The 57,671-nt window shown below is 56.9% G+C and carries 45 protein-coding genes (2 of these 45 cut by a window edge); 11 read left to right on the forward strand and 34 right to left on the reverse strand.

The window, feature by feature from the left end; translation table 11 throughout:
- Together WCO56_00205 and WCO56_00210 are read right to left on the reverse strand one after the other, a co-directional pair.
- On the reverse strand, window positions 1-1,671 hold the 5' portion of the coding sequence (locus tag WCO56_00205) for a leucine-rich repeat protein (protein ID MEI7727962.1). 531 nt of this gene lie to the left of the window's left edge; the window shows 1,671 of its 2,202 coding nt (coding positions 1-1,671); its start codon is at window positions 1,669-1,671; its stop codon lies off the left edge, out of view.
- 40 nt (window positions 1,672-1,711) lie between these two features.
- Window positions 1,712-7,276 (reverse strand): RHS repeat-associated core domain-containing protein, encoded by a 5,565-nt coding sequence (locus WCO56_00210; GenBank protein MEI7727963.1) that lies wholly within the window; start codon window positions 7,274-7,276, stop codon window positions 1,712-1,714.
- A gap of 500 nt (window positions 7,277-7,776) precedes the next feature.
- Between WCO56_00210 and WCO56_00215 the strand changes: the two genes are divergently transcribed.
- Window positions 7,777-9,135, forward strand: a complete 1,359-nt coding sequence (locus tag WCO56_00215; GenBank protein MEI7727964.1) for a BNR repeat-containing protein — start codon at window positions 7,777-7,779, stop codon at window positions 9,133-9,135.
- A 22-nt stretch (window positions 9,136-9,157) separates the two neighbouring features.
- Here WCO56_00215 and WCO56_00220 read toward each other — a convergent pair whose 3' ends face one another.
- Both WCO56_00220 and WCO56_00225 read right to left on the reverse strand, forming a co-directional pair.
- Window positions 9,158-10,264 (reverse strand): ATP-binding protein, encoded by a 1,107-nt coding sequence (locus tag WCO56_00220; protein ID MEI7727965.1) that lies wholly within the window; start codon window positions 10,262-10,264, stop codon window positions 9,158-9,160.
- A gap of 118 nt (window positions 10,265-10,382) precedes the next feature.
- On the reverse strand, window positions 10,383-11,171 hold the full coding sequence (locus WCO56_00225; GenBank protein MEI7727966.1) for a 3-ketoacyl-ACP reductase: 789 nt from the start codon (window positions 11,169-11,171) through the stop codon (window positions 10,383-10,385).
- Between the two features lie 131 nt (window positions 11,172-11,302).
- Here WCO56_00225 and WCO56_00230 point away from each other — a divergent pair, with 131 nt between their 5' ends.
- From WCO56_00230 to WCO56_00240, 3 genes are read left to right on the forward strand one after another with little or no spacing between them, the layout of a single operon-like run.
- Window positions 11,303-12,016, forward strand: coding sequence for a type II secretion system protein (locus WCO56_00230; GenBank protein ID MEI7727967.1), 714 nt, complete (start codon window positions 11,303-11,305; stop codon window positions 12,014-12,016).
- Between the two features lie 8 nt (window positions 12,017-12,024).
- Window positions 12,025-12,498 carry a hypothetical protein gene (locus WCO56_00235; GenBank protein MEI7727968.1) on the forward strand — a complete coding sequence of 158 codons (474 nt, stop codon included), beginning with the start codon at window positions 12,025-12,027 and terminating at the stop codon, window positions 12,496-12,498.
- On the forward strand, window positions 12,498-14,693 hold the full coding sequence (locus WCO56_00240; GenBank protein MEI7727969.1) for a PQQ-binding-like beta-propeller repeat protein: 2,196 nt from the start codon (window positions 12,498-12,500) through the stop codon (window positions 14,691-14,693). The genes WCO56_00235 and WCO56_00240 overlap by 1 nt, the downstream gene beginning before the upstream one ends.
- A gap of 82 nt (window positions 14,694-14,775) precedes the next feature.
- Here WCO56_00240 and WCO56_00245 read toward each other — a convergent pair whose 3' ends face one another.
- Together WCO56_00245 and WCO56_00250 are read right to left on the reverse strand one after the other, a co-directional pair.
- Complete coding sequence (locus tag WCO56_00245; GenBank protein ID MEI7727970.1) at window positions 14,776-15,441, reverse strand: hypothetical protein; 666 nt, start codon at window positions 15,439-15,441, stop codon at window positions 14,776-14,778.
- An 18-nt stretch (window positions 15,442-15,459) separates the two neighbouring features.
- Window positions 15,460-16,653 carry a hypothetical protein gene (locus WCO56_00250; protein MEI7727971.1) on the reverse strand — a complete coding sequence of 398 codons (1,194 nt, stop codon included), beginning with the start codon at window positions 16,651-16,653 and terminating at the stop codon, window positions 15,460-15,462.
- A 290-nt stretch (window positions 16,654-16,943) separates the two neighbouring features.
- On the opposite strand from WCO56_00250, the gene WCO56_00255 reads away from it, so the two are divergent.
- Window positions 16,944-19,646 (forward strand): excinuclease ABC subunit A, encoded by a 2,703-nt coding sequence (locus WCO56_00255; GenBank protein MEI7727972.1) that lies wholly within the window; start codon window positions 16,944-16,946, stop codon window positions 19,644-19,646.
- A complete protein-coding gene (locus WCO56_00260; protein MEI7727973.1) occupies window positions 19,643-20,122 on the forward strand; it encodes a Uma2 family endonuclease in 480 nt (159 codons plus the stop codon). Before WCO56_00255 ends, WCO56_00260 begins: the two co-directional genes overlap by 4 nt.
- Before the next feature lie 108 nt (window positions 20,123-20,230).
- Here the strand turns inward: WCO56_00260 and WCO56_00265 are convergent, their stop codons facing one another.
- Complete coding sequence (locus WCO56_00265; GenBank protein ID MEI7727974.1) at window positions 20,231-22,036, reverse strand: sodium:solute symporter family protein; 1,806 nt, start codon at window positions 22,034-22,036, stop codon at window positions 20,231-20,233.
- A 191-nt stretch (window positions 22,037-22,227) separates the two neighbouring features.
- Between WCO56_00265 and WCO56_00270 the strand changes: the two genes are divergently transcribed.
- Window positions 22,228-22,680 carry an SET domain-containing protein-lysine N-methyltransferase gene (locus WCO56_00270; protein ID MEI7727975.1) on the forward strand — a complete coding sequence of 151 codons (453 nt, stop codon included), beginning with the start codon at window positions 22,228-22,230 and terminating at the stop codon, window positions 22,678-22,680.
- 178 nt (window positions 22,681-22,858) lie between these two features.
- Here WCO56_00270 and WCO56_00275 read toward each other — a convergent pair whose 3' ends face one another.
- From WCO56_00275 to WCO56_00295, 5 genes are all read right to left on the reverse strand, one after another.
- Window positions 22,859-24,322 (reverse strand): hydrogenase 4 subunit F, encoded by a 1,464-nt coding sequence (locus tag WCO56_00275; protein MEI7727976.1) that lies wholly within the window; start codon window positions 24,320-24,322, stop codon window positions 22,859-22,861.
- Window position 24,323: 1 nt separating this feature from the next.
- A complete protein-coding gene (locus WCO56_00280; protein MEI7727977.1) occupies window positions 24,324-24,998 on the reverse strand; it encodes a hydrogenase in 675 nt (224 codons plus the stop codon).
- Window positions 24,995-25,960 carry an NADH-quinone oxidoreductase subunit H gene (locus tag WCO56_00285; protein ID MEI7727978.1) on the reverse strand — a complete coding sequence of 322 codons (966 nt, stop codon included), beginning with the start codon at window positions 25,958-25,960 and terminating at the stop codon, window positions 24,995-24,997. The genes WCO56_00280 and WCO56_00285 overlap by 4 nt, the downstream gene beginning before the upstream one ends.
- Complete coding sequence (gene hyfB / locus WCO56_00290) at window positions 25,957-28,002, reverse strand: hydrogenase 4 subunit B (GenBank protein ID MEI7727979.1); 2,046 nt, start codon at window positions 28,000-28,002, stop codon at window positions 25,957-25,959. Before hyfB ends, WCO56_00285 begins: the two co-directional genes overlap by 4 nt.
- A gap of 857 nt (window positions 28,003-28,859) precedes the next feature.
- On the reverse strand, window positions 28,860-29,984 hold the full coding sequence (locus tag WCO56_00295; protein ID MEI7727980.1) for a DGQHR domain-containing protein: 1,125 nt from the start codon (window positions 29,982-29,984) through the stop codon (window positions 28,860-28,862).
- Window positions 29,985-30,146: 162 nt separating this feature from the next.
- Between WCO56_00295 and WCO56_00300 the strand changes: the two genes are divergently transcribed.
- Window positions 30,147-32,027: a glycoside hydrolase family 16 protein gene (locus tag WCO56_00300; GenBank protein MEI7727981.1), complete on the forward strand. Its 1,881-nt coding sequence runs from the start codon at window positions 30,147-30,149 to the stop codon at window positions 32,025-32,027.
- A gap of 2 nt (window positions 32,028-32,029) precedes the next feature.
- On the opposite strand, the gene WCO56_00305 is transcribed toward WCO56_00300, so the two are convergent.
- Window positions 32,030-32,860 carry a DUF4339 domain-containing protein gene (locus WCO56_00305; protein ID MEI7727982.1) on the reverse strand — a complete coding sequence of 277 codons (831 nt, stop codon included), beginning with the start codon at window positions 32,858-32,860 and terminating at the stop codon, window positions 32,030-32,032.
- A 79-nt stretch (window positions 32,861-32,939) separates the two neighbouring features.
- Window positions 32,940-33,254: an isoamylase early set domain-containing protein gene (locus tag WCO56_00310; protein ID MEI7727983.1), complete on the reverse strand. Its 315-nt coding sequence runs from the start codon at window positions 33,252-33,254 to the stop codon at window positions 32,940-32,942.
- 653 nt (window positions 33,255-33,907) lie between these two features.
- On the opposite strand from WCO56_00310, the gene WCO56_00315 reads away from it, so the two are divergent.
- A complete protein-coding gene (locus tag WCO56_00315; GenBank protein MEI7727984.1) occupies window positions 33,908-34,486 on the forward strand; it encodes a TIGR00730 family Rossman fold protein in 579 nt (192 codons plus the stop codon).
- A gap of 198 nt (window positions 34,487-34,684) precedes the next feature.
- Here the strand turns inward: WCO56_00315 and WCO56_00320 are convergent, their stop codons facing one another.
- From WCO56_00320 to WCO56_00375, 12 genes are all read right to left on the reverse strand, one after another.
- Entirely contained in the window at window positions 34,685-35,968 is a 1,284-nt protein-coding gene (locus WCO56_00320) for an aminopeptidase P family protein (GenBank protein MEI7727985.1), read from the reverse strand.
- Window positions 35,969-35,995: 27 nt separating this feature from the next.
- Entirely contained in the window at window positions 35,996-37,150 is a 1,155-nt protein-coding gene (locus tag WCO56_00325; GenBank protein MEI7727986.1) for a HAMP domain-containing sensor histidine kinase, read from the reverse strand.
- A 92-nt stretch (window positions 37,151-37,242) separates the two neighbouring features.
- Complete coding sequence (locus tag WCO56_00330; GenBank protein MEI7727987.1) at window positions 37,243-38,283, reverse strand: UDP-glucose--hexose-1-phosphate uridylyltransferase; 1,041 nt, start codon at window positions 38,281-38,283, stop codon at window positions 37,243-37,245.
- Between the two features lie 76 nt (window positions 38,284-38,359).
- Complete coding sequence (galK, locus tag WCO56_00335; GenBank protein ID MEI7727988.1) at window positions 38,360-39,538, reverse strand: galactokinase; 1,179 nt, start codon at window positions 39,536-39,538, stop codon at window positions 38,360-38,362.
- A gap of 155 nt (window positions 39,539-39,693) precedes the next feature.
- Window positions 39,694-40,395, reverse strand: a complete 702-nt coding sequence (gene araD, locus WCO56_00340; GenBank protein ID MEI7727989.1) for an L-ribulose-5-phosphate 4-epimerase AraD — start codon at window positions 40,393-40,395, stop codon at window positions 39,694-39,696.
- A gap of 134 nt (window positions 40,396-40,529) precedes the next feature.
- Window positions 40,530-42,185: a hypothetical protein gene (locus WCO56_00345; GenBank protein MEI7727990.1), complete on the reverse strand. Its 1,656-nt coding sequence runs from the start codon at window positions 42,183-42,185 to the stop codon at window positions 40,530-40,532.
- A gap of 88 nt (window positions 42,186-42,273) precedes the next feature.
- On the reverse strand, window positions 42,274-42,639 hold the full coding sequence (locus WCO56_00350) for a hypothetical protein (protein ID MEI7727991.1): 366 nt from the start codon (window positions 42,637-42,639) through the stop codon (window positions 42,274-42,276).
- 3 nt (window positions 42,640-42,642) lie between these two features.
- Entirely contained in the window at window positions 42,643-43,629 is a 987-nt protein-coding gene (gene pdxA, locus WCO56_00355) for a 4-hydroxythreonine-4-phosphate dehydrogenase PdxA (GenBank protein MEI7727992.1), read from the reverse strand.
- Window positions 43,630-43,641: 12 nt separating this feature from the next.
- Window positions 43,642-44,631: a peptidyl-prolyl cis-trans isomerase gene (locus tag WCO56_00360; protein MEI7727993.1), complete on the reverse strand. Its 990-nt coding sequence runs from the start codon at window positions 44,629-44,631 to the stop codon at window positions 43,642-43,644.
- Between the two features lie 51 nt (window positions 44,632-44,682).
- Window positions 44,683-45,819: a sugar phosphate nucleotidyltransferase gene (locus WCO56_00365; GenBank protein MEI7727994.1), complete on the reverse strand. Its 1,137-nt coding sequence runs from the start codon at window positions 45,817-45,819 to the stop codon at window positions 44,683-44,685.
- Window positions 45,820-45,849: 30 nt separating this feature from the next.
- A complete protein-coding gene (trpA, locus tag WCO56_00370) occupies window positions 45,850-46,650 on the reverse strand; it encodes a tryptophan synthase subunit alpha (GenBank protein ID MEI7727995.1) in 801 nt (266 codons plus the stop codon).
- Between the two features lie 33 nt (window positions 46,651-46,683).
- The gene (locus WCO56_00375; GenBank protein ID MEI7727996.1) at window positions 46,684-47,448 is read right to left on the reverse strand and encodes a type III pantothenate kinase; all 765 of its coding nucleotides are present in this window, start codon (window positions 47,446-47,448) and stop codon (window positions 46,684-46,686) included.
- Window positions 47,449-48,144: 696 nt separating this feature from the next.
- Between WCO56_00375 and WCO56_00380 the strand changes: the two genes are divergently transcribed.
- The gene (locus tag WCO56_00380) at window positions 48,145-49,269 is read left to right on the forward strand and encodes a hypothetical protein (protein ID MEI7727997.1); all 1,125 of its coding nucleotides are present in this window, start codon (window positions 48,145-48,147) and stop codon (window positions 49,267-49,269) included.
- Window positions 49,270-49,364: 95 nt separating this feature from the next.
- Complete coding sequence (locus WCO56_00385) at window positions 49,365-50,156, forward strand: PEP-CTERM sorting domain-containing protein (GenBank protein MEI7727998.1); 792 nt, start codon at window positions 49,365-49,367, stop codon at window positions 50,154-50,156.
- Between the two features lie 478 nt (window positions 50,157-50,634).
- Here WCO56_00385 and WCO56_00390 read toward each other — a convergent pair whose 3' ends face one another.
- The 8 genes from WCO56_00390 to WCO56_00425 all read right to left on the reverse strand — a co-directional run.
- Complete coding sequence (locus WCO56_00390) at window positions 50,635-50,808, reverse strand: hypothetical protein (protein ID MEI7727999.1); 174 nt, start codon at window positions 50,806-50,808, stop codon at window positions 50,635-50,637.
- Window positions 50,809-50,836: 28 nt separating this feature from the next.
- Window positions 50,837-51,304 carry a hypothetical protein gene (locus WCO56_00395; GenBank protein ID MEI7728000.1) on the reverse strand — a complete coding sequence of 156 codons (468 nt, stop codon included), beginning with the start codon at window positions 51,302-51,304 and terminating at the stop codon, window positions 50,837-50,839.
- Between the two features lie 116 nt (window positions 51,305-51,420).
- Window positions 51,421-51,840 carry a hypothetical protein gene (locus WCO56_00400; GenBank protein ID MEI7728001.1) on the reverse strand — a complete coding sequence of 140 codons (420 nt, stop codon included), beginning with the start codon at window positions 51,838-51,840 and terminating at the stop codon, window positions 51,421-51,423.
- A gap of 5 nt (window positions 51,841-51,845) precedes the next feature.
- Window positions 51,846-53,006, reverse strand: coding sequence for a type II secretion system F family protein (locus tag WCO56_00405; protein MEI7728002.1), 1,161 nt, complete (start codon window positions 53,004-53,006; stop codon window positions 51,846-51,848).
- Window positions 53,007-53,047: 41 nt separating this feature from the next.
- On the reverse strand, window positions 53,048-54,049 hold the full coding sequence (locus tag WCO56_00410; protein ID MEI7728003.1) for a type II secretion system F family protein: 1,002 nt from the start codon (window positions 54,047-54,049) through the stop codon (window positions 53,048-53,050).
- Between the two features lie 343 nt (window positions 54,050-54,392).
- Window positions 54,393-55,970 carry a hypothetical protein gene (locus tag WCO56_00415; protein MEI7728004.1) on the reverse strand — a complete coding sequence of 526 codons (1,578 nt, stop codon included), beginning with the start codon at window positions 55,968-55,970 and terminating at the stop codon, window positions 54,393-54,395.
- Window positions 55,971-56,037: 67 nt separating this feature from the next.
- Window positions 56,038-57,060: a polysaccharide deacetylase family protein gene (locus tag WCO56_00420; GenBank protein MEI7728005.1), complete on the reverse strand. Its 1,023-nt coding sequence runs from the start codon at window positions 57,058-57,060 to the stop codon at window positions 56,038-56,040.
- A gap of 70 nt (window positions 57,061-57,130) precedes the next feature.
- On the reverse strand, window positions 57,131-57,671 hold the 3' portion of the coding sequence (locus tag WCO56_00425) for an AraC family transcriptional regulator (protein MEI7728006.1). It continues 353 nt past the right edge of the window; 541 of the gene's 894 nt are visible here — the last part of the coding sequence; the start codon falls outside the window, past its right edge; its stop codon occupies window positions 57,131-57,133.

A 57,671-nucleotide genomic window follows, 5' to 3' on the forward strand; every position in this document is an offset into this window, starting at 1 on the left:
CGCCGGCGCGATCCAGTCGCTCCCTTCACGTACTGTCCCGCGCACGGCCTGGGCCGCAAAGTCCACCTGCAACGCCACCACCACGGACGCGCGCCCCGCCAGATTCGTGCGCCGCACGCACCCAGATGCATCAAAGCCGTCCGTCAACGCCACCGTCAGCCCTTTGTACAACAGTTGCCCGGTGAAGGTGCCCTTATCCGTCACCGTCAGCTTGAGCTGGCCGGCGTTGGTGAAGTCGGGCGTCCCGTTCGTGGGCATAAACAAGCCGACATACTCGCCTTTGAAAGCCAACCACTGGTTCGTGACAAAGTTCGCCGTCAACACCAGGTTGGAAACCATGGTGACTTGGATGGCTGCCTGATTACTGGTCCAGAGGACCGGCCCCCCAACTCCAATCTGCGCCACCCAGTTCGACAGTAGCCAACCCTTGGCCGGGGTGGCTGCCAGTCGGGTGGAAATAACCTTGTCTATTTCATACAGCTTGCCATTCAAATCCGGCGCGATACTGCCATGGCTGGGGGGAAGAACCGTCAACCAGTCGCTGACCACGTATGTCACCTTCAGCATGTTAGTGGCGGACCAGTTTCCCGCCACATCGGCGGCACAGAGATTAATGGTGTTTGGGCCGCGCACCAGGTTGTTTACGGGCGCCACCCAGTTCGTGGTGCCCATGGCGGTTTGCCACGCACCATTGTTGACCTGGTAAAGCACATTCGCCAGCGGCCCCCCCGTATCTGTCACGCGCCCGCTGAGGTTCGTGGCCGCCGTGGTCACCTTGCTGTTGGCGGGTGGGGTGGTGACGGTCAGTGTGGGTTTCACCCCGTCCACCGTCAAAGTCGCCACGGCGCTGTTGGTGCTGCCCAAGGCATTGGAAACCAAGACCTGATACTTGCCGGCCTGCGCGGCCGTGATATTCCTGAGAATGTAAACCGCATTGCTGGCACCGGCCACTGGCTGTCCGTTCTTGGTCCACCGATAGCGGAGCGGTTCATTGCCGCTGGCTTGCACTTGGAATTGCGCGGTTTGCCCGGGGCGCACCAGCACGCTCGTTGGCGATTGGATGAGTTCCGGGCGGGCGGACAAGTTCCACAGCGCCGTCGGGCGTCCGGCCCACGCGCCGGGAACCACCGGCCAACCCGTTGTGCCGGCCAGATAATACACCGTGGCATTGCTGGCCCCATTGAATACGCCCAAACCAGCGCTGGGGGCATTCCCCTTGAAATAGACTCCGGTCAGGCTGGTGCAGTTATAGAACGCATAATCCCCAAGGTTGGTCACGCTGGCGGGCAGCGTGATGCGCGTCAGGTTGGTGCAGGAAAAAAACGCCTGAGGGCCGATCCCAATGACTGGCAACCCGATGAGGCTGTCCGGGATGGTTACCTCCCCGCCGGAACCGCTGTAACCGGTGATCATCCCATTGGCATCCACAGCCACCTCCGTATCCGCAGCGTCATACGCCGATTCCAATGCCAAATTGCCGGCCAGATCGTGTTCCAAATACGTCACCACGTTGGTGCCTGGCAGACGGCGCATCACCACGGCGAGACGCCCGGCGGCATCGTACTGATATTGGGTGGTCTCCAGTTCGGCGTGGGCCAAGCTTGCCAGCATAACCAGCGGCATAACCAGCGTCTGAAAGAGTGTTAATTGGCGTTTTAGCATGGCGTTCATATCAGTGAAAATTAGTGGTTTGGGATCGTTGTCGCCTGATTCATTTTTTCCGCTTTGGCAAGTCGGTCGGATATTTTCCCGTATCCTCCACCAGGATGAGGGGCCCGCAATCCCAAAGCGGTGCCACCGTGTCAAGCACCCCAGGATTTGGCACGCCAGCCGGCAGGGCGACAGGGATAACTAGTCTTCCGGGGTTTCCGGTCCAGGTTTGGGTTTGGATGTCCGTCCGAATAACAGCACTGATAGTGGGGATATAGCCGGTGTAATTATCCACCAGGAAATCCATCTGCACCGTCGGCGCCCACGTGGGCGTGTAGGTAATGATATTCATGGTATGGAAACCGGATAGCAGTTTCGCCTCTTGCACTTTCCACGTGCCGTAAGCACTGTAGTTTTTCAGCATGTTTTGCAAAATCGCCTGCCGCTTCCAGGATGCATCCACACAACCGGTGCCAAGGCGCTGCATAAAATCGCCTTTGCTCGTGGTCAAAGTGTGGAGGATGCGGGTCTCGCTGTTCCTCAATAAATCATGTTTAATCTGTTTGAGCGCGTTAATGACTTCCAGTGGGGAGTTCTGCAGACCGTCTGGGACCGGCATCGTGTCTCCCATGGCCGTCGCCTTTTTCCACTTGGTCCCCTGCTCGCCGCTTAGGTTCGACGCAAACTGGAGCGTCACAGATTCCACGGTGCTGGCCGTGCCTAAGCCGCCCCCCGGCGACAAACCACTGGGATCAATCAGGTTGGCCGGATCACCCGCCGCATAAGCGTAGAGGTTCATCCCCGCTGCCAACCCTGCCGGGTCCTCTGTCAAAAACGACCCCAATTCCGGATCGTAATAACGCGCCTTCATGTAATACAGCCCGTTTTCATCCGCCACCACTCCATGCAAGCCCACGTATTGGAACTCGTTGGATAAGGTGCCACTGGCAGCTCGCAACCGCCCATACGGCTCATAGGCATACGCTTGCACCAGCGTTTGGCGGTTGTCCGTAACGCCCTCCACATGCCCTTGCTGGTCCCCATGATAGACCAGGAGGTCACCGGACGCACTGAGGCTGTAGGCCAGTGAACCCGCGTAAACATAGTAGGTAGCCAGGCGGCCATTGTGATCCAGCTTACCGTAAGTCCGGGTGCCGTCATTCAAATAGCCTGTCGCAATCCCGTTCACGGTTTTACCCACCCGCACCCCCCGCCCGTCATAGGCATAGGTCACTTGCACGGTCCCATTACTGGTGGTGCGCAGCCGGTCCAAATCGTCGTAGGTGTAGCGGGTCAACACACCATTGGCGGTCTTGCTGGACAGGTTCCCTCGCAAGTCATAGGCGAACACATTGGTCACCTGGCCGCGCACCATGGTCAACAGCCGGTTCATCGCGTCATAGGTGAAACGCCGGGACTGTGTGGCCACCGCGTTCGTGATCCCGGACAAGTTGCGGGTGCGCTGGATCATTTGGCCGGCCGGGTTGTAACTGTAACCATAGCCTGCCAATAGCATGCCATCGGATCGCTCATGGCGCAGGCTGATGATCCGGTTGTTCAAATCGTAGGCATATCGCTGTGCAGTACCGTTGGGCATGGTCACCGCGGACACCCGATTCAATTGATCGTACGCATAACGGATCTGGCGACCATCCCAGTCCTGCACTCGGGTTAGCCGGCCCACCGTGTCGTACGCATACGTTACCGTGCGGTTTCCCGGATAGGTTACTGCGGCCAGGCGGCCTCCAGCCGTGTAGCCGTAAGTGAGGGGCCATCCTGAAGCGTCGGTGAAGGAGGTTCTTCGGCCTAGCAGATCATAGGTCATGGTGTTGGTCAGCGAACCCTGGCGCAATTGGATGAGGTTGCCTGCCGCGTCATAGGTGCGGGCAATGACAGTCCCATCCGGAAGGGTGCGGTTCACGAGACGCCCGTTGGCATCATAATCATAGCGACGTATTCGTCCATCACGCAGGGTCTGGCTTGCCAACCAACCCTGCTCATTGTACTGGAACCGTTCCACCGCCCACGTCGGGTCGGTGCGCTGGCTGGGCCGGTCCATGCCATCGTAGGCCACTATCCAGGAGTGCCCCAGCGGATCGGTTTGCTTGCGCACATTGCTGTTGGCGTCGTATTCATAGGTTGTCGCCGCGCCATCCGGTGCGATGGCATTGGTGACCCGCCCCATGACATCGTACGCATAACGCGTGGTGCGCCCCAGTTCGTCCGAGTCGGCGGTCACCCGGCCAGCCGGATCGTATTGGCGCGTTTGCCAGAAACCGTAAGGGTCCTGCAACCCGGTCAGCCGTCCCTCGGCATCCTTGCGGTAGCGCCAGACCTGCCCCAGGTGGTTGGTCATGCTGACGCGCAAACCGTTGGCGTCATAGCCATAGCGGGTGGTTTGCCCCAGGGCATCCGTCTCCGCAATCACCTTGCTGCGGCTGTCGTAGGTTGTCCGCACTTCCTCCCCATCTGGATTTACCGTTCGCACCAGGCGTCCGGCCAGATCGTAAAAAAAGGCGCTGCGCCCCCCCAGGGCATCGGTGATGTTGGTCACCTGGTTGAGCCGGTTGTAGGCGTAAGTGGTGGTGGCTCCGGTGGGCACAAACCGCTCGGAGAGGAGGTTGTCATTTTCATCATACGTCATCTCGGTGACCTGGCCGAGGTAATCCGTGGTGCTCAAGGCATTGCCATGGGCATCCCAGGTCGTTTGAGATACCGTCTCAGGATGGCCCGGCAAACTGCGCGACGCCAAGTGCCCCATGGCGTCGTACGTGCAGGTCACGGTCAGGTTGGAGGGATCGGTCAAACCGGTCATGAAGCCGTTGGCGTCATAATCCATCCGCCAGGTATCGCCACGCGCCCCCTGCACCGCCACGGGTTGGCCGGCACGATTAACTGTTACGTGCTGCTGGCCGCCTGCCGGGTCAATCACGGTCGCCAGGTTGCCCGCCCCATCGTACCCCAGCGTGGTCACGCTGCCCGCGGGATCACGCATGCTCGTAAGCAGGTTGCCCGCTCCATAGCCAAGTTGCACCGTCGCTCCCGCACGATCGGTCAGGGCGGTAACACTCCCGGAGGCATCGTAGCGGAACGTGCTATTTTGACCCGCTTTGTCAATCGCACTAAGACGCCAGCCATTGGTATTGTACGTAAAACTCGCGGTTTGTGCCCCAGTATCCTGCAGATTTAAAATATTGAACCACTCATCGTAGGCATGGCTGCTGGTTTCCCCAGATGGCGCGGTGATGTTCGCCCGCAGGAAGCAGGTGGGATCATTGGTCACATATTGGAACCGGGTGACCTGGTTTTCCGCGTTGGCTTGGGAGATAACCCGGCCCTGATCATCATACGTGTTGGCCACTACCACATTCCCCCGGCCATCCGTTTCGGTCAGCAGCCGATGCTGCGAATCATACGTGAAACGGTTGGTGATCCCGCGCAAGTTGACCAGTGCCGTCAGGTTGCTGGCGGCGTCATACTGGAAGTAGAGGGCACGATTGATCGGCGGCCCCAAAGTCACGGCGCGCAGCAAACCATTGGTGTAATACGTAAAGTCAAGGATTCGCCCTGTCGGCCCTCTGACCTTGGCCACCGGGGAGGTCCTGTCATTCCCGGTAAATCCGATCATCACCGTGTTGCTGCTCCCATCCATGATCCCGTTTAGTTGGCCATAATGGTTAAAAAAATACCGCATCCCTTCTGGCGTAATGGCCGCGTAGCCAGAATGATAAAAAAATACGTTGGTCAAAACCCATGGGTTGGCAATGACGTAATCGTTCGTCAGCAGGGTGATGTCATTGGTCCAGACCAGGTTCACTTCGGTATGGCAGTCGAACGGGAAAAAGGCGCCCTGGGCGTTCTCGGCAAAAGAATCCCGATGGCCATCCGCCCAGCGGAGGCGAGCCGCCCCCCCATCCAGCAACTGCAACGCGATCATGAAGTTGTGTCGCCAACCATATCCCAGCGGCCCGGCATTGGTGTCGCGGGAATTGTAGGCCAATTCAAAAGCGAACGGTCGCCCAGGGCCGGGCAGACTAAACAGCGACTTGGTGGCCAAAAAATTCCCCAGCCCGGGATGCACCGGGTCATTGACGTTGGGCACATCTTTGAGTCCCAAATGGTTGTCGGCATCCCGAGTTTGTATCACCTGAGTCTGCATGGAGGGGGTCTGCATGCTGTTGCTTCCCCCCCAGGTGGCGGACAACTGGCTGGTTAACAGGGTTCCCACCGGAGTGTCATACCGGCAGCGGAAGTTGAACAACGCCCGCCTGGGTTTGCACTGGTTCAGATAGGGTAGGCTCCAAATGACGTTGGTCCCATCGTTGGCGATGATGCTTCTGCCGACCAAGTCTTCCATGTAACGGTAGGGTGGAAACTGTTCTGCTTGCTCCCCGGCGGACACAAACTCCGCATGGTCAGGGAAGGGCAGACGATACGCCACGTTAGTCAAGGCATCATCGGAACTGGCATCCACCGTGTACGTCACAATTTCGCCCAGGGCCACAGTGGTGCGACTCACGCTGGCAGTACACATCAACCGATTGCTGATTGGTGGCACCAGTGCGATTGTGGCTTGTCCACACTGGCCGGGCGGGATGCCGATACCCCCAGCCACATTGGTTCTCGGTGTCGCCGCTTCTGGATAGGCAAACGGCGAATTCGTGAATAAATTTGCGCCAATATTGATGGTCCCACCGTTTCCTCCAGCGATGTTGGCAGCCGGGCTGGCATACCAATCATGGGTAGAACCACCCCCTGCAACCGAGCTGGAAATTCCAACTCCTTTCGGGGCGCACATCAAGGCTCCCGCCCGTAAAAACACATTACCGCCAGCACCTCCAGGACAGGGGGTCTCGGGGATATTATGGTTCAACAACGACTCGTGAGTTTGTGCAGAGCCCCCCCCGCCATCGGCTACCAGGCCCACGCCAAGGGAGTACAATTCGCAGTGAATCCGCACCTCAATATCACCCCCTTTTCCCCCGCTTCCACCCCACATTCCAGCTCCCCAAGCAGTCGAGGTACTAAAATCATAAGCGCCTCCATTTCCACCGTTGGCAGTAAAACCTATTACGCCCTGCTGTCTCCAGACATCAGTCCAAAGGTGCTCTCCCAAAAACCGTTGTGCCTCGATCCGTATGTGGCCTCCATTTCCTCCTTTGCATGCCTTCGTGACACCTTGCCCTCCATTTGCCTCAGCCACACAGATATCGTAGATCGTCCCGTCGCAGATCAGCGTGAAGTTCCCGCCATCGCCACCATTGCCGTAGTTGGTGAAGGCATGCCCACCGTTTAGTTCGGCACTAATGCCTCCCTTGATATCCCCTTGAACTTGCACGCTGAGATTGTAACCCCGGGGGCCATCTCCGGTTTCTGATCTGGGCAGATTGCTGACGAATCGCAAGTATCCCGATATAGCCGGTGGAGCGTTGGTGCCAGGAATGCCCGCCACGCGAACATCCGTGTCGCCGGTGAGCTGGATCAGGCTGTTGGTGTCCGCCACGACAATGCGATCCACCTGGATGCTCCCGCTGAGTTGCAGGACCCCGCTCACCGTCAACACGTTGCTTTGCCCCTGAACTGTGAGTCCCAAGCACAAAAGCAGCATGTAGGCCAGCCCCCCCATGCGGCCCAGCCTTCCCCGCCCACGTTCCGCAATTTCAGCCCCGCTTGCGCTTGGAGTTGGCGAAATACGACGCGGAATGTCGCAATTAGGTTTGATTAATCTCAGCCCGTCGCTGCCCCCGCTTAGCCCTGATTCTTTTTTATCTTGATAGATTTGCCTTGTGGCATATTTAATGTTTTCACTTGTCGCGTGGCGGTAAAGGAGCATTGCTTTTGGCTCGCTACTCATACCAATTAACCTACGCCCACACCGGTTAGGGAATCAAGCAGATTTTTGCCGAAAAAAGGCGAATTACTTCGGTTGTTTCATGCACTTTTTCCCGACTTTGCTTTTCTTCTTAACCGTCCATCCGTTCACGGTCGTGTGTATTCGCTTACAAGTGACCTGCCGCATTCAGGTGCTTGTGGAATAGGAAAAATCTGCGCTGCTGCCTCCACCACCGGCACCTAACCATCAAACTTTCCATTGCCAAAATACCTGTATCCGATAAAACGAGGCCGATGATAGTTCCAATATTCAAGCTGATTCGGCCAGGATTGGCCGCGATGGTCGCGATGGGATTGGGGTGCGCCCGCATCCTGGCGGTAGGCCAGGAGCAGGTGGACTATGCGCTGGAGGTGGCCCCGGTGTGGGCGGGGCACCCGGTTGGTTTTGCGTTGCTCACCCGCGGCACCAACCAATATGTGGCGTTTTACGACACCAATCGGCAGATGACGGTCGCCTGGCGCGGCATCCCGTCGCGCGAGTGGACCTTGCAAAAACTGGATTCGCGCGTGGGGTGGGACAGTCATAATTACATCACCATGGCGTTGGATGCGAACGAATGCCTGCACGTCAGCGGCAACATGCACGTCAACCCGCTCGTGTATTTCCAAAGCACGCGGCCACGGGACATCACCAGCCTTCAACGCATGCCATCCCTGGTGGGTGACCGGGAAAAGCGCACCACTTACCCGCGTTTTCTGCGGGGGCCGGGCGGCGAGTTGGTGTTTACGTATCGCGATGGTCAGAGCGGCAACGGGGATCAGATTCTGGATGTCTATGACGCGCGCAGTCACAAATGGAAACGCTTGCTGGATACACCGCTATTTGGGGGATTGGGAAAAATGAACGCCTACTACTCAGGCCCCGAGGTTGGTCCGGATCAATATTATCACATCTGCTGGGTGTGGCGGAATACGCCAGATTGCTCCTCGAATCATGATCTTTCTTATGCGCGCAGCCGCGACCTTATCCATTGGGAAACCAGCGCTGGCAAGCCGGTGCCAGTGCCGATCACCCTGGCCACCGGTGAGATCGTGGACCCGGTGCCCACCCGAGGCGGCCTGCTGAACGGCAATACGCGAGTGGGGTTTGACTCGCGCGGACGCACGATCATCAGCTATCACAAGCATGATGCCAACGGGTTCACGCAAATTTATTGCGCCCGGCTCGAAGAGGGACGTTGGAAGCAATATCAGGTCAGCGACTGGGACTACCACTGGGAATTCAACGGCGGCGGTACCACTATCGCGGAACTTACGGTCGGGAATGTGACTTGGAGCGAAGGCCAACTCACCCTGCCCTACGGACACGCGAAAAAGGGCGGCGGCGTTTGGGTGCTCGATGAAGCCACGCTCAAACCAACCGGCAAGGCACAGCGGGCCAATCCTTTTGGCCGCTTTGACAAAGATTCGGAGGTCACGTTCCCGGGGCTGCAATTCCGGAGTGCGTCCGATTTAGGTGCGAAGCCGACCGATGGATCGTATTATACGCTGCGCTGGCAAACCTTGGGAGCCAATCGAGACCGCCCGCGCGAAGGCCCCTTGCCGCCACCAACATCCTTGCGCTTGTTTAAAGTAACAGGTGCGAACAAGTAAACCAGGGCCTGTTACGGCGAGATCAGGCAACCGGTGGACGCGGCAAGGTGAATGTAAATACCGCTCCGCCACCAGGCCGGTTATGCGCAGTGATATCGCCACCATGTTCCTGGATGATGCGCCGGCAGATCGAAAGCCCCAAGCCGGTTCCCTGGCGTTTGCCAAAAGTGGCAAAAGGGACGAATATCTTATTCAAGGCCTCAGGCGCAAGCCCCGGGCCGGAATCCTCAATTTCGGTAATCACCGCCAAGTCGTTCACTTGAAAACGCAAAGTGATTTTACCACCCTCCGGCATCGCCTCCATAGCGTTCTTAATCAGGTTAAAAAAGACCCGGTAAAGGCGGCGGGAATCCAGCGGGAGAGCAAGAACCGGGGGAGGATTTTCCAAGACGATCTGCACCCCGCCGTGCTGGGCCGCGCCGTGCAGCTCCGCCAACAACGGATTCACAAAACCCGCGTAATCGGTCAGGGGAAAGTCGCCAGACGTGGGAACACCACGAGCGAACTCCAACAAGTCGTTGACCATATTGTTGACGCGGTCCACCTGGTCGTTAATGCGTTGCCGGGCAATTATGCGGTCTGCCAGCGTGTTGTTCGCCTGGCTCGCCATGGAGGCAGCGAGATTGATGATGGTCAGCGGCGTCTTCAAATCATGGACAATGGAACTCGCGAATCGGCCCACCATGGCAATGCGATCCGCGTGGAGAAGTTGGTTGATATATTGCCGGTTAAAATCCCGCAACCGCGCGCTAAACCGTTGCAGAAACACCCAGCCAAATTCCGGCGAACGCTTCAATAAATTCACCACTGCGTCGTGAGGGATGAAATAGACCACGGTCTCGCCTTCCGCAATGGCGTTGGCCGAACGTGGGCGTTTATCCAGCACCGCCATTTCCCCGAAGAAATCTCCCGGTGCCACCCGGAAAAACACAAATTGCTCGCCAGAATTCGCGGTTCCGACGATGGTTACCTGACCGCTCTTGACCAGGTAAAGACCATCCCCCGTGTCACCTTCTTTAAAAATCGGCTGACCGCCAGTATAGTGTAACTCATGCGCCGCCTGAAGCAGAAGCTGCGCTTCCTTTTCCGGCAGATGGCTTAACAGGTTATTGGATTCAATTACATCCATAGATCACACCTACGGACCACCGTTAACACCTCTAGCTTACACCTACGAGGCACCGAATGAAAGTCTTTTTTACGATTTACTCAGTTATTTAAAAATACCCGTTGACTGAGATATTCGATCACAACCGCCGTAAATGGAAGCCGCCATCCACGTTCAGCACTTCGCCGGTGCTAAAGGGTAACATACCAGTGGCAATGGCCACCACTGCCTTGCCAATGTCGTCCGGCTGCCCCCAACGCTGAATGGGGGTGAGACCTTCCCCAATGAGTTTGTCGTACTTCTCTTTGACCGGCCCGGTCATATCGGTGGCGATGATGCCAGGGCGAATCTCATAGACGTTGATGCCGAACTCCGCCAGGCGCGCGGCGTAGAGCGGGGTGAGCATGGCGAGCGCCGCCTTGGCCATGCAATAATCACCCCGATTGATCGAGGCGGTATAGGCGCTGATGGAAGTGACCGTGATGATTTTAGGCTTCTGACTGGGATTGGCCTTGACCTGCTCAATCATCCAGCGGGATGCCAGTTGGGTGAGGAAATACGGGCCTTTGACATTGATATTGATGAGGCGATCAAAACTTTCTTCCCCCGCCTCCAGAATATCAGCCCGCACGTTCGGCGCCACCCCGGCATTATTCACCAGCAAATCCAAGCGGCCAAACCGGGCCTGCGTAAAGGCAATCAAGGTCTCGCGCTGAACTGCCTGGGAGACATCGGCCTGGCATATTTCCGCACGCACGGAGTGCCCCGCTGATTTGCCTGCGACCACGCAATCCGCCGCCGTCTTCTCGGCGGCTTCCCGGTTGCCGGCATAGTTGATGACGACATCAAAACCAGTCTTGGACAATTCCAAAGCAATTCCACGCCCGATACCACGGGACGCGCCAGTAACAAGTGCTACATCGTTCATACCAAGACAGCATACCCAAAAAGGCGGATTGGATTCAATGGCATAAAAAACAATGAGGTGAAATTCGTGTAAAATCATCATTGCATTTTGGCCAGAAAGTGGCAGTTTACAGACAAAGTAAACGCACGTATATGATTGCCCGAACAAAACGCTCCGATGGCGGAACACCTGCCGGATGGTTGGCCTTTACCCTGATCGAACTTTTGGTGGTCATCGCCATCATTGCCATCTTGGCGAGCCTATTGTTGCCGGCGCTGGCCAAGGCCAAAGAGCGGGCCAATGCGACCGTTTGCCTGAATAACCTGCGCCAAATAGCCCTCGCGTCCCATATCTATGCCACGGATAATAACGACTCGCTGCCACACCCGAATTGGAATGTGAGTTCAACCGGCTGGCTTTACACCGCTAATTCGGGTGGGATGAAGTATAACTTAACCGCAGGCCAACTGTGGCCTTATATTAATAATACGAAAACCTATTTATGCCCGGGGGATAGCACTAACGACGTAAACTTTCTGCAACGGTGGGCGATCGGGAACCAGGGCTTAACCAGCTACTGCATGAACGGGGCGGGTTGCGCATTTTTGACCGGTCCCTCGTTGAAACTGGGAGCAATGAATGGCGCGGCCTATATGCTGTGGGAACAGGACGAGAAAACCCCATCCTATTATAACGATGGGGCCAATTACCCTAGCGAACCGGTCTCCCGTCGGCATTTGGACGGAGCCGCCGTGGCAACTTATTCTGGTGGCGGTGGATTTATGAAGTTTGACAAATTTGCCAGGGAAGCAACAAACTCACCTGGATTGCTTTGGTGCAACCCCAATAGCGCCAATGGCCATTAAGACCTTTTATGAAAACATTAATCCATGGTTGGGTGGCCGTTTTGACGTGTGGTTTTGCCATCGGGTGGTGTGGGTGTAGCAAGGATAGTTCTACTTCAGAGGCCGACAAATTGACCAAGGCATTTGCGGTGTCTAAGTCCCCCACCCCGCCGGCTGATTCAGTTGCACCGGCTCCCGCGGAGACGACTGCCCCACCGGCCGACCCCGGACAACCAGCAGCGCCCACTGTCAAGTTTGCCCCGGTGCCAACGCAGCCCTTGGTGAAAACCGCCACCGAAGCCATCAAGAAGCAGCAGTACGAAGTGGCTCTCACCAACCTGCACGCGTTGACCAAAGCATCCAATCTCTCCCCCGACCAACGTGGCGCGGTTCAGGAAACCATGGCGGAATTGCAGCAGCGCTTGATTCGTGACATGCAAGCCGGAGACCCCAAGGCGAAGCGGGCGGTCGAAGCCATGATGAAGATGATGGAAAATCCGTGATGGTTTTCCGATGGTGGAAAGGCGCTCGTGGTCCGCAGGTGGCGCGTATTTTCCCAACGCTCTCGAAGAAAATGACGACTGGTTGTTCAGTGGTCAAATTCGCTAATTTGCTGGCAGGATTGCTAGTGGGGTGGCTCTGGTTTAATTCCCCGTCTGTGATTGCCCAGGATTGGTGCGGGTTTCGCGGTTTGGAGAAACAAGGCTATGCCGCCGATGCCCACCCTCCGCTGGTCTGGACCGCCAATCAAAACGTACGCTGGACAACAGTAGTACCCGGCCAGGGCCACTCTTCGCCGATCGCACAGGGATCACGAATTTATGTAACCACCGCCATGTATGGCGGTTTTTGCGAAAAACTCCGCCAGGTGCTCGATTACCTGACGACGGCGGCAGCGTGCTTGTTGACCGCGTTGGGCATCGGTTTGGTTGCCCGATTACTACCGGTCAACCAGCATGGCTGGCAGGCCACATCAGCCTATGGCCAAGCCGTGTTCCTGATGCTAATCTTGGCGGTGGTAGTCGAAACGGTTGTGTTTGGCGATAATCTGCTGCGGGTGCATGACAGCGAAGGACGGGCATGGAAAGTGACGACCCTCATGGGTGTTGCCTGCTTGGTTTTAAGCGCGCTTCATGCGCGCACGTCAACCCGGTGGTGGTGGATTATCGGATGGATATGCTGCGCCTTCTCCGTCGCGGCGTATGTGAGCCTGCCGATCCGGGAGGAGCTTTCCCCCATGTTTTCCCTGGCCGGCATCAGGTGGAAATTAATCTTGGCATTACCCATCTTAGCCGGCGTGTTGCTGTTCCTGTTGGCCCATTTTGTGCGTCGGTTGGATAATCCGCCAGACACCGAACACGCTACGGCTCCCGTTGGCATTCCGTTGGGAGGACTTTTATGGCGAATGACATTGATCGCAGTGGCCACCTTCGCCGTGATCACCGCCGGGGTTGTTTACGGGGCTTGGGTGGTGGCTGACAGGTCGCTGGAAAACATCCAGTGGCGACCCGTTGCGGGTTGGTGGCTGATCGTGCTTGCCGGAGTGCTTGGCCCAACTTACGTTTTCCATCAAGCACGGCGGCACGCCCGGCTGGGCCAGGCAGTTCTTGCGCCACCATCACCACTTTTTGCGGGGGTCGCGCTCACCTTGGCTGGACTGTATTTTTTTCAGGCAAATTACCTTTCCGATCGGCGCGAACTGCTTCGCAGCGTAGTTTGCCTTGATGCCGATACGGGAAAAATACAATGGCTGTGCCCTGTATCTCAAACTGCGGTGGAAAAAATTGGCATGCCCAACTCCCCCGCCACGCCCACCCCCGTGACGGATCCCACCGGTGTTTACACCTATTTCGGATCCGCCGGTTTGGTCGCGATGGACACACAGGGCAAGATCATCTGGAAAAACTCGCAGCTCCCGTCGGTCAGCCAGTTTGGTTCGGCAGCCTCGCCGGTGCGCCACGGCGAACACCTGTTCCTCGTGTGCGACAATCGCAGCCGGAGCGATATCGCCGGCAGCCTGCCGGCCTGCGCCGCCGCAGTGGATGCCCGCACTGGCAAGTTCCTTTGGCGAACCGAGCGTCCCTTGAGTCCGCGCATTGACACGTCCTACGCCACCCCCATAGTTTGGACCAATGCTGAAGGCGTGTCGTTGATCGTGCAAGGATGGGACGATATCAAGGCGTACAGCGTAGAAACCGGCCGGGAGTGCTGGTCGTATGCCTGGCCATTCCGCGGCATGCACCTGGTGGCCGGGATGACCCGCAATGAAAATCGTCTCTTGGCGATGGATGGGGAACAGGTGCTGGCGCTCGACTTAAGCCATGGGCAAAGAACAACACCGGCAGTGGTATGGCGACAAAAAATCCTGGGCGAGAAAACTGCGTCGCCAGCCGTCGCGCGCGGAATGATGTTCTTGATCACCGAAGAGGGGCAGGCGACTTGTCTGGACACAGCCACTGGGAACATTCATTGGCGACACCGATTTCCCGGGCGATATTATGCGTCGGTAGTTGCCACGGACGAGCGAGTTTATTTTTTCAGTGAAACCAGTCGCACTCTGGTTGCGGCTCTGGACCAGACTTTTAAACTATTGGCGGATAACCGGCTGCCAGACCGCACTTATGCCACTCCAGCCCCCACCGGCAAACGCCTGATCTACCGCACCAGTGGCACCTTGTATTGTTTGGAAGAAAATTAATTCGGTGCAGAATGGAGAGTCTGGCCGAGCCATTCCACAATAATTCCAACAAACAGTTGGCGGCTTGGATCGAGACCACCCTTCACTTCCCCACCCCCAGCAGGCGCGGATAGTCAGAAACAGACAGCGTTACTTCAACGCCGTTGTCGGCCGTAGCAGTGGCTTGCACCGGGAGATTCCGGTTCTCCAGCGGATCGTAATACGTCACCTGAGTGCCTTTTACCCCGGTCAGCTTCAAGCGGAATTGCGCGGGGGAAAGCCGGTTGGTCATGTCGCGGGTCATCACGTACACCGCCACCAGGTGTTTCTGCGGATTCACCTGGAAAGGCAGGGCGGCGAGCACTTCGCGGTTCCATAATGGCGGATGGGTGGCGTCACCTTCAAACACCTTGGTCTGCGGCCCGAGCGCAGTCACCTCAATGCCCAGCGGGTCAGTCTTTGCCAGCGGCACGCTGCCGGCAAATGCGCGGGTGAGATTCTGCAAGACGCGCATTGGCGGAGTGGCGACGGTTTCAAATTTGGCGTCAACGGGAAGCGTCTTCAAGTTCACGGGCAATAGGCCGAAGGAGGTGGCTTTGTCCTCGTAAGCGACAAAATAATGCAGGACATCCACGCCTTTGTTCAGCCACAGGCAGAAGCTGCGGGTGGCGCAAAAGGTTTTGAGCTGCCAGGCACCGACTTCGTCATTAACCCCGCACTCCGGCGGCAACACGCCGTGCTCGGTCATGTAATGGTAAGTCCGGTCCACGCCGGGCGCTTTGGCCCCCTAGCGCGTCGGCGGACGTAAATGGCGGATCAGACATTCGGTCTGGATGAACGTCGGCGACCAACCTTCCATCATACGGATTTCGTAAGTCGGCACAAAACCCTCGATCGGCGGCTGGTCCTTGCGGGCCGGATGGCCATCGAAGCGCCGCGTACCGGTGCCGTAGGGATGATAGCTTTGGCCATCAGTACCCGGCGGCAGGTTCTCGATTTTACAGTGGAAGAAGGTAGTGTTGGAAAATCCCCAGATGCAACGCACCTTCGGGTTCGCTTTTTTCACCGCCGCCACCGTGCGCCGAGCCAGTTCCCAGCAGCGGCCACCAGCGTTGAGAAAGTCCGGTTGCTTTTGGGTGATCTTGGGCGCGGCCTTGTCGTAGTAATCATTGATATTGAGGAAGTGGGTGCCGAACGTTAGCTCGTTCCAGATTTCCAGGTCGAACTCCTTTGCCCCCGCCGCTTCGGCCAGGCGGCAGAGATGCAGCGCGTGGCGCACCCAGCCAGCGGCGGTTTCCTCGAATTCCGGTGTGCCAACGGGATGCAGCGGGGCGTATTTGAGGGTAGCCATGGGCAGTTTGCCCGCCTTGAGATCCTTGGGTAACGACTTGCTCAGGGTCACTTCACCCGTCTGCTCATTGATGGCCGTGATCAAACCTTCCGCCGCCCAATAGTCGGAGAGACCGTTTAGCCCGGATCGGCCAAGGACGAGGTCTTTGGTGGAATCCAAACGAACCGTTTTCGCTCCTTTGGAGGCGTCCGCCAGCAGACGGCGCTCGAAGAACTTCACCGGACAGGGCACGCCTTGATGGGAATTGATCAGCAAGGTCGGGCGGATACCGTACTGGACGCAGAGTTCCAGTCGGCGACGAATTTTCGCCTCGGCGTTCAGCCGGTTTTCCTCCCAGCCCATCTCGCCCCAGCCGATTTCCATGCGAAAGGTTTTGAACCCGGTTTCTGCCAGCAGCCGGATGGCCAGTTCATCGGTGTTGTTCGGGATATGCAGGTTGACGCCGATGCCGCTCAGGAACTCCTGCCCACTGCGGGTTTCCAGGTACCCACGCCACGGTTGTTTATAATGGCTCATTTTGGGCCACGGACAATCCAATTGGGCTGGGTCAACATAGGGTGCGACGGGAAATTCCTCCGCCCAAGCAACCACCGCCATCGCCCAAGGCGCAAGAAATAGACATGTCTTCAAAGTGTCGCGAATCCGTGTTTGCATGAACCGGATGAAACCTGATCGCCCGGTGCCTGTCAATTCCAGGGCCATTAAATTGCCGCTCCCGATCCACCCGGGAATTCGACCGATAATGGATGGTTATTCACGCTGACCAAGCCAAACCAAACCAATCGCGGTAACGGTATGATCCAGCAGCATCATTGCTCTCTATTTTTCACAGGTTTCTGCCGGCCTGTTTGTCTGCAAGATTGGGATTTCCCACCGCTTCCCAGTTTGCAGCCACGGAATTCTGTGGTATGTGTTGACCCGTGTTTAAGGACAGCGAAATTGTGGTGGATGATGCCATTGTGATTCAGGGTGCGCGCGAGCATAACCTGAAGAATCTTTCAGTGCGCATTCCACGTGAGCGACTCGTGGTGATCACCGGGGTGAGCGGCTCGGGCAAGAGCACCCTGGCGTTTGATTTGTTGTTTGCCGAGGGGCAGCGACGGTTCCTAGACGCCATGTGTACGTATGCGCGGCAATTCGTGGAACAAATGGCGCGCCCCGACGTGGATTTGATCACCGGCATCCCTCCCACCGTAAGCATCGAACAGCGCAACTCGCGCGGTGGCGGCAAGAGCACCGTCGCCACAGTCACGGAGCTGTACCATTTCTTTCGGCTGCTATTCGCGCGGTTGGGCACGCAGTTTTGCCCTGAATGCGAGCTACCGGTCGAAGCGCAGACGCCGGATGCGTTGGGACAACGGCTGACCGCCGAGGCCGCCAAACGGGGCGACCTGCTGCTGCTCGCTCCTGTGGTGAAGAACCGCAAGGGGTTTCACACGGAAGTGGCGGAGTGGGCACACAAACACGGTTATACCGAAGTGCGGGCGGATGGAACAATGCACGCCACCGACCAGCCGTTACGGCTGGATCGTTATCGCGAACACGACGTGGAGATTGTAATCGGAGTGCTGGAACCACCCAGTCGCGGCAAACGCGCCGCGCGCGCCAACGGCGGCAAGCCGGCCCAGATGCGGGTGGATGAGGCGCTAAAGATCGGTCATGGGACCTTGCTGGCGATGGATAATCATGGGCGCATGACGGTGCATTCCACCACCCGTGCCTGCCCTGGCTGCGGGCGGTCGTTTGAATCGCTGGACCCCAAACAGTTCAGTTATAATTCAGCGCAGGGGTGGTGTCCAAAGTGCCGTGGCTTTGGCGAATTGTTCTATCTGCCCGACGTGGAGCGCGGCGCGCGCGCGGATGCTATCGAGGAGTCCTGGTTTGAATGGCAGGAGGGCAAACGGGAACTCTGCCCGGAGTGCCACGGGGCACGTCTCCACCCAGTGGCGCGCGCGGTGCGTTTTCTCATTCGCGACGCCGGTCCGCTGGCCAAGCGCGGCCCCACGCTGGAGACGCTCGCGCGCATGACCGTGGAGGAGGCTGCGGCGTTTTTTCTCACGCTGAAACTGCACGGTAATGCCGCCGCCGTCGCGCGGGACATCCTGCCGGAAATTCGCGAGCGCCTGAAGTTTCTGAACGAGGTGGGCCTGGGTTATCTGCAACTCGGGCGCGCGGTGCCCACACTTTCCGGCGGCGAGGCGCAACGCATCCGGCTGGCCGCCCAATTGGGCTCCAACCTGAGCGGCGTACTCTACGTGCTGGACGAGCCGACCATCGGTCTTCATGCGCGGGATAACGAGCGCCTGCTGGAAACGCTTGCCAAATTGCGCCAGCGCGGCAACACGGTGGTCGTCGTCGAACATGATGAAGCGACCATGCGCCAGGCGGATTACATCATTGACCTGGGACCGGGGGCCGGCCGGCTCGGCGGCGAAGTGGTAGCGGCCGGCACGCTGAAAGAACTGCTCCGTCACCCCGATTCCATCACCGGGCAGTATCTGCGCCTGAAGAAAAGCTTCCCGGCGCGCGGCGCGCGGCGTCCCGTCCCCAAGCGCAACGACGCGCAAGGCTGGCTGGTATTGGAAGGCGCAGCCAAAAATAATCTGAAAAAATTATCCGTTCGCCTTCCGCTTAACCGACTGGTGTTAATCACCGGCATCAGCGGTTCCGGCAAGTCCACGCTCGTTCGGGAATGCCTTTTGCCCGCCCTGAAGGCAAAGCTGGATGGCACCCGCCCTCCCGACGCCAGTTGCGGCACGATCACCGCCGGTGCGGACGCCTTTAAAGCAGTGTATGAGGTGGATCAATCGCCCATCGGACGAACACCGCGTTCCACTCCGGCCACGTATGTTGGTTTCTTTGACGATATCCGCGCCCTGTTTGCCCAGGTGCCCGAGGCGCGATTGCGCGGTTACGGCCCTGGACGATTCTCGTTCAATAGCGCGCAAGGCCGCTGCCCGGAATGCGAAGGCGCGGGCGTCATCAAGCTGGAGATGAACTTCATGCCGCCGGCCTTTGTGCGCTGCGAATCGTGCAATGGCCTGCGATTCAACCCCGAAACGCTCGACATTCAGTTCCACGGCAAAACCATCGCGGAAGTGCTGGACTTGAGCGTGGCCGAGGCGCGGGAATTTTTCCAGCCCATCTCCCGTATCCGCCGTTGCATGGAAGCGCTGCACGACACCGGCCTCGACTATCTGAAACTGGGGCAGACCAGTCCCACCCTCAGTGGCGGCGAAGCGCAACGCGTCAAGCTCGTCACCCATTTGTTGACCGGCTTTGCCCGAGTGCAGGACGAACGCGCACTCCCGCCCTCGGCCACTCCCCGCAAACCGGCCAAACATTGCTGTTTCATTCTGGAAGAACCCACCATTGGCCTGCACATGGCTGACGTACAACGCTTGGTGGAAGTGCTCCAACGGTTGGTGGATGCCGGCCACTCGGTGGTCGTCATTGAACACAACCTGGACTTGATTGCCGAGGCCGATTGGATCGTTGACCTCGGTCCCGAAGGCGGCGACCACGGCGGACGCATCGTGGCCGAAGGTACCCCGGAACAAATCCCCCAATGTTCCGCCTCGCATACCGGGAAGTTTTTGCTCACCCTCCTTCAACGCGAATGAACGCGCCCTACGAAGAAATCATCGCCGGCGAAAGTCTGCTGCGCTACGCGCCTGGGGAACGGCACGAACTGGTTTGCCGGCGGCTGCACGACTATGTCGCCGCCTGCCTGGTACAGGTCACCGTAGCCAGGCTGTTACCGCCACGCACCGTGATCCAACTGGCCCCTGGCACCCTGGTCCGTCCCGACCTTACCCTGGTCACCGCCGCCAATGGCAAGCCCTGGCTCCTGGCCGAAGTGGTGGAAAGTGACGACCATCGCGCCGACACCGTGATCAAAAAAAACCTGTACGAAGATCTGAAAATTCCCCGGCTTTGGATGGTGGACCCGCGTTATCACAATCTCGAAGTCTATCACGGCAGCCCGCATGGCCTCGCCTTGAAACAAATCATGGCCGGCCGCGAGGTGCTGACCGAAACCCTCTTGCCCGCTCTGGCCATCAAAGTCACGGATTTATTCGACCACCTTCCAGCCTGAGATTGGCAAGCAGGTAGCAAATTCACCCCTGAACTGGACCGCCACGCGGTTATATGTGGGAACTTGCAAATGCGCGCGTCCCCAACCGCAGCCCGCCACGCAAAAGAGTCACTTGCAAGGTTGCCACAAGCGGTTGACGACCAGAATCAGTAACGAACTGCTAACCAAGCAGACGCCCAGCAGCAGATACGCGTAGGTGGTCCGACCATAAAGGAAGTTACCGAGAGTAAACAACGCCGACCAAATGGTGGTACACCCGGCCAGCCAGCCCAACAGGGCCAGCGGGATGTTTTGGCCGGAATGTTCCGCGGCATGATCGTCCGGCCCTGCTTCCTGACGGATGGCTTCCCAGCCGGGCCCAAAGGGCCGCACCTTACGGTAAAACTCCAGGAGCACGGTACGGCTGGTGGCGGGTGCGAGATACGCCGTGGCGACCCAGCAGAGAGTGGTAATACCTACCGTGAGCAATAATTCGAGATGGGTAGGCAAGCCGTGCCCGGATTTCCGCAAGCCCAGCCAGAGGATGGAAATGGCAAAGGAGCTGACCATGGCCGCCACTTCGCACCACGCGTTAATGCGCCACCAGAACCAGCGCAGCAGGTAGAGCAAACCAGTGCCCGCACCGACTTGCAGGATGATATCAAAGGCATCCTTGGCGGAATCCAGCAAATACACCGTGCCGGAGGCGCACAAGAACAGGCCCACAGTTGCCACGCGACCGGCGAACACATAATGTTTTTCTTCCGCATTCAGTTTAATGAAACGCCGGTAGAAGTCATGGACCAGATAGGACGCGCCCCAGTTGAGGTGCGTGAGGATCGTGGAGGAATTGGCCGCAATCAGTCCGCCGACCATCAGCCCCAGCCAGCCCATCGGCAAAAACTTGAGCATCGCCGGGTAAGCCGTGTCATGGCCGATCAACTTGGGGTCCAAATGCGGGAAGGCTGTTTGAATATCGGATAGTTGCGGGTAAATGATCAGCGAAGCCAGGGCGACCAGAATCCATGGCCAGGGACGCAGGCAATAATGGGCGATGTTGAAGAACAAGGTGGCGGCCAAGGCGTCTTTTTCGGATTTGGAGGCGAGCATCCGTTGCGCGATGTAGCTGCCCCCACCCGGTTCGGCGCCCGGATACCACACGCTCCACCACTGCACCGCGATGGGCATGACGAATACCGCCATGGCAATGTCCCACTGGTTGGCGAAGTCCGGCAGGATACTCAGGTAGTTGATGCCGCCGGGTCCTTTCAGGGCTGAGAGTTTGGTGACCAAGCCATCCAAGCCGCCAACCTCCGGCAACTTTAGCGCGAAGTACGCTGCCGCGATGACGGCAGACATCTTGATGAAGAATTGAATCATATCAATGACCAGCACGCCCCAAAGCCCGGAGTACGCAGCAAATACCACATTGATCAGACCGACAAACAGCAGGGTCTGCCAGCGCTCCATGCCAAACAGGACGCCGGCGATTTTGCAGGCGGCCAGATTCACCGTAGCCATGATCATGCAGTTGAAAAAGAAACCCAGGTAGACCGCGCGAAACCCGCGCACCATGCTGGCGGCCTTGCCGGAATAGCGGATTTCGTAGAACTCCAGATCAGTCATCACACCGGAACGGCGCCACAGCCGCGCGTAGAAGAACACCGTCGCCACCCCCGTAAGCACGAATGCCCACCAGCACCAGTTACCCGCCACGCCCTGGCGGCGAACAATGTCGGTAACGAGATTGGGGGTATCGCTGCTGAACGTGGTAGCCACCATGCTCAACCCGGCCAGCCACCACGGCACCGCCCGGCCCGAGGCGAAGAATTCGGAGGTGCTTTTCCCGGAGCGCCGCGCAAAGAACAACGCCGGGATGAAACAAACCAGCACCGTGGCCACGATGATCACCCAATCAATCAGATGCAAATGCATAGCGTTTTTTTACCGCAAGGCCTGAAGATTGGATAGAATTATTATGACAACAAAAAACAATAGTGAACCGATCAAGCAGGTGCGTCCCGCGGTCACGCCGTGTGAACACGTGGTGTTACGATTTTTCACTAACGACTTGGGGATGGTTTAGATTGACGCTGATACAACGGTTGTCATACTGGAGGCCGAAGATGGATACTGTCTTAAGCATCGAATTTCGCACCTCTCCGATTCACGGCACCGGGGGCTACGCCGTCGCGTTCATTCCCGAAGGCACCCGCGTGATTGAATACCTGGGCGATAGCATTGACAAAGCGGAGTCGCAAAAACAGTGCGAGGCGGATAATCCGTATGTTTTCGCATTGGACGAGGAACGGGATTTGAACGGAGACGTGCCGTGGAATCCAGCCCGACATATCAATCACAGTTGCGCCCCCAACTGCGAAGCCCAACTGCACGATGGCCATATCTGGGTGGTGGCCTGCCGCGATATTCAACCGGGCGAGGAAGTCACCTTCAATTACGGCTTTGACCTCGCCAATTATCGCGATTACCCCTGCCGGTGCGGTGCGCCAGAGTGTGTAGGGTTCATGGTCGCCGAAGAGTTCTTCGACGCGGTGCGCTCCAGAAATACCCCGGAGTAACGGCTTCTCATTGCCGTTGGTCCGGGTGAGACTTCCCCGAACGGAAGAATTTCGCCCTTTGAACCCATGAACCGACCCCTCCCCCTCAACCGCCCTGCGGGCACCTTCTCCCCCTTGGGGGGAGAAGGACGGGATGAGGGGGTTCATAGAGAGCCCTAATCAGGTCGGCCAACTGGTCTTAAGGGTGCCCTCCGACAATTTTGGCGGCACGTTGAATCAGTTCGTAGAGCGGCGCGGGAAGGTAGAAGGTGAGTACAAGCACCGGCACGAGCACCATCAACATGGCGGTGAGTTTCCATGGGCATTCCTTCCGCGTCGTTACCGGGCTGGAGGGCTTGCCAAGGTTCATGCGGACCATGTGGGTCAGGAATCCGGCAAAGATGGTGACCACCGCCAGCAAGAATAGCCCCGCCGCCCAATAATGTTTGTGTTCCACGGCTGCGCTTAAGGCCAAGTACTCGCTCTGAAACATGCTGAAGGGCGCAGTGCCGGTCACGGCCAGGGTGCCGATCATGAATAACGCGCCCGTCCAAGGTAATGTTTTCATCACGCCCGTCACTTTGCGGAAATGTGGGGTATCGTAGTGTTGCTGCACGTTGCCGGCGCAGAAAAACATGAGCGGCTTGGTCACCGCATGAAACACCATGTGCAACATGACGGCGAGTGGCCCACCAAAACCAAGCGCAGCGACCATAATACCGGTGTGGTCAATGCTGGAATAGGCGAGAATGCGCCGGAAATTCCGCTGCACCACGATGAACGGCACCGCAACGAGCATCGAACCGATGCCAAGAAACATCAGCAGGTTGCCGGGAAAGACCGGCCCGAGGCATTTCTCCGCCAAGACGTAAAAACGCATGATGGCATAGAGCGCGCAGTTGACGAAGGCCGCCCCCATCAGCGCGGCGGAGGGCACGGGCACTTCCGCGTAGGCATCCGGCTTCCACGTATGCATGGGGGCCAGCCCGGCTTTGGTGCCGTAGCCCAGCAAAATGAAGATGAAAGCCAGCTTCATCGGGTAACGATCAAACTTCTCCGCCAACGGCAGCAGCACGGACCAATCCATGCCGCGCCCGGCGTCCGGGCCAAGGATGCCGACGGCGGAATAGTAGGTGATCACGGTGCCGAACAGCGCCAAGGACACGCCGATGCTGCCGATGATGATGTATTTCCACGCCGCTTCGAGGGAGGTCTTTTGATTGTAGAACAGGACCAGCATCACGGAGACGAGCGTGGAGGTTTCCATCGCCACCCACATGACACCGAGGTTATCCACCAGCGGCACCAGGTTCATGGTGCCCAGGAAAAATGGCGTGAGCACATAGAAACGCCGGAACTGCGTATCGTTGATTTTGCCGCCCACTTCTTCGCGCCGCATGAAGCCCACACTGTACACGTTGACAACCAGCGCGACGAAGCCGGTAAGCAGGACCACCACGGCGCTTAAGGAATCGGCGCGCAAGAAGCCTTGCAGAGTCGTCACTGTCCCCTGCCCCAGCACGTGTGCGGCGAGCATTCCCGCGCAGGCAAGGAGCGCGGCGGCGCACAGCAGGTTGAGCCACTCCATGACCCGGCGCGACCGGATCAAGGCGCAGCTCAGGCCCGTAACCACTGGAATAACGATGAGGAGCAGCATCACCATATCATTCCTTTAACTGCGTCAGCTTGCTGACATCCATGGACGCGAACGTCTGCCGGATGCGATTAACGAGAATGCCCAGCACCATGACGGCAATGATGACATCAAAGAAAATTCCCAATTCCACGATCAGCGGCATGCCATAGGTGGTCAACGCAATGGCGGCCAGCATGATGCCATTCTCCATGGTGAGCAACGCCAGCACCTGCGAAAGCGCCTTGCGCCGGTTGATCATCTGGAAGAATCCGGTCAGCAGCAAGGTGATGGCGACGGCCAGCGTGCTGCTGCCCATGCGTTCGACATGCGTGAACGGACGCGCCAGGATATAACTGAGCAGCGTGAAGCCGCCACACAGCATCACCGAGGCGGCGGCGTTGAAATACGGTTTGGATTCGCGATCATCCTTGGTTTTGCGCGTCAGCCGGGCAAGAAACCACGGCATGAAGATGCCTTTGCCGCACATTGTGAGCAACGCCACCAGGTACACATGTGTGGCGCTGCTGAAATGCGCGATGGTGGCCGCCACGCCCGCCAATAAAAACGACTGCAACGCAAAGAGGCGGATGCTGTTCATCACCATGCCTTCCACCACCAACAATAATTGGGTGACCAGCATCAGCGTCGCCAGCAGGGCGATCAGTTGTGTGGAAAAGGCGAGGGATTGTGCGTCGGCATTCATTGGAAGAGGAAGGTGGAGAGCAACGCCAGCGACGCCAGCACGAACGCCGCGCCCAGCAAATCCGGAACGCGGAACAGGCGGAGCTTGGCATTCACGGTTTCAACCAACACCACCACGGCCGCCAGCAATAATAGTTTGGCCATGAACATCAACCCCGCCAACCCCAGGGCCATACCCGTGAACTGGGTGGCAATGCCCACCGGGAAAAACACATTCACCAGCAGCGACATCAGGACGAGTTGTTTCACGGAGACGCTCCATTCAATAAACGCCAGGTAGCGGCCGGAATATTCCAGAATCATCGCCTCATGAATCATGGTCAACTCCAGATGCGTCGCCGGGTTATCCACCGGAATGCGGCCCGTCTCCGCCAGCAACACAATGAAGAGCGCGCCAAACGCCAGCATGTGGGACGGCTTGAACCACTGCCACGCGGTGTCTTGCCCGGCGGACACCACCTGGCTGAGGTTCGTGGACCCGGCGGTGATCGCCACGGTAAAAATGGCCAGCATCATGGCGGGCTCGGCGATGGCCGCGATAGTCATCTCCCGGCTGCTGCCCATGCCGCCAAACGCGCTGGCGGTATCCAATCCGGCCAGGGCAAGAAAGAAACGGCCCAAAGCCAGCAACCCAATCACCGCCAACACTCCGCCGTACAGGCTGAGCGGGGCCGGAATGCAAAGCATCGGCACCATCAGCCCGGCGACCAGCACGGAGAGCAACAGGATGAACGGCGTCGCCCGAAAAATCCACGAGGCATGTTCGGAAATCACCATGTCCTTTTGCATGAACTTGGCGAGGTCCAGATACGGTTGCCAGATCCGCGGTCCGCGCCGGTTTTGCAGCTTCGCCTTCCAGTTCTTGATACAGCCACTCAACAATGGTGCCAGCACGAGCAGCAGGACCACCTGCAATAACAGGCCGGGCAGAAACAACGGTGGATGGATGGCAGCGGTCATCATAATGCCATGATCAGCAGCAACAGCAGCATGGTGACGAAAATATAAATCAGGTAGGCATGGGTGCTGCCCGCCTGCATCGCGCGCATCCGCCGGGAAAGCACCAAGACCCATCGGTTTAACGGCCGGTAAATCCGCCGCTCAAAGGCCTCTTCAATGTGGCTCTCAAACCGCAGATTCCGCGCAAAATACGGCGAATAATCATACTCGCGTTGCACCTCACGGTGCGGCCGGAAGAGCGCCTTGAAGATCATGCGCAGCGGTTTGGAAAATCCGGTGGCGCTGTACTCCATCTTGGGCGTCAAACCCTGCAAACCGCAATCCCAAGTGGGACCAATCCGGGTAATGGCACGCCGCGCAAACAGCCACCACAACACAATGGGAATTGGCAGGAGGCACACCGCCGCCACCACCATGCCGAGCGTGGATACCGTACCGCCTTTGTCATCCAGATTGCCGATCGCCCAACCATCGGCCAACGCCAGGTGCTGGCTCAGTTGCGCGCCCGTCAGCGCCTGGGTGATGGGATCGAACAACACCAGGCATTGGGCGGGAAACAACCCAAGCACCAGACATACCATCGTCAAAATAGCCATGCCCGCCAGCATGGTTGGCGAGGCTTCATGCGCCTTCGCGACCGGCTCGCTGCGCGGTTGCGCCAGGAACGTGATGGCAAACGCTTTCACGAAACAAGACGCCGCCAGCGCCCCCGTCAACGCCAGCATCGCCCCGCCCAATGGGAAGATCAGCCGCACCAAGCTGGAGGTCAGCCCGAATCCCTGGAGCAATGCCTGATACGTGAACCATTCGCTGATAAACCCGTTAAGCGGTGGTAACGCCGAAATAGCCACCGCGCCCACCAGGAAATACAGCGCCGTCCCGGGCATTTTTTTGATGAGTCCCCCCATCTTTTCCATGTCGCGCGTGCCCGTGGCGTGCAGCACCGCGCCCGCGCCAAGGAATAGCAATGCTTTGAACATCGCATGGTTGAGCGTGTGAAACAGACCGGCGACCATCGCCAGCGCCGCCAGCGCCGGATGCCCAAAATGCAAAAACATCAGTGAGGCGCCCAAGCCCATTAAAATGATGCCAATGTTTTCAATGCTATGATACGCCAGCAACCGTTTGAGATCGTGCTCCATCAACGCGTACAGCACCCCGAGCACAGCGGAAATGATGCCCAGCGACAGCACCGTCACTCCCCACCATACCGGCGGCGTCCCCAGGAAATCAAAGAACACCCGAGTCATGCCGTAGATGCCGGTTTTGATCAATACGCCGGACATCATGGCCGAGACATTGCTGGGGGCCACCGGATGCGCCGCCGGCAACCAGATATGCATCGGCACCATGCCGGCCTTGATCCCGAAACCGATCAGGAACAATAGGAACACCCCGTTACGTTTCCCCGGCGGCATCTGGTTACCCAAGGCATGAAACCCATCAAACTCATAGCTGCCAGCAGCCTGGAACAGCAGCAGGAAGCCAATGATCAGGCACCCCGTGCCAATGTGCGACATCACAAAATATAAAATCCCCGCGCCGCGCGCCTCGGCGTTCTCATGCTCGTAACTGACCAGGCAAAAGGACATCAATGCCATGACCTCCCAGGCCAGCAGGAAGAAGAATGCGTTGCCGGCCAAAAAGACCAGCGTCGTGGCCAGCATCAGCAGGTTGAAAAACGCGCCGAGCACCCCCACGTTCTTTCGTCCAAAATAGCCCCGGGCATATCCCATGGAGAAGAGCGACAACGCCACCCCGAGCAAGGAAACGATCATCACAAAGAACAGCCCCAAGGCGTCAGGACGTATGTTGAACCGTAGGAAAGGCAAGGACGACGGGCATAAATCAAAACCAGTCGCAGGAATGCCGGATGTCAAAGTCAACAAACTTGCTGCGGTCAGTCCCATGGCTGCCAGCAGACAACACGCGAAGGAAACGGCATGAGCCACGCGTTCCATCCGTTGGAAGACAAACCCGCCCAAAGCCCCCGCCAGATAACTCAGCAACCCCAACTGCAATAACGCCCCGGCCAGAGGTTCCATGGCTAAAACCTCCCGCCATTCCACGGCACTCTTGTCATGCGCCGGATGCTTATGCCCGTCAGGTTCATACTATTATGTCACAGCATTCCCTGCGACCATACCGGTTTGGCCACAAAAGGCAACTTGCGTTTTCCATCTTCAAATTTCCGCTTCCAAAGGTGGCGTCACCATGAGGAAAAAAGGGGGTGGAACGTGGCAAAAAGATTATCTGGCAGAAAAATTACACCAATGAAGATAGGAGCTTGGAGTCAGGAACTGGAATGGGCGAGAAATTCAAACCGCGAAACACGGGTAAAAACGCGAAAGCTGAAAGCCAGGAGTTGGCTCGACTAAAGATAAGCATGAACCGCACTAAGATTTGACAGACCAGCGCCCCTCGATCAACCTCTCCCCGACATCGCTGGAAGCAGTCGCGGACCTAACTCGGTTAGCAGGGAGCTCGTTGGTGACAGCGGTTGAAATTCCCGAGGTTGACCTGGACAGCACTGGATGTGGGTGGCCTTGGGTTGGGACGTTCGGATGAATATAGGAGAGGGAACACCTGCATTTTTGCAAGGCCTCGAACTCCAAGACCACCTTTCGCGAAGCGAACGTTCCACTGCGGGGCATCTGACTCGTGGCGGGCTTGGGAAGCCAACCTGACTTTCATGCACTTTTTCGGCGCTCTTGCGCCACGCAAATAGTTGGCATTTCGCCTGCTGTTGGTTGCCGTCTAATAGCCGCACCGACAGGTGCGACCATTTTTCCCCAGGGTGATATGGTATAAGAGGTGCCTGTGCCCGCCCTCACCCACCCTGCGGCCACCCATCCCCGGTAAGGGATGGTGGTTTTAAACCAAGCTCATTTGATCGTGGTGATTATTTCCGACCGCGCGACGGAATGCCCGCCGTCCGTGCGAGTTCCCGGTGAATGCGGGCCACGCGTTCCACCTGGCCTTTGGCTGGGAAGCGTTCGTAAAAGCCTTCGTTGCGAAATGCGCGCGCCTGTTCCGTCCAGGGTGCCAGCTGTTCGCGCCAGCGTTCGACCCGGTTTTCGATCGGCTCGGCATCCTTGGCGGTGAGATCGGCGCAGACCCGCAGCAGGGCTTTAAGTGTGACTGGCTTCGTCACCATGTAATCCGCGTTGCCCCAGGATTCGCCCCAGACTTGCGCGGCGGCCTTGAGAAAATCGCGCACCATGCCATAATACGTGGCGGCCTGGCGTTTGTCCGGCCCGGCCGGTTCAATTTGCGGCCAGGCCAGTTTTACCCAGCGATGGATTTCGTTGAAGAGTTCGGCTTGGAGAATCCACTTTTCCTGTTTGCTGCGGCCGCCCAAGCGGTTGATGCGGTAGCGCAACGGACTGTCCGCCTCGCTGTACAGCAACTGGACGATGGTCGCCGCAAAGCGCCGGTCCGGATCGCTCCATGAAACGCGCTCGTACAAGTCCACCAGGTGACTCTTGTTGATGCGCGTCGGGGTCGAGTTGATGATGACGAACATCTCGGTGGCGAAGTCCTCGCTTCGGCCGTCGAAAATGATACACGGCACGCGGATGTTCTTGGCCTCCTCCGGATGGGTGCGTTCATAGGATTGGAGCGCGGCCAGGCGGTGCTGCCCGTCAATGATCAGGTATTTGTCATGTGGTTCCTGCAACCGGCCGACGCCGCTGCCGTCGGTCCACGCCTCAAAATGCAGTTGCTGCGACGTGAACAACAGGACGGTTCCCGGAATGGGCGGCTGGGTGCTGGCGGTTTCGTAGAAGTTTTTGATGGCGCGGACTTTGATTTCGGAAAGTTGGCGCTGAAATGCTTTGTCGCTGCGTTCGATGCGGGCGATGAACTGGGTGACGTCGTCCGCTGGCTGCACAGCCTCGGGTTGATTCACCAAGCCTTCCTCGTCGTAGAAACGGCTGATGAACCGCACCCGGCTCAGCAACTGCTCTGACGGGTACGAGGCAAAGTAGAAAACAGCATCTTTTTGTCGAATCTGCGTGGCGATCATAATGGTATATCCTCAATTCTGGCTCTTGGGGCACGGCCTGTTGGTTTTGGCCCTGCCGCTCGTAAACAAGGAAACCCAATCGGCGGTAAAAAAGCAAGCGGGAAACCGCGAGTTATTCAGCTTTTAATAGGCTAAGGCAGCAGGTAGCCTTGATCATCTTTTATGCGAATATCCTGGTTTGCGAGTTTGTGTTTACTGACACCAGCGCTGCTGGCTCAACCTGCTCCCGCGACGGTGCCGGGGGTGAAGCTGCTGTTTGATCTCAGTGCCAAGGGCGCTGCCGACGCCGATTCGCGCCTTGTCCCGTCCTCCGCCCAAGTGACGTTTGCCAGGTCGCAAGATCCGAATGCGCCGGGCCTCACCGTCACCATTCAGCCCGGCAAGGAGGGCTACCCCGGTATCAACCTCAAGCCGCCCGGGAATGTCTGGGACCTTTCCGCCTATGGCCGCGTGGAAGCGCGCGTGGTCAACACCGGCGCCAAAGCGGTCTCCGTTTCGCTGCGCGTGGATAACAACGGCGACTGGCAGGCGGGCCCGTGGAATACCGAGAGCGCATTTATCAAGCCGGGGACGACTGGCACGGTTACGGTGATTTTCGGCTTTTCCTATGGCCGTAAACCCGGTTACGCGCTGAATCCAGCGGCGGTGGTGAACTTCCTGCTGTTTGCCACCAAGTCCGACGCGGTGCAATCGTTTCGCCTGGAATCATTGGTCGCGACTGGATCAGCCGGGGAAAAGCCGCCGGTGGACCCCAACTCGATTCGCACCAAACCCAAGGACGGCATCCTGTTTGGCGCGGGAGTGGTGCTGGATGCCGCCAAGCAGCTTTCCGCCCAAGGCGCGCAAGCCTCCGTCATCACCGAAGGCCAGCGGCCCATCATCAAGGTGGTGTGTCCCGCAGGGCAGGCGAATGCCTCGGCGGCGCTCAAGCCGGCGGTGGGCCGTTGGGATTTGCGCGACGCCCTGGAGGTGCGCGTGAAGCTGCGCAATGGCGGCGCACGGCCCGTCCTCCCGCGCCTCCGGGTGGAGAGCAATGGCGGCCCGTCGGATTGGGCGTCGGCTGCGGCTCCGCTGGCGCCGGGCACTGTCCAGGAATTGGCGGTGTCCTTCCTCAGTGCCTCAATTTGGAACGGCAAACCCAACACCGGCAGCCGGGTCACGCATGACGCCGTATCCGCCATCACCATTGGGGTGGAGAAAGCCGACGGCGAAAGCGTGCTGCTGGTGGAATCCATCCAGGCCGTGCTGCCGCCCGCGCCCGCCATGCCCGACTGGCTCGGCAAACGCCCGCCGGTGCCGGGCGATTGGGTGAAGACGTTTGACGAAGACTTCACGGGCAACACGGTGGACGCCTCCCGCTGGCGGGTCTATGCCGAGAATTACTGGGACAAGACTAGCCATTTCAGCAAGGACAACGTGATCGTCGGCGGCGGGGTGGCGCGGCTGCGCTACGAAAAGAAACGCGGGCATCACAATGATGATCCCAAGCTGAAGGAGAGCAATTACGCCTCCGGCATCCTGGACACCTACGGCAAATGGACCCAGTGCTACGGCTACTTCGAGGCCAGGATGAAGCTGCCCGCTGCCCCCGGCCTGTGGCCCGCATTCTGGATGATGCCCGACCGCGGCGCGTCCGCCGATCCGCAATGGAAACGCCAGGACACCGGCAACGGGGGCATGGAGTTCGACATCATGGAGAATCTGACCCGCTGGGGTGCCAGCCGCTACAACATCGCCATGCACTGGGATGGCTACGGGAAAACCCACAAGAGTATCGGCACGGATAAAATCTATGTCCAGCCCGACCGGGATGGCTATATTACGACTGGTTTACTCTGGACGCCCGGCTCCGCCGTGTATTACGGCAATGGCCGCGAAGTGGCCCGCTGGGATGATCCCCGCGTTTCCAACGTGCCTGCCATCCTGATGTTCACTCTACCCATGGGCGGTTGGGACAACAACGCACTGGATGACGCGCAATTACCCGCCGACTTCATCATTGATTACGTGCGCGTCTGGCAGCGGAAAGACCTGGCGAAATAGGGTTACCGGCTGCTGCGCACTGCCGTACCAACAAACAGCAGCACCATCGCCAGGATGAAGATGATCAGGATAATCCAGACCAGCACCGAGGTGCGGTATTTGATGTGCGGCGTTGCGGCGATGACCTTCTTGTACTCTTCTGAAAAGACCATCCGGCCTTTTTTGCACAGTAACAGGTAGAGGATGTAACCATTGATCAGCGTTCCGAACGGGAATGCCAGCATGCCAAGGCCGGCGAGCACTGCGCCCACTATTCGCGACCATGGCTTGAGATTTCGCAGTCCGAGTCCCACCCAGAATTGCAGCGGCGCCAGCACCAGCCAGAAGACAGCTATCAGCATTGTTCCGCCTGATCTGGCCCCCAGCGACACAATGCCTATGATTGTCACAATTATGGCACCGAACAGATAAAGCGACCCCACTGATTTGACGGATGACTCATGGGATAGGTGATCTTTGCGAGTTTGTTCCGCCGCCATTTCTATGCTGCTGGCGCCTTCGCGCAATCGTTGCAGGGCGATGGGCTTGCAGTCCGCGCAAACCGCACGGCCGCCGATTTGCACCAGGCCGCTTTCGAGGACTGATCGCTCGCACTCCGCGCAGGTCAACATGCTTTCACCGGTGGATACCACCGGTGGGATGCTGAGGGTTTCATAGGGTTTCCATTCCGGCATCCCTTCATGCCAGACCAGGGTTTGGGGGGTAATGACGCCCTGCCGCACCAGTTGATCAAACTCGGTTTGGTCCAGGGGGCCTTTGCGCTCATCATTTGCGGCGTAATACCAGTCCATAGATACAATCAGGGCCAATGGTTGACTTAAATTGTATGGCATGAGAACCACATTCCATGCAGCGACGCAAGTCTTACTTCACCCGAGACGCTGAATATAATGTGGGGATGGGCGGGCCCGCTCAACTCACCGGCACTAGGCAGACGCGTTCGCCCTTGTCATTGCGGGTAATGCCTTGGGCGCGCGGATCGAGCGTCAATTGCCCATCCACCATGAACGCGTACCGGTGATGGCCATGGACTAACTCCATGGTCAGGAACCAGCCGCCGTCCGGAAGCTGGCGCATGAGGTGCTGCGTTCCATCCCATTCATTAAAATCTCCTACCACACTCACGGACTGCGCGTGTGGCGCATTACAAATGAAATTGATCGCCCGCAAGGTTTTCTTGGGCACCGGGCGCTTCAATCCAAAACCACTGTTCGTCATATACGTCATAACACCTGTTCAACCACATCGCGTGGATGCATCTCCTGCCACCACGTCCATCACCACGAGCATTTGCAAACGTGTGATAGAGCCAGTTTTATGCGAGTCTGGCCAGATGACAAGCTTTTCATTTGGACACCCGTGATTTTTTTGAAATTCATTTCCAAACATGCACTCTCCTGGCGTCCGGGAATATACGAAGCCTCCTGTTCCTGACCCGCCGCCCTGCTGCCCAAACGATTCGATCCCGGCGTCTTATTGCGCGTCCTGCATCAGATGATCCACCCGGTGAAGTGATGGCGGATAGCAGGCTTGTGCCATGTAATGGCGATGTGGTTCATCCCAGCATTGACCCGGCGCGGCGGTTTCCCCTACTCTCCCCACGAACCCCCACTTCCAGGTTCATGGGTTCAAAGAGCGAAATTCTTCTGTTCGGAGAAGTCTCACCTGTATCCTCTCCCTCGGGGAGAGGATTGCATTATCCGGCTGAGGGAATCGGCTTAATCGCTTCACTTGCTTGCGGGTAATTCCGCAGCCATGGGCCCCCCCGAACCACCGCTTCCAGCTTAAACCAAACCGGGCTTGAGGCAGCCCTGGGGTGGCGTTGCGGCATAGTCTTTGCCCTCGACTAATTGCCGGTGCTTCGCAATATTGGACGGCAGATGAAGCGAGTGTGTGTGCAATGCGGTTCGAATCCCGGTTTTGCGCCCGTCTATCTGGAGGCGGCGCGTGAGCTGGGACGCGTGCTGGGCCGCCAGCGCCTGGAGCTGGTTTATGGTGGGGCGGCGGTCGGCCTGATGGGCGCGGTCGCGGATGAGGCGCTCACGGCCGGAGCGCGGGTGATCGGCATCATTCCCGAATCGTTTGCGCACCGGATCGCGCACCTGCGGTTGACGGAGTTGCACGTGGTGCCGGGCATGCATGAGCGGAAAGCGATGATGTTCGAGCGGTCGGATGGGTTTGTGGCGTTGCCGGGCGGGTATGGCACGCTGGATGAAGTGTTCGAGGTGCTGACGTGGGCGCAACTGGGCTTTCACCAGAAGCCGTGCGGGCTGCTGAACGTCAACGGGTATTTCAACCGGCTGATCGGATTCCTAGATCATGCCGCCGCCGAGGGGTTCCTGAAGCCGGCGCACCGGGAGATGCTGCTGGTGGAGGACACCCCGGCCGCGCTGCTGGAGCGCCTGGCCGGTTATCATCCGCCGCAGGTGGATAAGTGGATGGAGAAAACACGCATGTGACCGGCCAGGTTATTCCCGCTGCAACGGGATTTTAGCTTTGGTGGAAAGGTAGCGGATTCCCAACGTGTGAAACCAATGAAATAGCTGGGTGGGAAAATCCATCAAACGCCAAAGGCGCTGAGCAAACGGCGGGTAATGGGTTGCAGGAAACCTACTCGTAATCGTTACCAGGTTAATGCCAGCCTCTCGTTGCCTCGGTTATTGCATCAGGGCTTCGATTTCGTCGGCCTCAATGGGAATGCCAGCCATTAAGTCCACCGGGCCACCCTCGGTGAGGTGGATGGTGTTTTCGGTGCGGATGCCGAAACCTTCTTCCTTGATGTAGATGGCTGGTTCGCAGGTCAACACCCAGCCGGGCTGTAATTTCTGATGCACATACATCACATCATGCACATCCAACCCGATGGGGTGCGCCACGCCATGCATGAAATATTTACGCACGGCGGGATTGTCCGGGTCCTGTTTCCGAATATCCGCCAGTTTGAGCAGGCCAAGGTCCACGCATTCCTTTTCAATGAGTTGCTCGGTCTCACGGCGTAAATCCAGGATGGATTTGCCGGGTTGCATGGCTTGGACGATCTGCCGGAACACGCGCAGAACGGCTTGATACACCTGCTTCTGCCGGCGGGTGAATCGCCCGCTAACGGGAATGGTCCGGGTGAGATCGGACATATAGTTACCGTACCCGGCGGCGACATCCAGCAACAACAGGTCCCCGCGTTTGCACACCTGATCGTTCTGATTGTAATGGAGCACGCAGTTATTTCCGCCGCTGGCGATAATCGGCGGATAGGCGAAACCGCCACGGTGCCGGATAAACTCATACGCGAAATCCGCCTCGACTTCCGCCTCGTTGATGCCCGGCTTGACCCGCTTCAGTACACGCCGAAAACCTTTCCCGGTAATATCACAGGCCTGCTGAATCAACTCGACTTCGAGCGGCAGTTTGAGGATGCGCAAGTCATGCATCAATTGGGCGAGCCGATGGTAGGTGTGCAATGGATAGCGCGCCTGGCACTGACGGATGAAACGGGCATCCCGGGTTTCCACGCTGATGGCGGCGCGATAATGTTCATTCGCGTTCAGGAACACGTGGTCTGACTCGCACATCAACTGGTGGAACACCGAATCAAAGTCGGCCAGCCATTTGATGGTTTTTATGCCGGTCAGTTTGATGGCCTCGTCTTTGGAAAGTTTGTGCCCTTCCCAAATGGCCGACAGGTCACTCGGTTGCCGCAGAAACAATACCTCCCGCAACTTCGCATCCGCCGCGTCCGGCGCCAGCACCAAAATGGTTTCTTCCTGCAAAACTCCGGTGAGATGAAACAGATCGGCGTTCTGATGATGGCCCAGCGACCCATCCGCATTGGTGGGCATGATATCGTTGGCATTCAGCACGACCAATGCGCGTTTGGGGAGCAGTTGCCGCAATCGCTCGCGATTTTGTACAAAAAGGTCCTGAGAGATGAGAACTGGTTTCATGATGATTTGATCTTAAAGGAACACTCTCTACGAAATTAATTGCTTGGGCAGAACAACTTGGAAAAGGGTGCCTTGCTCCGGCGTGGATTCAAACCCAACCGTGCCCTTGAGATAAGATTCCGTAAGCAATTTGGCGCCATACGTTCCCAAGCCGCGTCCGTTCCCCTTGGTCGAAAACGACCGGTTGAACAACTGGAGTTGTACTTTTTGAGGAATGACACCGGGATTATGCACAGTAAATTGCACGCCATCTCCAGCCGGCGCACAGCCGAGCGTGACGGTCTCCCCAGGGCGAATGGCTTCCAGGGCATTTTTCACCAAGTTACCCAACACCCGTTTCAGAATGGTGGCATCACTGATAAGGGCCATGCTGGGGCTGTTATCGGCCACCACCAGGTTCCGCTCCTTGGCAACCTCATGATTGCGAAATAAATCCACGACGCTCAGGAGCAGCATCTTGCTGTTCAGCGGGGTGGCAGCAACCACCAGCTCGTTGCTCTCCGCCATGGTCAGGTCTATCTGCGCCTGGATTTGGTCCAGCAGGTCGTGGCAGGCATGTTCGGCAACTTTCAACTCTGGCTTCAGGTTGTCTGGCACCTGAAATTTCAACAGGCCAAGCAACCCCTCCAATGCTCCAGCCGTATTGACGACGTCATGGAAGAAGATGCGTTCCAAGACACGCCGGCGTTTTTGATGACTGATGTCGCTGACGCTGAACAACGAAAAGGTTTGCCCTTCATGGGTAAACGGGCTGGCGTACACCAGGATGTCAAGCGCCTCGGTTTTACATTGAATTGTGCGGGTGAGCCGGCACTCCTGAAGGTCACTGTGCCCCGCCAGACTGGCGAGAATGGCTTTTACCGCGCCGCACTCGGAGCAAAAACGTGAAGTACCGCAGCCACCGGTATGTTCGCAGGCGTGAATACACCCCAGCGCCTCGCCGGGCCGCAACCCCAATAATTGATCACACGATCTATCCGGCGTCAGTTGCCGGACATTCTGACTGGCAAAAATAATCTGGCGTTGCGGATTAAGGACGAAAATATAGTTGAGTACCGAATTGAGCAGCTTGGGGGTAAGCGGCTGGGTGTCAAACGCCCTGGCCTGCTGGTGGACGATATTCACTGGCACCCGCTCCGCCGACGCGAAGTCAGTCAATGGTACTGTGGTCGCTGCTGCCATACAGAAGAAGACATATCAGAAATTCCAAGCGCTTTCAACATCTATCACCGCAGAAATCGTAGCTGGCTGGAAAAATGCCGCATAAGACCTGATTACTTCTGCCGATAATGGATGGTGGGCGTCTCGCGCAGCCTTTGGGCGGCTTGCTCGGGAGTTAAATCGCGTTGCGGTTCCGCCAGCATTTCGTAGCCCACCATGAATTTGCGGACCGTGGCCGAGCGCAACAGCGGCGGATAAAAGTGCGCGTGCAATTGCCAGTGGCGAAAGTCACCATCCTCGGTCGGTGCGCCATGCCAGCCCATGGAATACGGGAAGCTGGTTTCAAACAGATTATCGTAGCGGGTCAGACCGCGCTTGAGAATATCAGCCAGGGAAGCCCGTTCGATGGCAGTCAAATCCGTCAACCGGAGTACGTGTCGTCGCGGAACCAACAGTAGTTCAAACGGCCAGGTAGCCCAATACGGCACCACCAGCGCCCAATCCGCGTTGAGTTCAATCAGCCGGGTCTTGTTTTGGATCTCCTGTTTCACATAATCCAGCAGCAGCGGGCGGTGATTCTGCAATAAATACTGTTTTTGTGAAATTTCCTCCTGCATGACGAAGCGCGGCAAAAAGTTCCCGGCCCAAATCTGACCGTGCGGATGCGGGTTGGAGCAGCCCATCACGGCACCCTTGTTCTCGAAAATCTGCACCCACCGATAGCGCGCGCCGAGTTCGGATAATTGCTGCGCCCAAGTATTGATGACGTTAATGATTTGTTCCACTGGCATTTCAGGCAGGGTGAAATCATGACGCGGTGAAAAGCAGATCACGCGACAGGTGCCCTGAACCGGTTCGGCCCGAAACAGTTCGTCAGGCGCATTGCCTGTCATTGGCGTATCAGCCAGGAGCGCCGCAAAATCGTTAGCAAAGACATACACACCGTCGTACTTGGGATTCACCAACTCCCCTGCCCTTTGGTTACCCGGGCACAGATGGCACTGGGGATCATGCTGAGGCCGGCTTTCATTGCCGGTGCTTTCACGTTGCCCCTGCCAGGGACGCTGCGTGCGATGCGGGGAAACCAGAATCCAATCACCAGCGAGCGGATTATAGCGGCGGTGCGGGTGCAATTCAGGGTTAAAGTTATTCATGGCAATATGCGGTTGAATTCTCCCTGCCGGATTCAGACCGACAGCAGACTTGCATTCACTCAGTAAAGCTGGGCCGCTAGCCCTTGATCAACTTGGCACCATGCGCGGGCCGCGACACAAACAAGGTGGGCTTGATCTGGGTACGTTGCTGGTATTGTTCGGTGATAATCTGTGAGATGTTGCCAATGGCGGTATTCTTGACCAACGCCACGGCGCAACCACCAAACCCGCCGCCGGTCATGCGACAGCCAATAACGCCGCCTTGGAAGCCAATGCTTTGGGCGATTTCCACGATGACATCCAGTTCCGCGCAACTGACTTCATAATCATCCTTGAGCGAATAATGGCTGGCGTACATGAGCCGCCCGGCTTCTGGCCAATTGCCAGAACTGATGGCTTTGGCGGCGGTGGTGGTGCGTTCAATCTCGCCAATAATGTGACGGGCGCGGCGGAATACCACCGGATCCATTTTGGCCTTGGCCGCTTCGAGCATGGGCATTGTGGCATCGCGCAAGGCGGGCACTCCCAGAATGCTGGCGGCGGTTTCGCACTGTTTGCGCCGGGTCGGGTATTCGCTGCCGGTTAGTTCGTGCTTCACGTTGGTATTGATGATGAGCACAGAAACCTCCGGATCACTCATGGGCACCAGCTCGGTTTTCCGCGAGCGGCAGTCAAGCAGCAACACATGGTTGGCCTTGCCCATGACAGAGATGAATTGATCCATGATGCCGCATGGCATGCCGGCAAATTCATGCTCGGCCTTCTGGCACAGCAACGCCTTGTCCACCGGATCCAGCGTTTTACCCGTGACCGCCTCGAACAAGGTCGCACTCGACACCTCGAAGGCGGCGCTGCTGGAGAGACCACCCCCCAACGGCACGGAGGTGTCAATCATCACATCCAGGCTGCCCAAATCCGCACCGAGGCGTTGGAAACCGGCGATGACTCCCTTGACGTAGTTGGCCCATTTCGGTTGGCCCGGTTTCAAGGGTTCGTCGAGGTTGACCACGGCATCCCCTTCGAGGTTGGCGTCGGTCAGGAGGATGCGCGGAGAGTCCACGGTGCCAACAGGACGATCCGCCGCCAGCACGGTGTACCGCTCAATCGCCATGGGGAACACAAAGCCGTCATTGTAGTCCGTATGTTCACCGATGATGTTGACGCGTCCCGGCGCGGCGGCAATCCAACGAGGTTGACGTCCAAAACGCTTGGCGAATTTATCCGCCGTCTGCCTGGCAAAAGTATCAAGGTTCATGTTCATTTCTATTGTGTGGCTGATAAATAAGGTTAATTGGTGTTTGGTTCAACAAGAATCCGGCTTGAGGACGGCTTATTCCACCTTCCATTCCAGGATGCCACCGGAAAATTTGGGCGGCAGTTTGACCGTCAACCACCCCAAGGGGAGCCGTACTACTTTTGCCCGTAATAAGCCGTCGGGCCGTGCTTGCGCAGAAAGTGCTTATCCAAGAGCACCTGCGATATGGGTTGCGCTTGCGCGTTGACCCGGTACGTGGCCAGGGCGATCTCCGCCACCTTCTCCAGGATCATCGCGTTCTCCAGCGCCTTCTCCGTCGTGAATCCCCAGGTAAACGGACCATGACTGGCCACCAGCACCCCCGGGATCTGATCCGGATTCAACTTGCGCGAACGGAACGTCTCTTCGATCACCTTGCCGGTGTTCAACTCGTAATCCCCGTCAATCTCCTCCTGCGTCATCTGGCGCGTCAGCGGCACGGAACCATAAAACGTATCCGCATGCGTGGTCCCCAGGCAGGGGATTTCCCGACCGGCCTGCGCGATGGCCGTGGCATTCACCGAATGCGCATGCACCACTCCCCCGAGCGATTTAAAAGTACGGTACAGATGCAGGTGCGTGGGCGTATCCGAAGAAGGGCGATACTTGCCCTCCAGAACCTCCCCGGTACTGAGCGACAACACGACAATATCCTCCGGCTTGAGCTTATTGTAAGCCACGCCGCTGGGCTTGATGGCCATGATGCCCGCCTTGCGGTCCACGCCGCTGGCGTTGCCCCAGCTCAAAATCACCAAGCCGGCCTCAATGATGCCCACATTGGCCCGCCACACCCGTTCTTTTAATTGTTCAAACGCCATGTTTAGTCCTTCGTTCGGTACCGTGCTTATAAAGACCTTGCACGACAAAGAATCAACCAAATTTTTCCCAGTTTCTCATTTTATTGTCTTGCCCTCATTTTGCCAGCCGCCAAGCGGTGGGGAAATGGGAAAAATCAACGTGGCAAAGCGGGTTGCGCTGTGAATAACTGCACCTCACCCACCTGCGGCGAATAAATGGCGGCATCACTGCTCAGTTCAATCTTCAGGTAGGCCGCCGGAACGGCCAACTCTTTCACTGGCATCAACACCACGCGCGACCAACCGGATTTGATGGCGACGGTTTCCTTTGCGATGTCCACTTCGTGCCACTGCTGTTTGTCCGCCGAAGTGAAAATACGAACCTTTGGTCCGGCCTTGCCTGCAAAGGTTCCGGTGACATAGGTGGTGATCTTGAACCGCGAGATGGCGTTACCGCGATAAACGACGTGCTGCGGCATATTGGTTCCACTGCGGCGCAAACGTTGCATGCGTCCCTCGAAATAATCGGGATTACTGGAATCGAAAATCAAGTTATCGGTGTGGCTGAAAACGTTTGAGAAATCACGCAGCGCGTCCACAAACGGCGAGCCTTGCACCAACGGAACACTGGCGGGCGGCACAGTCTCGGCCGGCAGCCACGCCAAGCCGGCACGCCCAAACTCTTCCCGGTTCGGCGCGCGTCCATGCTTGGCGGTGAAGTCGGCGACATAAGCCCGGGCTTGCTCCAAGAACTTCTGGTGCGTGAAATACACCGGCTGCTTGATGCCCTGATCGTCAATCAGCCAGAAGCCGCGCTGCCGGCCTTCGGGAGTGACTTCATTGTTATACATCTCCCAGTAAAGGATGAAGGGACAACCCCAGCTTAAGCCGGCGCGCATGACATGCCGCGCCAGCGTGGCCTGCGCCTGCGCCGTGTTACCCAGCAACAGCATTCCATATTCGCCGATGAAGACACGCTTGCCGGGAATTGCCGGTTTGGGCGTCAGCCGCGCCTGAAGATAATCCAGCGACTCGGCGTAGCTCTTTTCGATATCGCCATGCTGCGCGTCGTAACTGGAATAGGAAACGAAGTCCGGGTTGGTTTGCGGCAGCACTTTGTTGGCGACGCGCACCTTTCCCTCCATCGCGTCGCGCACACGGTTCACCTCAATATAATAATAGACGTACACATTGGCGTGCGGTGTTTCGCGCCGGGCGTCGTCCACGGCTTTCTGCCGGGTATTGGCCCAGTTGATCATGTCCTGAACCTCTTCGGTGGATGGCACGTACTTCGGGTTGGTGTGGGTCAACAGCCAGTCACCTTCCCAATTACCCAGATAAAACGACTTTCCCGTGCCGTTGTAGGTTTTCAGCAGATACTTCGCCAGTTCGTAGGTTTCTTCACGTTCGGCACCCAACCGTTTCGCCGCAAACGCCCCACCGCCCGGCGCGCTCAGAGGCGACACCCACATCACATAATGGGCAAACGGCAGCTCAAACACCGCCCGAACCGCCGGGTCGCGCTCGGCGGTTTCAGCCAGGGTGCGCGGTTTTGGCGTAACGCCGCCCTGGGGTGTCAGTGAAAATTTAAGCGTGCTCGACCCCATTGCCAAGATAGCGCGGGCGGTTTCGACAAGCTTCGGTTCTTTGGTAAACTGATAGGAAGCGCCGATGGTTTGCGTGCCGATGACGTAATTATACGTATCCAACGACGCGCCCCCAACGGCCGCAGCCCCTGCACCTTGGGCAAGCACCAGCAGGACTACCCCGATGGCAAGTCTCGGCAGTTTTAACAGGTCAACGATTGTCATACGCCAATAATGCCAATGCTCGGATAGGATGGCTACACGATTGGTTTAGGACGATGAATTCGGACCAGTGGATGACTAAAATCGGGGTTCAAGGCACGCGCAATTGGCCCTTGGAATTCAGGATCATTTCGGGGCGGCCTTTGAACTCGGTCACTTTACCGCTGACTTCGACGGTCTGGTTCGAGAGGGCCTCCAGGTTGGTGAAAATATTGAAGTTTTTGGCAAACACTACCGCCGTGAAGACTTGTTTGGGGTACTTTTCCTCAAAGTTGAGCCGGATGATTTTATCGTTCTTATGCACCTCGGCAACCCGGCCCACCACAACGGCATTAGTGCCAATTACACTGCGGGCGTCTTTGGCTGGAGTGGGTTTCACCAATTCCCCGGTTTGGGCGAAGCAAAGCAGCGCGGCCCCGAGACCAAGCGCCATCAGAATGGGTTGATTTTTTTTCATAGATCAGTGTTTTTGGTTGGCAAGTTGTTTGGCCAGACGCAGCGCGGCCACCATGCTGTAGGCATTCGCAACGCCCCGCCCGGCGATGTTATACGCAGTGCCATGATCGGGCGACGTGCGGATGAATGGCAGCCCCAGCGTCCAGTTGATCCCGCCCTCGAAGGCCACCATTTTCAAGGGGGCCAATCCCTGGTCGTGATACATGGCCACCACGGCGTCATAATCCCCGCGATAGACGTAATAAAAAAGCGTATCCGCCGCAAACGGCCCCTCGGCGTCCACCCCGCGCGCCCGCACAGCGTCCACGGCGGGCCGGATGGTGGTGATTTCCTCGGTTCCAAATTCCCCGCCTTCCCCGGCGTGAGGATTCAGGCCGCAAACACCCACCTTGGCACGCGGCAGACCGAGATCGCGGCAAGCCTGCGCGGCCAGTTCAATGGCCAGTTCCACCTTGGTCCGGGTGATCGCCGCCGCGAGTTTTTGCATGGCAATATGGGTGGTTACCAGCGCCACGCGCAGCCAGCGACCGCGGTCATCCGCCCCCAAAAGCATCATCGCCGTGCGGTCCGTGCCGGAAAATTGGGTCAACAATTCGGTCTGCCCGACGAACGGGATGCCCGCACGATTGATGGCTTCCTTGTTCACCGGTGCCGTGACCATTGCGGCAATCTCCCCGCGCCGACAGCGTTGGGCAGCGTCGTTCAGCCAGGCGACCGCCGCACGAGCGGCTTCGGAATCGCCGGCTTTTAAATCCAGAGGCAAAGCAGCGGAAAGCGGATTGTGAACAAAAAAACGCCCGGTGGTTTGCGTATCCGGAAGACCTTCCTGAAGCGGAAGATTAAGCCCCAACTGAAGGTTCAGCCGCTGCAACCCTGGAAAATCTCCCAACAATAAATAGCGCGTTGAATCCGCATTGACTTCGGCCGCGAGCGCTTTGAGTGCGACCTCCGGGCCAATCCCGGTGACATCCCCCAAGGTGATTCCAATCATACGCACCACTGGCTAATTACTGATCAGGTGGACGTAGGTGCTCTTTTCCATCTTGGCGACCCAATTCTTGCGCAAACGTTCCAGTTCCTGATCGGCCAGTTTTTGCTCGATCACCTCGCGCACCTCAGCAAGGGGGCGGACGTGCTGGAGAACGCGTTCTTCGAGGTACAGAATCAGGTAACAATCCGGCAACTCAATCACCCGGCTATGTTGCTTGGGCTTGAGCGCAAAAGCGATGGCATCCGATTCCTTGGGTAAATCTCCTTTTTCCCAGCCGTGCCAGGCAGAAGGTTTTTCGGGAGCGGCATCCCAGCGGCCACCGGGTTCCCTCTCCTTCAGGTCATGATACTGATCCGCGAGTTTGACGAACTCCGAACCACCATCCAGTTGGGCGACAATCTGCTGGGCGAGTTTGGCGGCGTCCGTTCGGCTCTTGGAAATCTGAAGCCGACGCAATTTGACATTTTCTTTGACAATAAAATTCGTCTGGTTGGCAGCGTAAAAGGATTCCAGTTTATAGGGGCTGACGAGGATCTTTTCGCGCGGCACAAAATGCGCGTTCATGAAGCTGACAATCAGGTTTTCCCGTTCTTCCCGGTACCAGGACTCGTAGGTTCTTCCCTGGGCTTGCAGGGAACGGACAAGGTTGGCGCGATTTTGGAACTGCCCTTCCTTGATCTTTTGCTCGATTCGCCGCTCGATGACGCTTTCCGGAACGGAAAAATTACGTTTATACTCATACATGATCATCTGACGCTCGATTTTGATGCGGGCGGATTCGCGAATCGCATCAGTGACCTCGGACTCGAGTACTTGCGGTTGGCCCATCAGCCTGGTTTGCAGGCTGCGGATGGTGGGCAGCGCAAGGCGTTGGATTTCCGACAGCGTAATAATGCTGTCTTCCACCACGGCGGCCACGCGATCAAAGGCGGGCAGTTCCTGGGCTGTCACCGTGCCCAAGCCGCCCATCGCCATCAGTAAAATTAAGCCAAATTGCTTCATAGCAGGTGCAGTGTAGAGGTGAAAACCGGGCGGGTCAAGGATGCCGCCGGGTTAAAGCAATTTTTTATATTCGGGCTTATCCGCCAGCTTTTTCACCATTTCCTTGACCTTTTGCGCCTGGCTCTTGTGCGCCACCATGGTGGCATCGTCCGTAAGCACCAGAATGGCGTCGCGCAGGCCAACGAAGGCAATGGGGGTGCGATGCTTGGTGCGGGCGTCGAAGATGATATTACGGGCCGCGTCCACGTGGATGAAATCACCCACCACGGCATTGCCCTCCGGGTCCGCCTTGAGATGCCGGCCAATGGCATTCCAGGAACCCAGATCATCCCATTCAAACGCGCCGTCCGCCACGACGACATTGTGCGCCTTTTCCAGCAGCGCAAAATCAATGGAGATTTTCTTCACCTCCGGGTATTCCTTGGCGAGCACCTTATCCAATTTCCCCTTGGCGGCGGCCTCGAACCAGCGGTGACAGGCGGATTCCATCTCCGGCTGGTGATTTTTCAAACCCTCGGTGATGGTGACAAACGACCAGAGAAACATACCCGCATTCCAACGGTAATGCCCGCTGTTGACATATTCGAGCGCCTTGTCGTAATGCGGTTTTTCCACAAATTGCTCCGCGCGGAAGAAACTGGTCTTGTATTGTTTTCCGCCATGCGGCGTTGGTAAATTATTCCCAACCTTGATGTAACCGTAGCCGGTGGAAGGCTCGGTAGGCTTGATGCCGATGGTCACGATTACCTGCCCGCGCGACGCCAGGTCAAAGGCATCGGCCAACACCTGCTGGAATTTCTTTTCCTCGGGAATCACGTGATCCGAGGGTAGGACGGCCATGACACCGGTGGTGCAACGTGAACCAACGATGGCGGCGCCGAGTGTCACCGCCGCGCAGGTGTCGCGACCCACCGGCTCGGCAATGATGTTTGCCTTGGGCAGCTTGGGAAGTTGCTTGCGCACCTCGTCCAATTGGGCGGCATTGGTGATCACCAGGACGTTTTTCATCGGCACCACCGGCAGCACACGATCCACGGCCTGCTGCAACAACGAGCGATCCCCCAACAATTTGATCAGTTGCTTGGGCGTCTTTTCACGGCTTACCGGCCAGAACCGCTCGCCGCGGCCCCCGGCCATGATGATGACGTAATAGTTATCGTGGGTGGTGAATTTGGTTTTGGCTGCCATAAACTGGTTCTTTCAATACTGGGTTGCGTTTTAAACTGACTTCACGGCCTCGGCCATGGTTTTGACATAGGCTGCTGTTTTGCTGACGAGGTCCGGCGAGCATCCGTGCGTGGCAATCTGGTTCACAATCGCGCTGCCCACCACCACCGCCTCGGCGTGGCGGGCGACCTCCCGCGCCTGTTCCGGGTTGGAAACGCCGAAACCCACCGCAATGGGCAGTTCGGTATGCTCGCGGATTTTATCGGTCATTTGGGCGATGGTATCCGAGACCTTGGTTTGCATGCCTGTCACGCCCTCGCGGGAGACATAATAAAGAAACCCGGCGGCATGTCTGGCAATCAAGCCCATGCGTTGTTCCGGCGTCGTCGGCGCGATCAAATAAATATTGCACAACCCTGCCTCTCGCATGAGGCGTTCATATTGCACCGCCTCCTCGGGGGGCAGATCCAGCGTCAGCAGACCATCCACACCAGCTTGGGCGGCATCGCGGACAAACCGTTCAAGCCCGTATTGGTGCAGGAGATTGTAATAAATGTAAAAGACGATGGGGAGTTGCGAAGCCTTGCGAATTTCGATCACCGTCTGCAAGACCTTGGGGAGTGTGGTGCCGCTCTCAATGCCGCGTTGAGCCGCGAGTTGATTCACCAAGCCATCCGCGAGCGGATCGCTAAACGGCACTCCGAGTTCAAGCACATCCACGCCGACCTGGTCAAACGCCACGGCCAATTGCCGCGTGGCTTCCAGGTTCGGATCACCGGCGCCGATATAAACCACGAAACCCTTTTTGCCAGTGCGTCGTAATTGCTGAAACCGTTCTTCAATTCGATTCATGTGGAACAAGTTTCAAGCGTTTGCGCCAAAGTTTCAAGCGTTTTGCGCAGCCCGATCATTAAGCCAGGCTAAGCGGATGCCCTCCAGCGTCAAGTTAGGCGCCACGGCGGTGATTTCCCGCAGGCCGGTAGCCATAAGTTTGGCGTAACCGCCCGTAGCCACCACGGGCAGACGCGGATATTTTAGTTCCTGCTTCAATTCCACGATCAATTGTTTCACCAACCCACGATACCCATGTACCGCCCCAATCAACATGGCCTCCTTAGTACACTTACCGATCACGGTGCGCACCTCGTGGATTTCAATCCGGGGCAGCAAGGCGGTTTTCTCATGCAAATACTCCGTCATAGCAGAAAGACCAGGGGCAATGATTCCCCCTACGTAATCCCCACGCCGATCCACCACGTCAAACGTGACGGCGGTGCCGAAATCCACCACCACTGAGGGCGCACCAAAGAAATGCCGCGCGGCAATCGCATTAGCCAGGCGATCCGGCCCAATCGTTTCCGGATGCGGGTACTGGATGCCGATGCCGCGCACCGTGGCGGGGGTTAGTTCCAAGACTTGCAGCTTCCAGGTTTCCCAGGCGAACCGCTCGATCAACGGGGTGATTTGCGGCACCACGCTGCATAGCGCCACGCCCGCCGGACGTTTCCCAGTGCAAAAACGTTTCACAAGGCGACCAGCCGTGTCCTCATGCCAATCATGCGTGGGCACATCCGCCTGCCGTAAAATTTTCTTTTCGCTGGCCCACCCCACATGCGTGTGGGTGTTACCAATATCGAACAGCAACAACATACGTCCGGGAGCTTATGCGGAAACCGCCCGGGGAGAAAGAGGGAAATTTATGGGGTTCTTTCCGGGTATTCGCAAAACCTCAGTAGAGGATTTTTGGTTCCAAATCCCCGCCTCCCGGTTGCTCGCTCATGGAATCAGCGCGCCACCGCGTCTTCGGTTTAGCGAAGCAATGTGATAGGTGCTCCCCTTTTCTGCCGCTCATCCAAATGGGAGAGTCACCTGAGGGTTTATCACCAGACCTTCCCAACCCGTATAATTCGTAACGCACCAAAGCGAACGGTTGGAAAGAAAACCACGCCAAAACTGCACCATTTCTGCACCGTTTTTGAGATTTAAACGGTGCAGTTTTATGGGAAACTTCGACTGGGGCGGGGCTTGCGCCTTGCCGCAGGCTATTATGGGCCAATCCGACTCCCGAATGAGCTTCCGGCTCCGCTCCTTGTCGTTGCGGCTCCGTACCTGCTTGGCCCTCGTAGTTAGTGCGGCAGGACTCCTCCGGGCCACCTCGGTTCCGGGTGTCACCTTCCACGCGCGCCACGCTCTTAGACCCCGGCAAGCCGGTCCTGCCCTCACCTTTATCAGGCAGTTCCGTGTTGGGTTCCGGTAGGCAGACGCCGTCCCCACTTGCGGTTGATGGTATCGAGGCTGAATCGCTTAAGCAGGATGTTTGCATTTCTTGCCCCCAATCCGAAAAACATGAAGACCAATCCGGCTATGAACGTCAAAGACACTATGAATATCGTCTCAGGCGTTCTGTCTAGCACCTTGTGGTTACTGCCATTGGCCGCACTCTGCGCCGCCGATGCCCCGTTAACTTTCCAGGATCCCAAGCCCCAGCGCTACGAGTTCACCGCGCGGGCCAGCCAGGTTGATCCGCGTGCCCGGCCGCACCCGGAAATTGATTTTGTCTTCGAGAAGAATGGCAAGCCTGCCGATGTCGAGCATGCGTCGGTGGATACACGGTTAAAGCCACAGGGTAAATTGGTGATCTGGCTCATGGGCTACGGCGCGCCGCTGTTCGAGCGCGTGAACAGTTATGGTTTGCACGCCATCCAGGTGCATTATGCGAACGGCTGGTTTGGCCAGTTTGGCAAGGAACCGCCGCCGGTGGATGATAAGTTCCTTGGTAAGATCCGGCTCGAAGCGGCGACCGGCGAGGATTTCAGCGACGTGGTAAATATCCCCAAGCCCGACGGCATGATGGAGCGCTCGGTACAATTCGTGAAATGGTTGGCGAAGGAAAACCCACTGGGCCGCTGGGACTATTTCCTGACTGATGATCGGCAGGGGCTCCGTTGGGATCGTGTGATCATCTCAGGCGCTTCACACGGTTCAACCACGGCGGCGCGGTTTGCCAAACACCAACGCGTGGATCGCGTGGTGATGTTTTGCGGCCCACGCGACCAGTACGAGACCTGGCAAGGGTTGCCCTCCGCCACGCCAACGAACCGGTTCTTTGCCTTCAGCCATGTCCTCGATGGCGGTTGGACGGGGCATCATTATGATCGCTCGTGGGAATTGCTGGGCTTGAATCAGTGCGGTCCCATTGTGAACGTGGATAAAGTGGCACCGCCTTATGGCAACACCCGCCAGCTTATCACCGATGGCGACGTGAAGAACGATGCCAAGCGCGCACACAGTTCCGTAGTGCCCGGTGGCGCGGCGGTGAAGAACGCCGCCGGCAAGTTTGTTCACGAAGACGTCTGGCGCTACCTTTTCACTCATCCCGTGGACCAGGTGGGCAAGCCTGTGCCGCACGACCCGGCGTGTCCGCTGGATTTACGATCTTTGGCCAAGCCAGCCGCAAAGAAAAGTCAGTAATCCTAACTATTAGGTCGCCTTGAAGTTAGTGATTGACTTTGGCCTGCTTCGCTTTACGCTATGGCCTCATGATAGTGAAGCAAAGCCGAACTGTTATGAGTCAAAATCGAACTGTTTTAACCTCTTGTTTTTCAACCGGAGGAGCTGGTCAGCATCCTCGTCAGTCGTTTCGTATTTCAGGAATATTATTCCACAAATACTTGATGCTGCTGCTTGCAATCAGTGTGTTACCTTCGGTGTTCGGAGGCTCCATCATCACTGCCAATCTGCCAGCGGGTACCGCCATTGTAAATATTAACGCCCGACAGGATGGTGCAGGGAGTTACAATGGCGATCAATCGCTGTGGTATAATCCGTTTTTCACTGGTGGAGCCACCCAACTGCTTGAATATTCTGTGCAACCAGGTACCTATACCTTTCAAGTCATAAACCCCGCCGCCGCGGCGATTGCCTTCCCCGCGCTAACCCCCACCGATCTGAGTCAGATCTATACGGCATGGACCTACAATTCTCCGTGGATCACCGATTATCTGGTATTCGATATTGCGGCGGCAAGCTCGGGTTCAGTCCCGCAGCTTTTTGATGGCGCACCCGGGCCTGGCTTCAGTAGTGCTGCCGCTGCTTATAGTGACGCTGTGGCAAACGGATATTGCAATCTTATCCGCCCCGGGCCGCTTGGGCGGAAAGGCACAATATTAAGTTCAGATTACACCTTTACCTCCGCCACGACCTTAATCTTTGCGGTGCCGGATTACGGCCTGTATGACAATGGCGGGGGGATTTCCGTTGTGGTTGCACCGGTTCCCGAGCCGACCACTGCCTTCTTAGTGCTCGCATTTGCCGGAATCGGATTGGTGGCGCGTAAGCGGCGGCAGCGAGGGACCTGAAGGTCAAGGCTTCTGTTGGATTATATTTCTCAACTGCGAAGAATCGAATTTTCGTGTCCTGTTTGCGCAAGCGGTAATTACTCCAACTGGGATTAAGACGGCCTTGGTAATGATGAACGCCCGGCGGCACCATGTTTCAGCTTGGTGTGATGGCAATCGCAACTCGCGTAACAACAGCGGTGCGGGGTTCCTGCTTATTCATAACTCCAGACAACCAGCTTGCACAGAGCCAACAGCATCGAGCCCAGAACAGCAACGTTGATCAATCCGCCCAGCCAGGCTAAAATGAAGCCTGCCTTAACATGAAATATGGCAGGGTTCCAAAATTTATACGAATTCAGCCATACTCGGTAGCGACAGCGGATCGCCATAATCACGAATGGGATTCCAAACAACGGTATCAGGCCGGCCGCGCCATATCGGAAACAGCGGAGGGAATTTTCAATGACGAGTATTTTTATTTCTGGTTTTACCATGGCTAAGGAGCATTGGTTTGCACCTGAAAAACCTGGTTGGTACCGGCGGCTTCTCGCGCATGTCTGAGTTGCTGTTTCTCCAGGTGTTGCAGTTCACGCCGGAACAGGCTCAGCGTGCGCCCATTTGCCATCACCAGCAGAAACATGATGGCGGTCAACGCGACCATTAACACCATGGCGACACCCTGTTGTTGGCGCAGGGCCCTATTTGTTTTCCGAGGCAGTTTCATGCAGGTGGTTGGGTAAAACCGCAGTAAAGGTAAATAAGGGGGGCAAGCGCGCCGCATTTTGAGGCTTTTCCAATTCCAATTCCCAGTGGCACGCGGTAACGTAGTGCCGCGCTTCCAAAATAATTTTGGAAGTTTTGACGCCATATAAAATCCGGTTGTAATTGGTGTTCTCCGGCGCAGCACGCCAGACAAAACCACGCGCAAAGGCATACGTGATTATTCCGTTCGTTTGAGGAATGAATATGTAGTCATAGCCCTGATTGGTTTGCGTGCTCAATGGCCCACTTGCCCGTCGCAGCTCTGATCGCCATCGTTCTCCGGCCTGAAGGACTTTTAAAATGTCATTCACGTTGCGCTGCAAGTCACGATTTTTTTCAAAAGCACGATAGAAAAGGGAATATGCCAACGTCATCACCACCATTAAGATGGAGATATAGATCATGCATTCAACGAGCATGACGCCAGCGTCCCTAAAGTTTTGGCGCCATTTTATGGCATCTTCACTGCCAGTCCGCTTTTCCTGGCTGGTCCAACTGAGTCCGGATTGAGCACGTATCTTCATGGTGTACCGCCTCTCCCGGGGACTGGGATTAACCTCCCAAAACCCTCGCGAGTCACCATGCCACCTTGCGCACTCGTCAGTGGTCTCCATTCCAGCCGGACAAAATTATTGGAGCGAAGAAGCTGGAATTCACCCTTGCCAAGGTTGGTCAGCGCGCCAGCTTGAATAAAATACGGATGTACTCCGTCCACATAGGCACGCCACTCGCCCGCCAACAGGACTTCCATTTCGCCATCCACCAATTCCATGGCGATGGCCCGGCGATAGCAAGCGCGACAGGCTTGGTGATCCTGATAATAAGCAAACCCTAGCGGGATCATGGCCGCTGCCAGGATAGCCATGGCCACAACCAGCTCATTGGTCAAAAAACCGGATTGTCGGCGTGCTTCCACCGCCCTCGGTAAGCGAATTGACAATTGGTTTACCATAAGGTGCTGGCTTCAATTATACTTGTTAACATCATGAAGACCGCGACAATAATCGAGCCGATCAATGCTCCGTTGAGCAGCAGCAGGATACTGGTGATCACTTGCGCCGAGGTTTGTTCCTGTTGGTACGCTTTGGCTGCGAGCGATTCCAGCCAGCCAGCCAGCGCAACGCGGAATCCAACGGGGGAATGTTTGGCGTTCTCCAGTCGCCAGCTGAAATCAACGCTATCGTCCAATTGCGCCACCGCTTCGGTCAGTTTTTGGCCAGCTTGCAATTTCTGGATGGCATTTTCCACTCGTTTTTGGAAATGCCAATTGGCCGTGGAATCCCCGGCCACGCGCAGGGCTTTTTCCTCCGGCAACCCCGCGTCCAAAAGCAGCGCCAGTATGGCGGAGAAATCGCGGAGCATACGCTTGCGTTTCCATGGCAGTATCATTTCCTGCCACGACTTGACCGGAAACATTTCCACCTCCAGCCACCGTAGCCCAGCAGGTTCACCCGAATGTAGCCAGGCCGCCAACCAAGTGACGAGCGTGAGCGCAACGGCGGCCATCACCCACAACATGGGGTTATTGATGACATATTCACAATAAGCTGGAAAAACAACTGCATCCGCCACCTCATCATCGAAAATATATTTAAGTTTGGGGACGACGAAAATGGAAAGCATGAATAACACGCTGACTGCCGCGGGGCCACCTGTGAAACAAATACTCAGTAGAAAGTTTTCATTGCCGCGGGCTTCGGATTGTGAGGCGGTGAGGGTTTGCCGTGCGACGGGCAAAACATGGACAAGGTTGCCGGTTTCGATTCCAGCTTTGAGGATGGCTCTGATTTTTTGGGGCAGGAACTTAGGGTATTTGGCCAGAATGTCAGCAAACGTGAGCCCCTTTTCAATGTTGGCCGCAACCAGGTAAAATTCCACGCCAAGCGACCGCTCGCCGCTTTCAGCCATCAAGACCATGGATTGCTCAACACTGCGCCCTTGTTTTAAGTTGCGTTCCAGTAAATCCAGAAACAAACGCAGTCGTTCTCTGTTCCGAAGAGGCTTATACAGGAGATGAAAGCTGATGAAAATAATCACCAGCACAAGCAATCCCGCCACCAGGAATCCGACCACCAGTCTCACAATTTCTTCGTCATCGTTAGACATACAAAGTTGGGTGGTTGGAGCAATGGTTTTGGTGACACATATTAGTCCAAACAGATGAACAATGAATCATATAGAGCGCGGAAAATGCCTTGGTTCAAAGCCAGTATTTGGACGCCTATCATCAACCCGATGATGACAATGGATATTGGAACGACGGCATACAAACAAATCTCCATCCGTTGCATGGCCCGTTCATAGTATATCTCCGCAGCTTGTGCCAGCCCGGCGGCACACTCTTCACCACTGTTGATCACAATCCAATAAAACAGCGAAGGAATATATTTTCGCGAACTTGCAAAATCTTTGAATTGACCTTGCCCGGAAATAACATTCTTTTGCCATTGTTCGAGTTCTTTGCCATATTGAGTTTCCGTTTGAATCGGCGCAAGAAGGCTTATTGACTCTGATAAACTGCAGCCCCCTCGAAGCAAAATACTCATAGAACGGGCCAGATTGGCCAGGTGAGCGTCCTTGAATCCGGGCAAACAGCCGACCACCTTTCTTTTGACGGATGGAATGAGGAATGCCAGCAGGAAAGAAAAAAAGATCAAACCAAAAAATGCTGGAAAAAGAATCAAAGCGAGGAATGGCCAGAACGAGAGGCCAAAAAATGATCCTGAACCGAGAACTCCGTCCATTAATTGGCTGGTGATCGTGTGAAAAAGCAGCGCGACCAGCACGGTTACAAAAAACGATATTCCCAGCACGATCCCAGGATATACCATCAAAGTTTTGAGTCTGGTTTTCAGCGAATTCATCCGCTGGTAATAATCCGCAATGAGGATCAGGACGCCGGGCAAATCATTGCTTTTCACGCCGATCTGGATCATGCGCACGTACAGTTCCGGCAAGTTGCGTTTGGCGATGGCCGTACATAGGGGAGTACCCTGAGTGAGGTCGTTTTCCAACCGGGCCAATTCTTCGCGCAACTGACCGCGCTGCATGTCAGCACACAGTTGTTTGAGTGCCCCTTCCAGAGGCACACCGGTTTTCAACATGGCTGCCAGTTGCCGATTAATGAATGCAAATTCGTCGGTTTTCATATCTTCCCACTGTTCCGTGCCGCGACTGCCGTGGTTGGCCTTCCCCGCTTTTGAGAAAAAGAATTATAATCGGGGACAACACAACTGAGGCTATCCCGAATTTACAGCCAAGACAATGCCAAATCCATCTTGATTCGGAATGCTCCAGCGTCCAATCATCGGCTTGTCGTATTTGCTGTTTGCAGAGTAATTTCGCCGGTGATCGGGATGGTCTCGTAGCATACCGTTTCTGCCGTTACCTTGACGTTGGTTTTGGCCATCTTTCCATTTGAGGTTCGCCGTGTTAGCGTGACTGGCCTTGGCTGCAAAATCCGTTTCGTCCGCAGTTGTTCCTTACTCAACCTTACTGCCCAAACCGCTCCAGGATTTGGTCGGGCGTCATATTTTCTATTCCAGTCTCACCGGATTTTTGAAAAGTAATCATGGCGGGTAGTTGTCCCAAGTCGTTCGGGAGCGCCGGTTTGCCAATGTATTGGTAGCCATTGGCCGTGAGAGCCGACAGAGCGCGATAATATTTCTCGCGGTATTCTTTGGTCGCCGTCGGGCCTGCCTGCCGTTGCCTTTTCTCAACGCTCGGATTGATGATATCGTTCAAAATATCCGCTCCGGGTGCCCCACGTGGCGATACGGTATTGGTTTTGATGACGGATGGCGGAGGGTTGTCCCCGGAGTTATTTGCCGGAACCGGTGCTGGAGGCATGGAAGGCGCCGGGGGCGGTATAGGCGTGGGAACAGGCGGGCGGGCCTTGGCGATCACTGAATACGAGACCAAGTTTGTAAGGGTAGCCGTGTCCAGCGTGAGTCCCTCGACCTGAAATAGAATGTTGGTCTCCGTGGCATCCACCACGGTGCTGAATAGCACCTTCTCCCGCGTGCGCACCACGATGGTGTCGCCCGGTTGGGCCAGCCGCTTCATGTTTGAAGCCGGCTCCGGACGGATGGGACCGTCCGCGACGTTTTGCGAGGAAGCGGCTGGTGCGGTTTGGCTGGCGGAAGTTGCTGGCATACCACCCACCGGATGACCTTGGCCGAACCGGGTTGGTTGTTTTTTTGGAGGTGAGGCGATGGTTGCGGCATCACCCCGCCGCAGCCAATCTAAGATGTATTCCAAGCCATTCGCTTTTTCCAAATCCACTAGGATTTTGATTTTTCCACGGGTGTAAGTATTCTGTAAGATCGCCTCCCGTTCCTTGGTTTTCCCTAAACGCCCCATGTATTTATAGGCGATCAACTCGCAAATTCCCTCGATGGTATCCTTGTCCAGAGGCGTCTGCCGTTTGTTTTCATTGATCCACATGTGCATGTACTCATGCGCGCAGGCCGCCACAAACCGATCCACGGCCAGTCCGCTCAAGAGTTCGACGGAGTGCTGGTACGCACCGTTGACGTAGCGAATGCTGCTGGCAACGCCAATGGTGGTGAGACCACCACTTTTATTGAGCGCATCAATGAAGGTGACTTCCGTGATCGCGTATTTCAACGCGTAGGTGGGACCGAGCATCCGTTCCACTTCATTTTTGGTATAGCGAAAGAGCGCCTCAGCCCGATCAGGGAGCAGGACGGAGGTCTCCAGGTCAAAGTGGCAGATAAACCGTCCATCCGCAGTTTTGGCAAAGCGGGCGACGGCGGGCAATCCGCAGAGAAAGCACCGATCTTCCACCTTGCTGCACGTCTCGCACAAAGTGCCACGGGCATGGCGGTAGCGGGGAATACTGGTGGAAATCATCCGTTCGCAGGCAACGCAAGGGTAGGCGCTGGTCAAGTCGCCAGCAGCGCCCATGCCTCGATCGGTCAACAAGGTCAAGGCGAGCAATCCCAGAAGGGAAGCCAGGACGTGCAATGGCCGACGGCACGCCTTGGAAATATGCGGCCTAACCAGCACTTTATCCCAGCGACCTACGCTCATTGATTGTGTTTTCATTGGCTTAAGCTTGGATGAAATCTGCCAGCGGCATGACCGGATGGCAAGGGCGAATTGCGCCCGATTTTCACCTCGCCGGCTTAAGCAGGATTTCCCCGGTGATCGGTATAATCTCGTAGCGTACCGTTCCTGCCGTTACTGTGACATTCGTTTTGGTCGAGCCTTGGATTACGATACATTCCTTCCAAGTCGGCGGCACTTTGGTGGCAAGCGACAGGGGATAATCGTAAAAGGTCGGATCGGATTTGCAGGTGAGCTGAATTTGGATTTGTTTGGCATCCGATTGGACTTCCTTGATCTCGGCACTTTTGCGTTCGGTGAGGTACTTATGCCAGGAAATCGCATCGGTCAACCAGAGTTGTTCCCGGCAGGATTCCAGTTTGTCGAGCAGGGCGATAAATTGCTCCATCGGGGTCACCAACCAATCCCCGCCGACGCCGTGAAAATCAAGGTGTCCCATTTCGCCCTTGGCGATGGCCTGGTCCACGCATTTCCGGATTTCATCAATCGTTTTCAGGTGGATGGGCGGGCCATAAAAAGATGGACGCTCAATCAGGTGATACTTCGCAAGCACCTGTTTCACTTCGTCTTCACTGATGCGCCATTTGACCTTGGGCACGCCGGGACGCCCGAAGGAGATGAGCCGGGGTTGTTTGCGATTGGGAAAGCATTTTTGAATGACCTCATTGCACTGCTCGATTTCACGATCAAATTCGGCGACGCTGAGCGCACCAGCATGGGTAAAGGTGTGGTTGCCGTATTCCATCCCCAAACCGGGCACATCTTTTTCCCACGCCTTCCGCTGGCTGGCATACGGCCCGTTGCCGGGATTGATATAAAACGTGCCGACGATCCCGCGTTTGGCCAGTTCCGGAATCACGTTCTTGACTTGGCTGACGGTGCTGTCATCAAAGGCGAGCAGGAAGACCGCCTGCTTGCCATCCTTCCATTTGAGGATTGTGGTGTTGGTCTGGCTGACCTCGGATGCTACAGCGGTGGCGGCGCTGAGTTTCACACCAACTAATCCAGCAGCCACCAGAACGGTGGTCAATCGGCGGAGCACGAGGGAGTATTGCGATAACGATTTCATGGGGTATTTTTCTGGTTGTTCAGGTTTCGGTGGTCGCCATTGAAAATTGGTCGAAAGGGTTGCCTGCGGGTCATATTTTTCCCCAGATTTTTTGGCGCAACTTGCGTGGGGAGGCACCCTGGATCTGACGCACCAACCGTGAGAAGTGGTAGGGGGTCTTGAATCCACATTGATACGCGATTTCAGAGATGGTGTGGCCCGTTTCGCCCAGCATGGCGATGCCGCGTTCGGTCCGCAGACGCCATAAATATCGAGCCGGGGGCAACCCCAGATTTTGCCGGAACTTGTAAATGAGCGCGTTGCGGGAAATACCCGCTGCCTGGGTGGCCCGGCTCAGGCAATCCTCGTCACCCAAATGTTCCGCCATATATTGGCAGGCCTTGCGCACGGGTTCGTTGGGTTCGGCGGAGGCGATGATGTCCCGCGCCAGGCGCAGATATTCAGAGAGAAAGCACAGCCCCAGGAAATTGATTTCCCGGGTAGCGCAGTCATCCAGCGGTAGGCGCAGGGAAAATGCGGCAGCATACAGATGGTCAAAAATCCGGCTGGAGGGAACCGCCCCACCGGTCGCCGTATTCAATTCGCGGCGCATGTCTTTCGGAATCAGTTCC

It is taken from the genome of Verrucomicrobiota bacterium (assembly GCA_037139415.1).
GTDB lineage: Bacteria > Verrucomicrobiota > Verrucomicrobiia > Limisphaerales > Fontisphaeraceae > JBAXGN01.

What these genes read in the sequence shown, in the direction of transcription:
- galK (MEI7727988.1), bottom strand. Translation starts at nt 39,538, where the DNA reads ATGAACCTTGATACTTTTGCCAGGCAGACGGCGGATAAATTCGCCAAG.
- WCO56_00230 (MEI7727967.1), top strand. Translation starts at nt 11,303, where the DNA reads ATGATTGCCCGAACAAAACGCTCCGATGGCGGAACACCTGCCGGATGG.
- WCO56_00280 (MEI7727977.1), bottom strand. Translation starts at nt 24,998, where the DNA reads ATGAATGCCGACGCACAATCCCTCGCCTTTTCCACACAACTGATCGCC.
- WCO56_00240 (MEI7727969.1), top strand. Translation starts at nt 12,498, where the DNA reads ATGGTTTTCCGATGGTGGAAAGGCGCTCGTGGTCCGCAGGTGGCGCGT.
- WCO56_00225 (MEI7727966.1), bottom strand. Translation starts at nt 11,171, where the DNA reads ATGAACGATGTAGCACTTGTTACTGGCGCGTCCCGTGGTATCGGGCGT.
- WCO56_00210 (MEI7727963.1), bottom strand. Translation starts at nt 7,276, where the DNA reads ATGGGGGGGCTGGCCTACATGCTGCTTTTGTGCTTGGGACTCACAGTT.
- WCO56_00405 (MEI7728002.1), bottom strand. Translation starts at nt 53,006, where the DNA reads ATGTCTAACGATGACGAAGAAATTGTGAGACTGGTGGTCGGATTCCTG.
- WCO56_00330 (MEI7727987.1), bottom strand. Translation starts at nt 38,283, where the DNA reads ATGAATAACTTTAACCCTGAATTGCACCCGCACCGCCGCTATAATCCG.
- WCO56_00415 (MEI7728004.1), bottom strand. Translation starts at nt 55,970, where the DNA reads ATGAAAACACAATCAATGAGCGTAGGTCGCTGGGATAAAGTGCTGGTT.
- WCO56_00220 (MEI7727965.1), bottom strand. Translation starts at nt 10,264, where the DNA reads ATGGATGTAATTGAATCCAATAACCTGTTAAGCCATCTGCCGGAAAAG.
- WCO56_00295 (MEI7727980.1), bottom strand. Translation starts at nt 29,984, where the DNA reads ATGATCGCCACGCAGATTCGACAAAAAGATGCTGTTTTCTACTTTGCC.
- WCO56_00235 (MEI7727968.1), top strand. Translation starts at nt 12,025, where the DNA reads ATGAAAACATTAATCCATGGTTGGGTGGCCGTTTTGACGTGTGGTTTT.
- WCO56_00375 (MEI7727996.1), bottom strand. Translation starts at nt 47,448, where the DNA reads ATGTTGTTGCTGTTCGATATTGGTAACACCCACACGCATGTGGGGTGG.
- pdxA (MEI7727992.1), bottom strand. Translation starts at nt 43,629, where the DNA reads ATGATTGGAATCACCTTGGGGGATGTCACCGGGATTGGCCCGGAGGTC.
- WCO56_00365 (MEI7727994.1), bottom strand. Translation starts at nt 45,819, where the DNA reads ATGGCAGCCAAAACCAAATTCACCACCCACGATAACTATTACGTCATC.
- WCO56_00360 (MEI7727993.1), bottom strand. Translation starts at nt 44,631, where the DNA reads ATGAAGCAATTTGGCTTAATTTTACTGATGGCGATGGGCGGCTTGGGC.
- WCO56_00265 (MEI7727974.1), bottom strand. Translation starts at nt 22,036, where the DNA reads ATGCATTTGCATCTGATTGATTGGGTGATCATCGTGGCCACGGTGCTG.
- WCO56_00410 (MEI7728003.1), bottom strand. Translation starts at nt 54,049, where the DNA reads ATGAAAACCGACGAATTTGCATTCATTAATCGGCAACTGGCAGCCATG.
- WCO56_00380 (MEI7727997.1), top strand. Translation starts at nt 48,145, where the DNA reads ATGAAGACCAATCCGGCTATGAACGTCAAAGACACTATGAATATCGTC.
- WCO56_00345 (MEI7727990.1), bottom strand. Translation starts at nt 42,185, where the DNA reads ATGACAATCGTTGACCTGTTAAAACTGCCGAGACTTGCCATCGGGGTA.
- WCO56_00390 (MEI7727999.1), bottom strand. Translation starts at nt 50,808, where the DNA reads ATGGTGTTAATGGTCGCGTTGACCGCCATCATGTTTCTGCTGGTGATG.
- WCO56_00315 (MEI7727984.1), top strand. Translation starts at nt 33,908, where the DNA reads ATGAAGCGAGTGTGTGTGCAATGCGGTTCGAATCCCGGTTTTGCGCCC.
- WCO56_00385 (MEI7727998.1), top strand. Translation starts at nt 49,365, where the DNA reads ATGAGTCAAAATCGAACTGTTTTAACCTCTTGTTTTTCAACCGGAGGA.
- WCO56_00275 (MEI7727976.1), bottom strand. Translation starts at nt 24,322, where the DNA reads ATGGTGATGCTGCTCCTCATCGTTATTCCAGTGGTTACGGGCCTGAGC.
- WCO56_00305 (MEI7727982.1), bottom strand. Translation starts at nt 32,860, where the DNA reads ATGCCATACAATTTAAGTCAACCATTGGCCCTGATTGTATCTATGGAC.
- araD (MEI7727989.1), bottom strand. Translation starts at nt 40,395, where the DNA reads ATGGCGTTTGAACAATTAAAAGAACGGGTGTGGCGGGCCAATGTGGGC.
- WCO56_00350 (MEI7727991.1), bottom strand. Translation starts at nt 42,639, where the DNA reads ATGAAAAAAAATCAACCCATTCTGATGGCGCTTGGTCTCGGGGCCGCG.
- WCO56_00420 (MEI7728005.1), bottom strand. Translation starts at nt 57,060, where the DNA reads ATGAAATCGTTATCGCAATACTCCCTCGTGCTCCGCCGATTGACCACC.
- WCO56_00395 (MEI7728000.1), bottom strand. Translation starts at nt 51,304, where the DNA reads ATGATCTATATCTCCATCTTAATGGTGGTGATGACGTTGGCATATTCC.
- WCO56_00325 (MEI7727986.1), bottom strand. Translation starts at nt 37,150, where the DNA reads ATGGCAGCAGCGACCACAGTACCATTGACTGACTTCGCGTCGGCGGAG.
- WCO56_00320 (MEI7727985.1), bottom strand. Translation starts at nt 35,968, where the DNA reads ATGAAACCAGTTCTCATCTCTCAGGACCTTTTTGTACAAAATCGCGAG.
- WCO56_00300 (MEI7727981.1), top strand. Translation starts at nt 30,147, where the DNA reads ATGCGAATATCCTGGTTTGCGAGTTTGTGTTTACTGACACCAGCGCTG.
- hyfB (MEI7727979.1), bottom strand. Translation starts at nt 28,002, where the DNA reads ATGGAACCTCTGGCCGGGGCGTTATTGCAGTTGGGGTTGCTGAGTTAT.
- WCO56_00285 (MEI7727978.1), bottom strand. Translation starts at nt 25,960, where the DNA reads ATGATGACCGCTGCCATCCATCCACCGTTGTTTCTGCCCGGCCTGTTA.
- WCO56_00260 (MEI7727973.1), top strand. Translation starts at nt 19,643, where the DNA reads ATGAACGCGCCCTACGAAGAAATCATCGCCGGCGAAAGTCTGCTGCGC.
- WCO56_00310 (MEI7727983.1), bottom strand. Translation starts at nt 33,254, where the DNA reads ATGACGTATATGACGAACAGTGGTTTTGGATTGAAGCGCCCGGTGCCC.
- trpA (MEI7727995.1), bottom strand. Translation starts at nt 46,650, where the DNA reads ATGAATCGAATTGAAGAACGGTTTCAGCAATTACGACGCACTGGCAAA.
- WCO56_00270 (MEI7727975.1), top strand. Translation starts at nt 22,228, where the DNA reads ATGGATACTGTCTTAAGCATCGAATTTCGCACCTCTCCGATTCACGGC.
- WCO56_00215 (MEI7727964.1), top strand. Translation starts at nt 7,777, where the DNA reads ATGATAGTTCCAATATTCAAGCTGATTCGGCCAGGATTGGCCGCGATG.